The sequence below is a fragment of the Streptomyces sp. CBMA291 genome, assembly GCF_014596525.1.
Classification (GTDB): domain Bacteria; phylum Actinomycetota; class Actinomycetes; order Streptomycetales; family Streptomycetaceae; genus Streptomyces.
In genome coordinates, this window is record NZ_MSJP01000005.1 from 1 (window position 1) to 53,632 (window position 53,632).

Below are 53,632 nucleotides of genomic sequence, written 5' to 3' on the forward strand. Positions count from 1 at the left end.
GCGCGAGGCGCCTCGGCGGGCGGGACCGCGGGCGGGACGGCGGCGCGCCGGACACGCCCGTCGGGCGCCACGCTGAAGGCCAGATTCGCCGGACGCTGCCGCTGCGGCAAGGCCTACGACAAGGGCGAGACCATCACCCGCAACCCCGACGGCTGGGGCCACCCGGCCTGCGTCTGAGCCCTCGGGGCGTCCGACTGGCGGGCGGCACCGTCCGCCCCGTGAGACCGGCGAACCCGGGCACGCGCCACCCTTCACCCAGGCGTGTACCCGGGTTCGTCCGGGGTTCTGTTCTCCGAGCGCTTGTGGCTGCATACTGTCCTCCTCGCCACCGGTGACGAACCGTTTTACCTGCTCATTTGTCGCTCTCACGACATGATCGGGACCCGGCGAGAACCTCCCTCCAGCTGCCGCCGCGGTCTCCCCACGGCGGAAGCCTTCCCTGCCCGTGAAAGACCCGAGGTTCCGTGCCAGTACCTGTTCTCCTGACCGGGCGCTCCGTGCGCCTGGAGCCGCTGGCGATGCGGCACGCCGAAGCCCTCGCGCGGGCCGGCGGGGCGGACCGATCGGCCTACGCCTTCACCCCCGTACCCGACGGCCTCGAATCGGCCCTCGACTACATCGCCCGCGCCCTCACCGACCAGGCGGCAGGACGGTCCCTGCCCTTCGCCCTGGTCAGTACCGTCGATGAACGGGTCGTCGGCTCGACCCGATTCCTCGAACTCGACTACTGGCGCGGGCCCCTGGTCTGGCCGCCGGTCCCCGGCATGCCGCACGGCGATCCCCTGACCGCCGTGCCGGACGCCGCCGAGATCGGCAACACCTGGATCGCGGGCGACGCCCGGGGTACCGGCATCAACACCGAGGCCAAGTACCTCATGCTCCGGCACGCCTTCGAAGCCTGGGGCGTCCGCCGCATCACGCTCCGCGCCGACGCCCGCAACACCCGCTCCAGAATCGCCATCGAACGCCTCGGCGTCAGCTGCGAGGGCGTCCGCCGGGCCCACTCCAGGGGACTCGACGGAGCGGTCCGCGACACGGCCTTCTACTCGGTCCTCGACGAGGAATGGCCCACCGTCCGGGACATCATCGAACTCCGCATGTCCGCCCCCCGCCAGGTGCGCGTCCCCCAGGACCTGCTCCCGGCCTGACCCCTTCCCCGACCACCGCTCCGACGGGCGCTCGCGCCCCCACCGGAGCGGTGGTTCCATGGAGGGGACGGGAAGGACCCGACAGCGAGGACACGGAGGAGCGGCCCTCACCGGCTCGCGCACCGTGCAATCAGGATCCGCGAGAAGCGGATGGGTCCTTCCCGCCCCGCCCACCGCGTGCCCGTGCTTCCCCACCCGTGCCCGTGACCTCCCACGCGCGTACGCGCCCGCCCGTGCGAGCGCCCCCACGCGCCCGCCCGTGTGAACGCGCCCGCGCGCGAGGGGCCCGCTCGTGTCTCCGCCCCGTCGACGCGGACGTACCCGAAGAGCCCGCCCCGTCTCCGTCTCCCGGCGTCCGTCTCCCGCCGGAGCCCTCCCGGACCCGCCCGGTACGGTGGCCGGGACAGCGAACCGTGCCACGCGAAGGGACCGAGCATCGTGCCGACCGGAACCGCAGACGTACTCCTCCGGACGGAGGGCCGGGCCGGAATCATCACCCTGAACCGCCCCCGAGCCATCAACGCGCTCACCCACGCCATGGTCCTCGCCCTCACCGCCGCCCTCACCGACTGGGAACACGACCCCGCCATCGGCACCGTCGTCATCGAAGGCGCCGGGGAACGCGGGCTCTGCGCCGGCGGCGACATCCGCGCCATCCACGACGACGCCCGCGCCCGGGGCACCGCCTCCCAGGCCTTCTGGCGCGACGAATACCGGCTCAACGCCCGTATCGCCCGCTACCCCAAGCCCTACGTCGCCCTCATGGACGGCATCGTCATGGGCGGCGGCGTCGGCGTCTCCGCCCACGGCTCCGTCCGCGTCGTCACCGAACGCTCCCGCGTCGCCATGCCCGAGACCGGCATCGGCTTCGTCCCCGACGTCGGCGGCACCCACCTCCTCGGCCGCGCCCCCGGCGAACTCGGCACCCACCTCGCCCTCACCGGCACCCCCGTCGGCGCCGCCGACGCCCTCCTCACCGGCCTCGCCGACCACTTCGTCCCCACCGCAGCGCTCCCCGACCTCCTCCGGGACCTGACCGTCCTGCCCGCCGAGGAAGCCGTCGCCCGCCACGCCGTCACACCCTCGCCCGGCGTCCTCGCCGAGCACCGCCCGTGGATCGACGCCTGCTATCCGGCCGACACCGTCGAGACCATCGTCGAACGCCTCCTCGACACCGGAGAGCCCGCCGCCAAGGAAGCCGCCACCACCCTCCTCGCCAAGTCCCCTACCGCCCTCAAGGCGACCCTGGCCACCCTCCGCAGGTCCCGCGCCCTCGCCACCCTCGAAGACGTCCTCGACCTGGAGTTCCGCGTCTCCAGCGCCGCCCTCGCCACCCCCGACCTCGTCGAAGGCATCCGTGCCCAGGTCGTCGACAAGGACCGCGACCCGCACTGGAACCCGCCCACCCTGCCCGAGGTCACCGACGCGGACGTCGCCCGCTTCTTCGTCCGGCCGCCCGGCGGCGACCTCGGTCTCTCCGCCGCCCGCCGCGCCGCACCGGACCCGGCGGCCCGGGACGGCGCGTGACCGGCACCAGCTCCTTCGAGCCGGTACTCGCCCGGATCGCCGAGGAGATCGCGGAACTGGCCGACCGGGGCGCCCCGGCCGACTACATCCCGGCCCTCGCCGCCGGGAACCCCGCCGACTTCGGCATGGCCGTCGCGGAACTCGACGGCACCGTATACGGGGTGGGGGAGTGGCTGCGGCCCTTCTCCACCCAGTCCGTCACCAAGGTCTTCACCCTGGCGCTCGTCCTCGCCGGGGAGGGCGACGCGCTCTGGTCCCACTGCGGCAAGGAACCCTCGGGAGACCCGTTCAACTCCCTGATCCAGCTGGAACACGAACAGGGCGTCCCCCGCAACCCGTTCATCAACGCCGGGGCCCTCGTCGTCACCGACCGCCTCCACCGGCTGACCGGCGACGCCTCCGGCGCCCTGCGCGCCTTCCTGCGCGCCGAGAGCGGCAACCCGGACCTGGACTTCGACCGGGAGGTGGCCGCGTCGGAAGCCGCCCACGGCGACCGCAACGCGGCCCTCGCCCACTTCATGGCCTCCTACGGCAACATGACCAGCCCCGTCCACGGCCTCCTGGGGGAGTACTTCCTCCAGTGCTCCATCGAGGCGTCCTGTGCCGATCTGGCCCTGGCCACCGGTTTCCTCGCCCGCCACGGACTGCGCGCCGACGGCAGCCGCCTGCTCAGCCGCAGCCAGGCCAAGCAGGTCAACGCCGTCATGCTGACCTGCGGGACCTACGACGCCGCAGGGGACTTCGCCCACCGTGTCGGCCTCCCCGGCAAGAGCGGTGTGGGCGGAGCCGTCGTCGCCGTCGTCCCCGGCCGCTGCACCGTCTGCGTCTGGAGCCCCGGACTCGACCGGCGGGGCAACTCCGTCGCGGGCGTCACCGCCCTGGACCGCTTCACCACCCTCACGGGCCTCTCCGTCTTCTGACCCGCCGACCCGCCGACCCGTACGCCGGTCAGCGGCCGTACGGTCCGGGGCGCGCCGCCGCAGACTCGCCGAGTGCCTCCGCCGCCGTCCGCCACGCCTCGGTGACCGCCCCGTGGGCCAGCGCGGTGGCGGCGGCCACGTCGTCCGGCAGCCGGATCGCGCTCCCGATGTGCACATGCAGCCCCGGCCGCCGGACCGGGGCCGTGAGCAGCCCCGCGAGCTGTCTGGTCCGCCCGCCCGAGACGATCCGCCGGGCCCCCGCCTGACCGATCGGCACGACCGGCGCACCCGTGGCCCCGGCGAGCCGGGCCAGACCGGTGCGGAACGGCTCCGGGGCCCGCTCGGCGGAGTCCCGGCGCGGCGGGATGCGGCCCTCCGCGTACAGCATCACGTGCCGCCCCGAGGCCAGCGCGAGCGCCGCCCGGTCGAGGGCGACGGCGGCCCGCGCGGTGTTCCGGTGCACCGGCACGTGCCCCTCGCGGGTCAGCGCCCGGCCGAGCAGCGGAACCCGCCACAGCCCGGCGGCGGCCAGCACCACCGGCTCCACGGCCAGCCGCTTCCGGAGCGCGGCGAGCACCAGGGCAGGATCGGCCGTCGAGGTGTGGTTCACGACCAGGATGCTGCCCGGTTCGAGCCGGGCCCCGGGATCGGCCGTGACGGTCAGCCGCCCGAGGAGCGGCACGACACGGGCGGCGAGACGACTGAGCACGGAAGGTCCCCCAGACTCCGGCGAAGAGGCACTGACCAGCCCATCGTGCGACCGGACACCGAACTCCGACATGAGCACGCGTACTCACTCGGCTCACGGCCGAGGACTCATAGGGGCGTACTGGGGGCCATGAGGCGGCTTGACGGGAGGCGATACGGGCGGGGTCCGGCGCGGAGGCGCCCCGGCCCGGACCCGGCCCCATCCCCGGCCGCCCCGACCCGGAACCGACCATGCGTGAGCGGGAAGGCGGCGCCGGGCGAACTCCGTACGTCCCGAAGCGCGGGGACGAGGAACTCGACAGGGCCCGTGACCGGGCCCGGGGTGTGGGCGGGGCACGGCCCGTGATCGAGCCCGGGGCGTCGGTGGGATTCGGCCCCCAACCGAGCCCCGGGCGCGGATGCGAACCGGCCCCGAACCGGACCCCTCGCGCGGATGCGAACCAGCCCAGAACCGGACCCCCGCGCGGACACCGCCCCCCCCGAAGGGGACTCGGTGGCCGACCCGCGCGCCCACCCGTCTACGCTGGCCCCGACCGGCCGATCAGCGGCGGGCACCACATGCACGACGGGGGAGGGACGCGATGCCGGGCCGCTCCGCGCGACGACTCGCCGCCCTCCTCCCCGTACTGCTCTGCACGCTCTGGTCGATCCTGCTCCCCGCCTCCGAGGCGTGGGCGCAGGAGCCGTCCTCGCGTGGAGTGACGGCCGCTCGGGCCGAGGGGACGGCGGCGCGCCCGAACGGAACCCCGCTCCTCCTCCCCGCCCCCGGCGGCCCCTCGGCGCCCGGTCCGGTCTCCGCACCGGCCGCCCAGCACCTCGGGTCGCCGGAGCCACAGCTCGCGCCCACCAGCGCCGCACGGCTCCCGGCGGCCGTCGAGAACCCCGTACGGCTCCCGGGAACCCCGGTGGCCACGGCGCCCGTTCCCGCCGACCTCACCGTCCCCGCGCGCGGGGTCCTGGCCGGCGACCCGCGCCGCGAGCGCGCGCCCCCCGGCGCCTCCCGCGAGCCGCGCGCCCCACGCGGTCCTCCCGCCACCCGGCACAGCTGACGTTTCCCGCGTCGCCGTCCGGGCCTTCGGCATGCCACCGGCAGCCCCGTACCGGACGGTTCACCGACGCGTGTCCGCCCGTACGTCCGGCACGGCCGGCGAGCGCCCCCGCACCCGCGTGCGGGCGCCGCGCCGCCGCCGTGCGCTGCCCGTGGAGTACCCGTGTCCTCACGTTCCCCGCGCTCGTCACGTTCCGCACGCCCATCCGCCCCCCGTCCCCGCTCCTCCCGCGCCATGCTCTGGCGCGCGATCCTCGCACTGGGCGTCCTCGCGCTCTCCGTCTGGATCACCCTCACCACCCCGCCCCGCCTCGGTCTCGACCTGCGCGGCGGCACCCGCATCGTCCTGGAGACCCAGGACGGGCCGACCGCCCGCGCCGACGCGGCGGCCACCGACCGCGCCCTCGAAGTGCTCCGCAAGCGCGTCGACGGCCTCGGCGTCGCCGAACCCTCGCTCGCCCGCTCCGGCGAGCGGCGCATCGTCGTCGAACTCCCCGGTCTGCGCGACCCGCGCCAGGCAGCCGAGGTCATCGGACGGACGGCGCAGCTCACCTTCCACGCCGTCACCGGAGCCGCCCGGGAAGCGACGGGACCGGCCGCCAAGGACGGCAGCCGGGTCCTCGCCGACCCCGATCTGCCCGGGAGCTTCCTCCTGCTGGCCCCGCCCGCGCTGACCGGCGACGGCGTCAAGAACGCCGAAGCCACGCTCGACACGACGAACGCCCGGGGCTGGACGGTCGACCTCTCCTTCCGCGACAACGCCGCCGGAACCTGGGCACGCCTCACCGGGGACGCGGCCTGCGCGGCCCCCGGAGATCCGGCCCGCCGGGTCGCGATCGTCCTCGACGACCGGATCGTCTCGGCGCCCGGCATGCAGAACGGCGTCCCCTGCGGATCCGGCATCGGCGGCGGCTCCGCGCAGATCACCGGAGGGTTCTCCGGGCCGGAGGCCCGCGACCTCGCGGCCCTCGTCCAGGGCGGCGCGCTGCCCGTCCCGGTGACCACGGTCGAGCAGAGCACCGTGGGACCGACGCTCGGCGCCGAGGCGATCAGGGCCAGCGCCCTGGCCGCCGTGATCGGCCTCGCCTGCACCGGCGTCTTCGTCATGATCGTCTACCGGCTCCTCGGCGTCCTCGCGACCGTCGCCCTGCTCCTCTACGGCCTGATCTCGTACGCCGCCGTGGTCGCCCTCGGCGCCACCCTCACCCTGCCCGGCCTCGCCGGATTCGTCCTCGCCATCGGCATCGCCGTCGACGCGAACGTCCTCGTCTTCGAACGGGCCAGGGAGGAGTACGCGGCCCTGGGCCAGTCCGCCCCGCGCGATCTGCGCCGCCCCCTGGAGACCGCCTTCGGCAAGGTGTGGAGCGCGGTCGCGGACTCCCACATCACCACCCTCCTCGCGGCCGGGCTGCTCTTCGTCTTCGCCACAGGCCCGGTCAAGGGCTTCGGCGTCACCCTCGCGGTCGGCGTCGTGACCTCCCTGCTCACGGCGATGGTCGTCACCCGGCTCCTCGCCGATCTGGCGCTCCGGCTGCCCTCCGTACGCCGCCGCCCCTCGATCACCGGCATCGCGGGCCTCGGCAGGCTGCGGACCCTGCTCAACCGCCGCGTCCCGCGCGTGATGGTCCACCGCCGCCGCTGGCTCCTGGGCTGCGGGGCGCTCCTTCTGGTGGCGCTCGCCGGGGTCGGGGTGCGCGGCCTGGAGTTCGGCGTGGAGTTCACCGGCGGCCGGGTGGTGCAGTACACCGCCCAGCGCACGGTGGACGCCGACGCGGCGCGCGCCGCGATCTCCGACGCGGGCTTCCCCGACGCCGTCGTGCAGACGACCGGCGGGGACGAGGACTCGGGCCGGAGCGACGTGTCCGTACGGGTCAAGGAGACCGGCGACGACGAGCAGCGCGAGATCAGGGAGGCCCTCACCCGGGTCGCCGGGCCCGTGGAGGTCGAACGGGACGAGCTGATCGGCCCGAGCCTCGGGGGCGAGCTGCGCACCCACGCGGTGATCGCCCTCGGTCTCGCGGTGGTGGCCCAGCTCCTCTATCTGACGGTGCGGTTCCGGTGGACGTACGCGACGGCCGCCGTGGCGGCGATGACCCAGGACGTCCTGCTCGTGGTGGGCCTCTTCGCCTGGCTCGGCAAGCCGGTGGACAGCGTCTTCCTGGCCGCGCTCCTGACGGTCGTCGGCTACTCGGTCAACGACTCGGTCGTCGTCCTCGACCGGCTGCGGGAACTGCGCCGCAGGGGCGGCGGGGTGCCGCTCGCGGACCTCGCCGACCGGGCGGTGGCCCAGACCCTGCCCCGGACGGTCAACACCGGCATGGGCGCGCTCTTCGTCCTGGTGGCGCTGGCCTTCCTGGGCGGCGACTCGCTCATGGACTTCTCCATCGCCCTGCTCGCGGGTGTGGTCCTCGGCATGGCGTCGACCGTCTTCACGGCCATGCCCCTGGCCGTCTCCCTGGAGAGCCGCAACCCGGCCCCGCCCCCGTCCCGGACCGGGAACACGACCCGCGCGCGGGCGGGCACGGGGGCGGTGGTCTGACCCATTGACTCCGAGGGGCCCGTCTCCGTCCCGGGGGCACGGGGACGGGCCCGCCTGCGGTACGGCGGCGGGCCTCGGACCCGCCCCCGCCATGGCGGTACGGTCGTGAGCCCGGTGCCGTACCGCCGTACGGCCACCGCCCGTACCGCTGTACGCCCACCGCCCCTCGCTCCACGGCCGTACGCCCGGATTCCGGGACGGCGTCAGCCCAGTTCCGCCTCGATCAGGTCGGCCGCGCGGAGTGTGCCGCCCTCGCGCCGCATCGACTTCCGGACCTCGTGCGCACGGCGTGCCACCTCGGGGTCGGCGACGAGGCCGAGCACCGCCTCGCGCAGCCGCTCGGGGGTGACCTCCGCCAGCGGCAGACGGCGTGCCACGCCGAGGGACCGGAGCATGTCGGCGTTGCCGAACTGGTCGGTGGCGAGCGGGACCGCCACCATGGGCGTCGCGGTGGCCAGGCCCTCCTGGCTGCCGCCCGCGCCCGCGTGGGTGATGAACGCGTCCGCCTGCCGGAGGATCGCGAGCTGCGGGACCCAGGAGTGGACCTCGACGTGGGGCGGTAGCGGGCCGAGTTCGGCGGGGTCGACGAACTTCCCGATCTGGAGGACGACATGCCAGCCGGGCAGCTCGGCGAACGCCTCGACGCAGTCCCGGTAGAAGCCGGGCTGCTTGGTGAAGGCGGAGCCGAGCGAGACCAGGAGGACCTTCTCCGCTCCTTCGGGCCGCTGCCAGTCGCCCTGTTCGGCGCGGTCGCCCTGGCAGGCGCCGACGAAGGTGTAGACGGACTCGTCGACCCGGTCGGCGTGCGGCTGGAGGGCCCGGGGGATCAGGACGAGGGCCCGGCGCGGCCGGGCCACGAACCGGTCGGGGTGGGTGTCGACGCCGTGCCCGGCGAGCCACTCCGTGAAGCGTGCGTAGTAGGCCCTGCCGCGCGGTGAGGCCTTCAGCTCGGCGTACATCGGCTCGGCGACCTCCTCCTCGTATCCCTCCCAGGGCACGAGGTTCGGCCAGAGGGAGAGCGCGGGGACGCCCCAGGTGTGGGCGAGGACGGGGGCCGGATAGGAGGTGATGTCGTGGAGGACGAGGTCGGGCCGGTCCCGGTCGAAGGCCTCGGCGAGCCGGGGCAGGGCCTGGACGGCGTCGGAGAGGAACGGCTCGATGTTGTCGATGAGTTCCGTGCCCCAGGCGTCGGGGTCGTCGTCGGTCGGCAGGGTGGAGTGGTAGACGACGGGGGTGGCCCCGGTCGCGGCGACCTTCTCGGCGAACGCGGCGGGTATGGCGTAGCTGACGCGGTGTCCCCGGGCGACGAGCTCGCGGATGACGTCGAGGCTGGGGTTCACGTGGCCGTGGGCGGCGATCGAGAACATGGCGATGTGCGCGGGTGACGGGGTGGCGGTCATGGCGTCACCCTAAGCGAGACGATACGTATCGTCTAGACAATAGTGCGGTGCCTGGCCCTCAGGGGCGTGATCCAGCCAGCGAGGAAGCGGCGAGGGTGGGGGTCCCTCGGGGGCGCCCGGACGGCTCAGCCTGCCGCCGGGCAGGCCCGCCCGGGGAGTACGAGCGTGGCGACGGCACCGGCCACGACCCCGGAGGCCCCCGGGTCCGCCGCGTTCGCGAGCGCGAGCCGGGCGCCGATGACCTCGGCCTGACCCAGCGCGATGGTCAGCCCGAGCCCGTGCCCCCGCCCCCGCTCGGCCGCCCCCGTGCGGAAGCGCTGCGGCCCATGGGCCAGCAGCCCGGCGGGGAAACCCGGCCCGTGGTCCCGTACGACCACCGTCGTCGTCCCGCCGACCGTCGCCGCGACCGTCACCTCTACCGGGCCCGAGCCGTGCCGGTGCGCGTTGACGAGCAGATTGCCGACCACCCGGTCGAGACGTCGGGGATCGGTCAGGGCCACCGGCTCGCCGGTCACCGAGAGCCGTACGTCCAGACCGGCCCGCCGTACGGATTCGGCCACCAGCTCACCGACCGGCACCGGCCGCAGGTCCGCCTCCTCGGTGCCCGCGTCCAGGCGGGAGATCTCAAGGAGGTCGTCGACGAGGCCGCGCAGGACGTGGACGCGGTCCTGGACGAGATCGGTCGCCTCGCCCTCCGGCAGCAGCGACGCCGACATGACGAGCCCGGCGAGCGGAGTCCGCAGCTCATGGGCGACGTCGGCGGTGAACCGCTGCTCGCCCCGGAGCCGGTCGCGCAGCGCGTCCGCCATCAGATCGACCGCCGAGGCGATCTCGGCGATCTCGTCGCCGCCCCGGCCGCGCGTCCGCGCGTCCAGATCGCCGCCCTTGATCCGCCGGGCGGTCCCGGCCACCCGCCGCAGCCTGCGCAGCACCAGTTCCGCCGCGAGCAGGGTGAGCGGCACGACCACGGCGAGCGTGGCGAGGGCCGCGTACCGGACGTGTCGGTCCAGGGCCTCGATGCTCCGCAGCTGACTGCCCATGTGCGTGTTGACGGCGACCACCCGGCCGTCGACCCGCTGCGCCGCCCACATCCAGGGGCCGTGCCGAGTCTCCGTGTCGTACCAGGTCACGGGCGTGCCGGCGGGGGCGCGCTCGACCTCGGCGAGAAGCCCTTCGGGCAGCTCCTCCTCGCCGACGGCACCGGGGACGACCTCCGGGTCCGCCACCGGCGACGGCCCCTGGCCCGGCCCGGAACTGCTCAGCACCGCCTCCAGTTCCCGCAGTACGTACCCCTGGCTGACATGCGTCGACCGGTCCTCGGTCGCGCCGTGGACGAGGACGCCGATCCCGACCGCCATGGCACAGGCGGCACCCGCCACCACCGCCGCGATCTTCCAGCGGAGGGACCGGGGGTCGGCGAGCCGGAGCAGCACACCGACACGGTCGCCCTCGGGAACGGTCAGGGAGAGCGGGGGAGGGGGCGTCATATCGGGGCTCCAGGGGGCTCGGAGGGCACGGGAGGGACTCGGAGATTTCCGAAGGGGGCTCGGGCGATGGGGACCACGGAGGGCAGGGGGGCACGGGGTTGCGGGGTTCGTGGGGGTCACGGAGGCCACGAGGTTCGCGGGGGTCACAGAGGTCAAGGGACGGGGCTCGGAGGTTCCGGAGATGGTTCGGAGGTCACGATGGGGGCCCGGCTGTTCGCGTGTCGGGCCCCTGGCGGAATCCGCGTCCGGCCCTGGCCGTCTCCGCGCCCGGCCCCTGGCGGCAGCCGCGTCCGGCCCTGGCCGTCTCCACGCCCGGCCCCTGGAGGCAACCGCGTCCGGGCCCCGCCCGTCCCCGCGTCAGACCCCCGGCCGCATCCGTGTCGGGCCTTGGCGGCAACCGCGTCCGGATCCTGGCGGTATCCGCGTCCGGGCCTTGGCGGCAACCACGTCCAAGCCCTGGCGGTAACCGCCTCGGAACTCCGGTCGGCTCACCGCCTGAAGCGGTAGCCGAATCCGCGCACGGTCTCGATGTGATCGGCGCCGATCTTCCGGCGCAGCCGCTGCACCGCCAGGTCGACCACGCGGATGTCCCCGTCCCAGCCGTAGTCCCACACCTTGCGCAGCAGCGTCTGCCGCTGCTGCGCGATGCCCGGCGCGGCCACGAACTCCAGGAGCAGCCGCAGTTCCGTCGGAGTGAGCGCCAGGGGCCGCCCGGCCACCCGCACCTCCAGACCGAGGGTGTCGACGCTGAGGTCCCGGAAGGTCAGCACCCCCGCGCCCGCACCGTCCTCGCCCGGCCGGGCGGCGGGTCCGCCCGGACCGCCGGGCGCGGTGAAGGCGGCCCGCCGCAGCAGAGTGCGGATCCGGGCCACCAGGACGGACGTGTCCACGGGCTTCACGACATAGTCGTCGGCCCCTGCTTCGAGACCGGCGACCACGTCGAGGGCATCGCCGCGGGCCGACATCATCAGGACGGGAGCCTGGCTGGTCTCCCGGATCCTCCGGCACAGACCGATGCCGTCGAGGTGCGGCAGCATGACATCGAGGAGCAGCAGGTCGTACGTACCTTCCCGGAACATCTCCAGGCCCGTCAGCCCGTCCGGCGCCCCCGACACCCGGTAGCCGTAGCGCTCCAGGGCCATGCCCACCGAACGGCGAATCGTCTCGTCGTCCTCGACGAGCAGGACGCGCACCGCGCCGGGGGCGCCGTCGCCCTGTCCGGCCGGACGGTCGGCGGGCTGTCGCATCGGATCACCTGGAGTCGGGGAGGGGAGGACGGGAACGCCCATGAGATCACAGGTGATCGGGGCCGCCCCCGGCGCGCGGCCGAAGGGGCGCGGCCGCCGGGGGCGGGTCGCCGCCGGTACGCGGCGGGGTCCGCGCGGAGACCGGAGCGGACAGGGCCGACGGGAGGTCCCGGCGGACCGCGTCCACCAGACGGCCGCTGCGCTCCAGGGCGGCCCGAAGGCCCTCGGCGGGGCTGGTCCGGGCGCGCTGGCCAAGGACCACCCCCAGGACCAGACGCCGGGCCGCGCCCGCCTCCACCTCGGCGGCCCAAACGAGGTTGCCGCCCGCCGGAGTGCTCGAACCGGTCTTGAGGCCGATCACCCCCGGCTTCTCCAGGAGTTCGTTGGTGTTGACGACGGGTCCCGGCACCCCGGGGACCGTCGTGCTGCGCAGGGCCACCACCTCCCGGAAGACCGGGTTCCGCATGACTTCGCGGGCCAGCTTGAGCTGGTCCTCCGCCGTGCTGCGGGTGGTGGGTTCGAGCCCGCTGGCACCCGTGTAGCGGGTCCGGTCCATGCCGAGGGCGGAGGCGGCCCGGTTCATCTTCGCCACGAAGGCCTCCTCGTCGCCCGCGTCCCAGCGGGCGAGCATGCGGGCGATGTTGTTCCCCGAGGGCAGCAGCAGCAGTTCCAGCAGCTGGCGCTGGGAGAGCCGCCGCCCGGCGACGACGGGAACGGTGGACTCGCCCGGAGCGTACGACTCCTGGGCCGCAGCGTCGTCGATCACGATCCCGGGCCCGCCCTCCCCGGGCTTCAGCGGGTGCTCGCGGAGGATCACGTACGCCGTCATCACCTTGGTGACGCTCGCGATCGGCAGCGGCTCCCGCCCGCCCCTGCCGCCGAGACTGCCCACGCCCTCCACCAGGACGCTCGCCTGCCCCTCCTCGGGCCAGGGCAGATCGAGCCGCGCCGCGATCCCGGAAGCCGCCGCCCCGGGCGGCGCGGTTCCGTCCGCCCCCGGGGAACAGCCGACCCGGCAACCCATCCCGACCACCAGGAGCGCGGAGACCACCCCGCACACCAACCGCCCCCTGCCCCTGCCCCCCTTCGTGCCTTTGCCCTTGCCGTCCACTTCGCCCACCCGCGTTCCCCCGGCGTCCACCGAGACCACCTCCCACGATCCGGTCCGTACGCGGGATTCCGCGCACGCTCCGAAGCCTGGAGGGCGACCACGTCGACGGGATCAGGGCCGTACGTCCGTCGGCGCGCGGAATTGTGTCGGTCCCGTATCGGCGACCGGCACGGGCTCGTACGACGGGAGGGCGCCGGTCCATGGTCACGGGCGGGCCGGGCGGGCACGATGGGGCCCATCGCCGCCGGGTGACCGGACGGGCGCCGAGCGAACCGGAAGGACGAGCCTCCCCATGTCCCAGTACGGCGATTACCAGCACGAGATCTACTTCGAGGGGCTCTTCGGCGTCCAGCCCGGACTGCCGATGGCCTTCGCCGAACTGGAGCGCCGGGCGGAGGCGGCGCTCCCGCCGTCCCTGTGGTCGTACGTGGCCGGGGGAGCGGGCGACGAATCCACCCAGGAAGCCAACGTCAGGGCCTTCCGGCAGTGGGGGCTCGTCCCGCGCATGATGGTCGGCGCCGCCCAGCGCGACCTGTCCGTCGAGCTGTTCGGACTCACCCTGCCGTCCCCCCTGTTCATGGCACCGGTCGGGGTGATCGGGCTCTGTGCCCAGGACGGGCACGGCGATCTGGCCACCGCCCGCGCCGCCGCCCGGACCGGCGTGCCCATGATCGCCTCCACGCTCGGCGTCGACCCGCTGGAGGCGGTGGCGGCCGAATCCGGCGGCACACCGGGCTTCTTCCAGCTCTACACACCCACCGACCGCGCTCTCGCGGAGAGCCTGGTCCACCGCGCCGAAGCGGCCGGCTTCCGGGGGATCGTCGTCACCCTGGACACCTGGATCACCGGCTGGCGCCCCCGCGACCTGGCCACCGCCAACTTCCCGCAGCTACGGGGGCACGCGCTCGCCAACTACACCTCCGACCCCGTCTTCCGGGCCCGGCTTGCCAAGTCCCCGGAGGACGACCCGCGCGCCGCCGTCCTGGAGTGGGCGGGGGTCTTCGGAAAGCCACTGGTCTGGGAGGACCTGGCCTGGCTGCGCGCACTGACGGACCTGCCGATCGTCCTCAAGGGCATCTGCCATCCCGAGGACGTCCGCCGTGCCAGGGACGGCGGGGTCGACGGCGTCTACTGCTCCAACCACGGCGGCAGGCAGGCCAACGGCGGGCTGCCCGCCCTGGACGCCCTGCCCGGGGTGGTCGAGGCGGCCGACGGCCTCCCCGTGCTCTTCGACTCGGGGGTCCGCACGGGAGCCGACGTCGTCAAGGCCCTGGCGCTCGGCGCCACGGCCGTGGGGGTGGGGCGGCCGTACGCCTACGGCCTCGCGCTCGGCGGCACGGACGGCGTCGTGCACGTCCTGCGGTCCCTGCTGGCCGAGGCGGATCTGATCATGGCGGTGGACGGCTACCCCACCCTGGACGCCCTCCGCGCGGAGGGCGCCCTGCGCGCCGTCAGGGTCTAGGGCATCGGTGCTCCGCAGGGCGACCCGGCGGAGCACCGATGGACCGTACGGGGGGCGGCTCAGGGGGCGAGCGGCATGCACACCGCGTAGACCGTGAAGTCCACGGTTCCGCTGGAGGTGGAGATCGTGGCGGTCCAGGTGTTGTCACCCGAGGGGTAGCTGTCCCCGGCCGCCGTGCCGTCCGAACTGAAGCCCCCACCGGTGAGGGTGGTGCCGCCGGGGCACTGCGCGGTGCCGGTCTGGGTCTCGGCGGCGGAGTACGTCTGGGAGACGACCTGGGCCGGCTCGATGGCCCCGGCAGGCCCAGCGGGCCCGATCGGCCCTTCGGGCCCTGCGGGTCCTTCGGGTCCCGCTGGGCCTTCGGCTCCGGCCGGTCCTTCGGCTCCTGCGGGCCCTTCGGGCCCTGCGGGTCCATCGGCTCCGGCCGGGCCTGCCGGTCCTTCGGGACCGATGGGGCCTTCGGGTCCGGTCTCGCCCTGGGGGCCTGCAGGTCCTGCCGGACCTTCGGCTCCTGCCGGTCCGTCGGCTCCCGCAGGTCCGGTGGGCCCGGTGGGTCCGGCCGGTCCTTCCTGCCCGGTCTCGCCTTGCGGCCCGGTGGGTCCTTCGGGTCCAGCCGGTCCTTCGGCTCCTGCCGGACCTGCCGGTCCTTCGGGTCCGGTCTCGCCTTGCGGCCCGGTGGGTCCTTCGGGTCCAGCCGGGCCCTCGGCTCCTGCCGGACCCGCAGGTCCTTCGGGTCCAGCCGGGCCTTCAGCTCCTGCCGGTCCGTCGGCTCCCGCAGGTCCGGCCGGTCCTTCCTGCCCGGTCTCGCCTTGCGGCCCGGTGGGTCCCTCGGGTCCAGCCGGTCCCTCGGGTCCGGTGGGGCCTTCGGGTCCTTCAGGTCCGATCCCACCTTGGGGTCCGGTGGGCCCTTCGGGACCCGCGGGTCCTTCCGGGCCCGCAGGGCCGGTGGGCCCAGCCGGTCCGGTCTCGCCCTGGGGGCCTGCGGGGCCCTCGGGTCCTGCCGGTCCGCCTGCCGGTCCGGTCTCGCCTTGCGGTCCTGCGGGGCCTTCGGGTCCGGCGGGTCCAGCAGGCCCTGCGGGTCCCGCCGGACCATCGGCACCGGCCGGTCCCGCCGGTCCGTCCGCGCCTGCCGGTCCTGCCGGGCCATCGGCACCCGCGGGTCCCGCAGGTCCCGCCGGGCCATCCGCGCCCGCGGGTCCCGCCGGGCCCTCGGGTCCTGCCGGGCCTGCGGGGCCCTCCGGGCCGGGTGGGCCGGGCGGGCCCGGGATCGGCTTGGGGCAGCCGTGCTTGCACTGTGGCCCGGCGTTCGGGGCCGCCTGGGCGTCCGTGGTGAACGTGGCGGTGACGAGGGCGGCGGCCACCACGGGCAGACCGAGGCGGCCGAGCCGTCGCCGTGTCGTTTGTTTCAACGCTTCTCCTGGGTGGGGGAGGACCACACGCGTGACCCTGAAGCCATACGTGTAACTGTGTGTAATCAGTCCGGTACTATTTATTACCGCGTCCTGCCCCGCGTCGCCGGGAAGTCATCCGTATGGAGGAAGCCTTCGACGGTGACGGGAATGTCCGGTCGTATCGGGAAATAAAGCGCCTGAGAATGACTTTACGGACACCGTCCGGCATTCCTGCCGAAGTGCGGAATCATCGCGTCAGGCCCCTGTCTGAACGCGCTTCCGGACGAGTCCACTTGTGATCGCTTGTGATGGACCCAAAGATCACGAGTGATCAGGACATGATTAATATGCACGCGTTGGAAGTCGGCACACGTCGGAGAAATGACGTGAGCCTTCCTCTCCCGTAGAGAGCACCCGAGCATCCGAGCAGTCGTCCGACTGTTCCACCTCAAGGAGCATGCCCTGCGCACGCGCGCGTCACGGCGGACCCGTACGACATCGTCCATGTCGCTGAGAACCGCCCTGCTGATCCTCGCCTTCGTCCCCGGCGTCGCTCTGATCGCCCTCTGGGGCGTCACCAGCGGCCAGACCTTCCTCGACTTCCAAAGGCAGGCGGGCCAGGGGCTGTTGGCCGAGAAGGCCGGCCAGCCGTCCAACGTGGTGTACTTCAACCTCCAGGAAGAGCGACGGCTCAGCGCCGAGACGCTCGCCCGCACCCCCGGCGCCGTCGAAGCCCTCGCCGCCCAGCGGATGCGGACCGACGAAGCGGTGGAGCGGTTCCAGGGCCTCTCCGACGTCGCCGAGGGCGGCGACGCCCCCGTCGAGGTCAGGGACGCCGTCGTCGCCGCCCGTACCGCCATCGGTCAACTCCCGGCACAGCGATCCCTCGTGGACAGCGGCGACGCCGACCAGCAGAAGGCCGTGTACGACTACTACACGGACCTGATCAGCGTCGACCTCGAACTCTTCGCCGCGCTCAGCCGCGTCGACAACGGGCACATCACCACGCTCTCCCAGCCTCTCGTCGACCTGTTCTGGGTCAAGGAGATGGTCTCCCGCTCCGACGCGCTCCTCGCGCGCGGCTGGCACGACCGGAAGCTGAGCCCCGCCGAGTTCAAGGAGTTCCGCCAGGCGGTCGCCGGGCAGACCTTCCTCTCCGCCACCCACGTCGTCCCGCTCCTCCCCGAGGACGAGAAGGCCATGTGGCGCGCGATCGCCGACGGCCCCGCCTGGAAGACCAAGACCGAGGTCGAGAACGCGGTCCTGCGCCCCGCCGAGCCGAACGAGGACGGCTCCGTCGCCCTCCCCGACGGGCAGAAGCGCTGGCGAACCGCCATGGACGCGGTCACCCCGGAGATCGAGGCGCTCCTCCAGCACCGCACCGACCTCGTCGTCGAGGAGGGCAAGAGCAGCGTCATCTCGCTCCTCGTCCGGATGGCGCTCACCACGGTCGTCGGCCTGCTCGCCGTCATCGCCGTCATCTGGACCACCTGGCGCCTCACCCGTAACCTGCGTCTGCGCATCGGCAGGCTCCAGGAGCAGGCCGAGGCCCTGGAGAAGGCCCTGCCGGACGTCGTCGAACGGCTCGCCCAGGGCGAGCACATCGACGTCGAGGCCGAGGCCCGTGCCATCAGCCAGGACACCGGCGACCGCGCGTCCGACGAGCTGACCCGCCTCGGCGAGGCCTTCAACCTGGCCCGCACCAGCGCCCTCCAGGCCGCCGTCCGCCAGGCCGACCAGCACCGGGGCTTCGAGCGTCTGCTCCAGCGCATCGCACGCCGCACCCAGCAGCTCATCGGCCAGCAGCTCAAGAAGCTGGACGAGCTGGAGCGCCGCCACGAGGACCCGGAGATCCTGGACGGGCTCTTCGACCTCGACCACCTGACCGCACGCCTGCGCCGGTACGAGGAGAACCTCGTCATCCTCGCCGGCGGCGCCCCGCACCGGCGCTGGCGCAAGCCCGTCCCCGTGCTCGACGTCCTGCGCTCCGCTCAGGGCGAGGTCCAGGACTACCGGCGCGTCGTCCTCGACCTCGACGGCAGCCCCTGGCTCGCCGCCCGCGTCGTCGGCCCCGTCGCCCACGTCCTCGCCGAACTCACCGAGAACGCCCTGGCCTTCTCCCGCCCGCCCAGCCCCGTCGAGATCCGCGTCGCCCAGGTCAGCCACGGCCTCGCCATCGAGATCGAGGACCGCGGCCTCGGCATGGAGGCCGACCAGCTGGCGGCGGCCAACGACCTGATGACCCGTCCGCCGCGCATGGACGTGCTCGCCCACAGCGACGACATCCGCCTCGGACTCCACGTCATCGCGCGCCTCGCGAACCAGTACGGGCTGCGCGTCGAGTTCCGTACCTCGGCGTACGGAGGCACCCGGGCCGTCGTCCTCGTCCCCCACGAGTTCGTCGTCACAGGACCCGAGCCCGGCCCCGGCCCCGTGGCGGTGCCCGACCCCGAGCCCGAGCCCGCCGCCGTACCCGAGCCCCACTCCGTCCCCGGGCCCCACTCCGTCCCCGCGCAGGCCGGTGCACCCGGCTACGGCCCCGAGCCCTCCCTCGGCCACGAGTTCGTGTCCGACGCGGCCCCCGAGACGGACCCCGGTTTCCCCGGCGCGCCCGCGCACGACCACGGCCCCGTCATCACCCCGCTGCTGCCCGCACCGCAGGCACCCGCACCGGACGGCGCCCTGCCCACCCGCGTACAGGGACGGGCACTCGCCGACGTGACGGCGCTCAACAGCGTCCAGCACCGGCCCCGGCACGCGGCCTCGCACCGCTCGCCCGGACAGGACCGGACGCCGCCCGCACCGCCCGCGTACCCCGGAAACCCCGGCACCCCGGCGTACCCCGGAGCCCCCGCGAACCAGGCCTACAGGCAGTCGGAGCCGCCGAGGGGCGGCCCGCAGCCGCCGGTCGCCCCGGTCACGGACCCGCCGCTGCCGCGCCGGGTGCGCCAGGCCAGCCTGGTCGACGAACTCCGCGTCGACCCCGCCATCGCACCGCCCGCCCCGGCCGCGCCGCTGAACTGGCAGCACGACCCCCTGCTGAGGCCCGTACCGCGCCGTGCGAGCGCGACGATCGGAGCCTTCCAGCGCCGGTCGCGCGCCACCCGAGGCCAGACGGACCAGGACACGGGACAGCACTCGGCGCCCGCCTCCGGGCCCGAGTCCCCCGCACCCACCCACCCCACGAGAGAAGATCGGTCATGACACGCACAACCGCCACCCACCAGGACCTGGACTGGCTGCTCGACAACCTGGTGGACTCCGTGGCCGAGACCCGCAACGCCGTCCTCCTCTCCGACGACGGCCTGGTCGTCAGCCACTCGCGGAGCATCGACCGCGCCGACGCCGAACGCCTCGCCGCGATCTGCACCGGCCAGCAGAGCCTCGCCCGCGGTGTCGGACAGCTCTTCCACGGCGGCGTGGTCCACCAGGTGATCGTGGAACTCGCCGACCTCTGGCTCTTCATCATCTCGGCGGGCCAGGGCACCCACCTGGCCGTCGTCGCCTCCCAGGAGGTCGACGCCGAGGTCATGTCCCTCGCCATGCACAACCTCGTCCAGCAGGTCGGCCAGAAGCTCGGCACCCCCGCACGCTCCGAGTTCGACGCCTTCGGCACCGGGGTCGGGCAGGGCGTGTGAACACCGGCTGGGACCCCCGGGGGTACGAGGACGACGAGGGGTACGAGGAGGACAGCGCGGACACGATGGTGCGCCCGTACACCATCACGCGCGGCCGTACCGCCCCCGACCGCGACGACCTCACCCTCATCACGGTCCTCACGGCGGTGGAACAGCCCCTCGACGAGCGCGGCCGGCCGCTGCGTCCGGGGCGCCTCCAGCCGGAACACCGGCTGATCCTCGAACTCTGCCGCCGGCCCGCCGCGGTCGCCGAGGTGGCGGCCGGTCTCGACCTGCCCGTGTCGGTGACCAAGATCCTGCTGGCCGACCTCGTCGGCCAGGGCCTGCTGTCCGCTCGGGCGCCACTCCTGGTGGCGCGGGCGGCGGGGGGCGCCGACGGCAGCCTGCTGGCAGCCGTCCGTGACGGACTCCGGAGACTCTGAACCACATGATCAGCACCCAGGCGGCCCCTGCCGCCGTCAAGATCCTCGTCGCCGGCGGATTCGGCGTCGGCAAGACGACCCTGGTCGGCGCGGTCAGCGAGGTCACACCGCTGCGCACCGAGGAGTACCTCACCGGCGCGAGCATCGGCGTGGACGACCTGGCCGGCATCGGCGCCAAGGAGACGACCACCGTCGCCCTTGACTTCGGCCGCATCACCGTCAACGACGAACTCGTCGTGTACCTCTTCGGCACCCCCGGCCAGGAACGTTTCTGGTTCATGTGGAACGACCTGGTCAACGGCGCGCTCGGCGGGGTCGTCATCGCCGACACCCGACGCCTGGAGACCAGTTTCGCCTCCATCGACTTCTTCGAGAGCCGCGAGATCCCCTTCGTGGTCGCCATCAACTGCTTCGACGGCCACAACAACCGTACGGCCGGGGAGATCAGGACCGCGCTCGACCTCGACCCGCACGTCCCCCTCCTCATCGGCGACGTCCGGCAACGCGGCTTCGACAAGGAGATCCTCCTCGCCCTCGTCGACCACCTGATGAGCCTGCCGACCCCGGCCTGATCCGCGCCCGGTCCCGGCCGGGACCGGACGTCGAGGGGGCGGGTGCCGACCGGTCCGCCCCCTCGCGTCACCCCGCCCCACCCGTCACGTTCCTGGAGACATCCGAGATGGCATCACCCCTGCGCGTCCTGATCCACGGCGGAGGCATCGGCGGCCTCGTGCTCGCCACCGCCCTCGCCCGGCGCGGCCACACCGTGGAGGTCGCGGAACTCCGCGGCGAGCTCGACGCGCTCGGCGTCGGCATCATCCAGCCGACCAACGCCCTGCACGTCATGCGGGAGATCGGCGTTCTCGACGCCTGTCTGAAGGCCGGGTTCGAGTGGGAGATCCTCACGATCGCCGACCCCACGGGCAACCCCCTCGCCCGGATCCCCCAGCCGCGTACGGAGGACGTGCCCGCGAGCAACGGCATCCCCCGCCCCGCCCTCGCCAAGGTCCTCGGCGACGCCGCCGTCGCCGCCGGGGCCACGATCCGGTTCGCCGCCACGATCAGCGAACTCGACGACGACGGCACGGGCGTCACCGTGACGCTCTCCGACGGCTCCACCGGCCGCTGGGACCTGGTCGTCGGCTTCGACGGCATCGGCTCCCCGCTCCGCACCCGCCTCTACGGCGACCGGTACGCCCCCGAGTACACCGGCTTCGCGAACTGGCGGGTCACCATGCCCCGTCACCCCGACGTCCAGGGCGTCGTGATGGGCACGGCGGGCAAGGAGGCCAAGGCGCTGCTCACCCCGATCACCGACGACCTCATGTACCTCGGCGCCGTCTTCGCCGAGGAGGAGGACTTCCGCCCGGACCCCGAGCGGGCCCACGAGGAACTCGCCGCCCGGCTCGCCATGTTCTCCGGCCCGGTCGCCGAGGCCCTCGCCGCCGTCGCCGACCCGTCGGCCGTCGTCTACTCCCGCATCTCCCAGGTGACGGTGGAGGAGCCCTGGCACGTGGGCCGGGTCGTCCTCGCGGGCGACGCCGCCCACGCCTCCACCCCGCACCTCGCGCAGGGCGCGGCCATGGCCGTCGAGGACGCCCTCGTCCTCGCCGAGTCCCTGGACGGAACGGACTCCGTACCGGCCGCCCTGGAAGCCTGGGAAGCCCGCCGCCGCCCCCGGGCGATGTGGGTGCAGGCCCTGTCCCGCGCGGTCCTCAAGCAGGAGATGGGCGCACCGACCACCGAGGAGGAGGACGCCCTCCTGGAGATCGGCATCCCGGGCGCCGCGCACGTCCTGGCGAAGCCCTACTAGACCGCGTACGACGGGCGTTTCCGCACGGTGGGGCCGGGATCCGGCCCCACCGTGCGCGGGGGAGAGGGGCGCCGCCCCGGCTCCCCCTCCGTATCTCTTCCGGGGGAGGCGGTGCGGTCCCACCTCTTCCACTCCACCTCTTCCACCTCGGACATCGCCCCTCCGCCGTCCTGCCCGCCTCGCGTCAACCGGGCGGGCGAACCTGCCCGGTGGGGCGAGGGTGACCTGTGCGGTGTTCTGATAGGTTCGGCCGCATGTTCCTCTTCCGTGCATAGGAGTCAGCGCGCTGCGTCCCACCGGACGCGGCCTTCGCTGCCCATGCACGTGTGAGCGCTTTTCGGACCGGCGCTCCTTTCAAGGAACATCATCATGTCTTCGTCTTCAGTGGCGCTGTCGTATGCGGCCGTGCTGCGAACTCGCCATTCCCGCCGCACCTTCGGTGCCGCGCTCCTGGGCCGACTTTCCAATGGAATGGTCTCCCTTTCGCTGGTTCTCGCGGTCAAGGAGGCCACCGGCTCCTACGCCATGGCAGGCACGGTCATGGCCGTCTTCGGGCTGACCGGCGTGTCCCTCTCTCTTGTCCGTGCCGGTCTGGTCGATCGGCACGGACCCCGCCGCGTGCTGCCGCTCCTGGCCACCGCCTACGCGGTGCTGCTGACCGGGCTGGCCTTCGCGACCACGAGGCCGGGCGTGCCCGGAGTCCTGCTGGCCGTCCTGGCGGGGACCGCCGGTGCCACCACGCCACCGCTCGGCCCGGTCATGAGGACGCTGTGGAGCTTCTTGATTCCCGACCGCCGTCTGCTCCAGCGTGCGTACAGCCTGGACGGAGTGGCCGAGGAACTGCTGTTCGTGACGGGACCGCTCCTCGTGGGCCTGCTCATCAAGATCGCCGTGCCCTCGGCCGGTCTTGTCGTGAGCGCCGCTCTCGTACTGACCGGGGCTCTCTCGCTGGCCCTGTCTCCGGCGGTCCGTGAACGGGAAGCGGCCGAACAGGGGAAGGCCGCTGTGCGACCGCACGAGGAGGACTCCTCAAGCGCGGCGTCCCGCCCGCTGCGGGGCGGACCGGGGCTGAGGCAGGCGGTCGCCGTCGCCGCCGGGGTGGGCATGTGCCTGGGAGGACTGGACCTCCTGGTGATCGCCTTCGCCGAGGAACATGAGGCTTCGCACGCGGTGCCCTTGGTCCTGGCCGCGCTGTCCGGGGGCAGCGCCATCGGCGGCCTCGTCCACGGCGCCGTCTCGTGGCGGACTTCGAGCGGTTCCCGGCTGGGAGTGCTCGCGATCGCCCTCGGGCTCACCCTGGCCGTGACCGGCCTCTCGCCCCACCCTTACGTACTCGTCGGCTGGGCGGCGCTCTGCGGAGTCTTCGTGGCCCCCGCCATCACCACGGCGTATCTGATCGCCGACGAGTGTGCCGATCCGGGCGCCCGGACCAGGGCGGGCGCGTGGGTCAACACGGCCCTCAACGCGGGCTCGGCGGGGTCGACGGCCGCGGTCGGGCTGCTGGTGGGGCGCATGCCCTTGCCGGTGTGCTTCGCCCTTGCCGCGACCCCGGTCGTCCTGTCCGCCGCGACGGCGCTGAAACCGTCATGGCGGTCTGCCTCGGCCGCATGAGGCGGACGGCCCGACCGGTCGCGTCTTCTCCGCCGCCGCCGTCGTCTTGGCGGGCGGCTTCCCGCCGCCCGCCTGCTTGATGGCCTCCTCGCCCCTTCGCCCTTCGCCCCTTTGCCTCCTCGCCCCTTCGGCCCTCGGCCCTCGCCCCCTCGCGTCCGCGCCCCCTCGCGTCCGCTTGACCGCCCCGTCCGCAGCAGGGGCCGGAGCCATCCCCGCCGCCTCCCGCTCCGCTTCGGCTTCGATGTCAAAGGGCTGAAGCCCGGCCACCACCACGCCCTGCCGGGACGTCCGTACGCCGCATCGGGCCGGTCAGGGCCCCGGCCAGTCGCGGCAGCCCGGTCCGGCGTCGATCCGGAGGACCCGGGCGGGGCCGAGGGTGGTTCCGTCGGTGCCCACGGTCTGCCGGACACCGGTACGTACGCGGAGTTCGGGGGCGGAGAGCGCGACGGCGAAGAGGCCCGGGGAGAACGCCGCAGTGACGTCCCGTAGGTGCCCGCCGGGCGGCCCGTCGGCGAGCCGGGCGGCGAGGGCGGGGGCGACTTCCGCGAGCAGGGTGTACGGGTCCCCGTCCGGGCCCCACGAAGGGCTTTCCGCCGGTCGGTGGAAGGAGACACAGTGCAGGTCCCCGGCCTCCCCGCAGGCCTGCACCCGCCATTCGCCCAGCCGGGCGGCCATCCAGTGGAAGCCATGCCGGGGCCGGTCCCAGGCCAGCGCGAGGCCGGGTGCCTCGTACCGGGCCCGGGTCTCCGGGGAGATCAGGGCGTCGTGAAGGGTGAGGAGCGGCGCCACGCCGGTGGCGAAGGCCCCGCCCAGCAGGGCGCTCAGTTCGGCGGCGGCCCGCTCGCGCACCGCCGGAGCGTCGAGAGGCATGCCGAGGGGCGGCGGCACGACCAGCTCTGCGCCTCCCAGGAGCCGCATGCGGGACGGCAGGGGGACAGGGGAAGGGGGCAGCAGGCCGGCGAACGAGTAGCCGCCGAACGGGTGGTCGATGCCGGTCACCTGACCGGGAGCGAGGGGGTGGAGCACGTCAGTTCACCCTCACGGAAACCGTGCCGAAGCCGCCCAGACTGCTGGTTATGGTGAAGGCGTAGTCGCCCGGGGCGGTGGGCACCCCGAGGAGCAAGCCGGTCGGGTCGACCGTGAGCCCCGGAGGCAGACCGGGGAACGGCGTGGTCACCGGATCCTGGTACTGGCCCTGGGCTCCCTGCGGGACGGGCACGACGCCGAGTGCGTTGGCGCCGAAGTGGGCGTCGGTGAACTGGTTGTCATTCGGATAGTGCCGGAGGCGGACATCGACCGTCTCCGAGACATGGCCGATCACCAGGGGCGTCATGACGAGGTCGTTCACGGTGGTCGTGATGTCGATCGCCTGCTGGTACTGGGGCAGATCGATCTGGAGACCCTGGTGGATCGCCTGGGCCGAGTAGCCCACCCTGTTGAGCGCGGCATCGTGCAGCGTGCCGCCGATGTCGGCGATGGCGTGGTAGGTGAAGTCCCATCCCTGCTGAGCACCGGCGGGCGAGTGGTAGGCGAGATCGGTGGCCTGGACGTTGGTCAGTGTGTAGTTGACGTTGTTGACGGGGCTGGACGCCCATATGTTGCGGCCGCCGTGCTCGAATCCTCCCCAGAAAACGACCGGATGGGCCGGGAGGCCGAGTGTCTTGGCCAGCAGGATGTGCAGGTTGGCGAAGTCCGAGCAGACAGCGCTGCTGCCGGGCGTGGTCAGAAGACTCAGTGGGTCGGCGACGAGGAATTGACTGCCGTCGTAGTCGACCGAGCTCCGGATCCCCGCGCGGAGCGCGGTCGCCACACTTTGCACATCGCCCTGACCGCCCGCCATGATCGCTGCCCGGGTCACCGCTTCGTACCGCAGAGGCGTGGTGGGGTTGCCGAGCAGATGGTAGATCGAGTGCAGCGTGGGGGGACCCACCTGTTCCACACCGTTCGCGTCGAAGAGCATCCAGTTGAGGCTTCCCAGCGTCGCCCCGACCGGACCCGGAGCCGCGAGACCGGTCAGGTCGATGTCGAACACCCCCACGCCGCCGGTGGGATTCTGCGCCGCCGACGCGCCCAGGGGGGTGCTCGGATCCTGGCTGTGCACGACACAGAGCGAGACCCCCGTACGGCCGTCGAGGCCGTGGACCTCCACCCGGGCCCTCGGCGTCTCACCCCGCACATAGGCGAGGTTCATGGACAGTCCCGCCTGCGGGTCGCCGTCCATGGCCCTGCTGTTCGTGAAACTGACCGACTGGATGGCGGGAGCCTGCGCGGGGGCGAACGCCGGTATGGCCGTGGCGGTGTTGGCGTTCATACGTTGCAGCGCACCCGCACCCGCACCCGCACCCGCACTCGCACTCGCACCCGCCCCCGCACTTGCACCCGTACGCGCCGCTGTCCCGGAGCCCGTCGTGCCCGGCGCGTCGTCGGCCGAGGTGCGCTGGAGGGCGGGAGCGGAAGAGGGGGCGGGGGCGCTGAGGGCGACACGGGCGTTGGCCTCGGCCTCGCGTTCGAAGCGGTCGGACGGGTCGCTGACGCGCAGCCCGTCGCCGTTGTCGCTGCCCGCGACCGGCCCCTGACGCTGCTGGATCACATGGGTCAGCTCATGGGCCAGGGTGTGCCGGTCGCCGCCACCCTCGCCGATGACCACATGGCTGCCCGAGGTGTACGCGCGGGCACCCACCTCGGCGGCCGAGTTCTTCGCCGCCGGGCCGTCGTGGACGCGGACGTCGGAGAAGTCCGCGCCCAGCCGGGCCTCCATGTCCGTGCGGGTGCCGTCGTCCAGCGGACGGCCGGGGGCGCGCAGCACATCGTGGACGGTGGAGCGCTGCACGGGGGTGGATTCGGCCTCCGGCGCGGACCGGTGGCCGCACCCGGCGCCGTGCTGCTGCTGGGCGTACGGGTACCCGGCGCGCTGAAGCATCCGCACCATCGCCATGTTCCCGGCGGTCCTCTGAATGCGCAGCGAGTCCTGCCGGGGGAACGCCGCCCGCGCCGGGGTTTCGTCCCGCCGCTGGTCGACGCCGGTGGTCGGATGATGTTCGTGGGTCATGTGGGGTGGTGCCTCTCGGTCACGTCATGGAGGAGGTCACCTCAGGACAGTCGAGTGCGACGGGGCGAGGGAAGGACCCGAAGGGCACACTCGGGGGCAGTGCCCACTGCCTCCCGAAGCGAGGACCGGACGGGCGGCAGCGGCGGAACACCCCGGCGTACTGCGGGAACAGCCGTACGCCGTACGAGGGCATCCGTCTGGTCACGTGTCATGTCGACCCCGCCGAATCCGGGTGAGACGACCGCGCTGATCAGCCCGTGGCCGCCGGTGGTGAGAGGGGACGCCCTCCCCGCCCCCGCCGGGGCCGCCCTGCGGATACGAGCCCGGCGAGCGAAGACCCGGCACCGCGCGCGGACGGGAGGATGCCGCGGTAACGGACGCGGAGGCCGGGGGCTTTCGCCGGGGCCGGGGGCTTCTGACGCTGGTGGAACGCGCTCCCGGGGCCGTAGCGCGGCCCGCGACGCGGCGCGCCCCCACTCCGGAGTGTCCGGGGCGGGGGCGCGCGTCAACGGCCGTTGAAGACTGCCCTATGCCTTGGCGGCCGCACGATGGCCGTAGCCGTCGTGCTCCCTCTCCACCTCCACGATGACGGTGGCGGTGGCCAGACCGCTGGTGACGTGGCCGCCCTGGGGGTCGGTCGCGGTCGCACGGGCGGTGTTGGTGACCTCGCAGCGCAGGGGCTGCTGACCGTCGCCGTACCCCTCCCCACCGCGCGCCATGGCCGTCTGACAAGGGGTGACGTTCGTGGTGGTGAGGGTGTGGCTGCCCCGGCAGGTGGTGCCGGTGCCGGGGGCCAGAGTGGTCGTGCCGCACGCGACGTCGGCGATCTTGTCGTCGGTGACCGTCACGCCGTGCAGAGTCGTGTTGCCGGTGTTGACGACCAGGTACGTGTACGCGACCGTGTCGCCGACCTCGAACGGGCCGCTGGACGCCACGTGCTTGATCAGGGTCAGTCCGGTGATGCGCTGTGGCTGGACGGTGATGGTGGCGGTGGCCTGGTTGCTGGCGACCTCCTGGCCATCGGGGTCGGTGGCCGTTGCCTGGGCGCGGTTGGTGAGGGCGCAGCCTCCGTCGGAGGGCTGGCAAGGGGTGATGTCCGAGGCGGTGAGGGTGTGGCTGCCCCGGCAGGTGGTGCCGGTGCCGGGGGCCAGAACGGTCGCGTCACAGGTGACACCGGTGACCCTGTCGTCGGTGACCGTCAGACCATGGAGGGTCGTGTTCCCGGTGTTGGCGACCGTGTACGTATAGGTGACCGTGTCGCCGACCTCGAACGGGCCGCTGGACTCGACCTGCTTGGCGAGCGTCATCTGGGAGACGGGCGCGGCTTCCCAGATGGCGTAGAGGGTGGTGTTGCTGGTGATGGTGAAGGTGTCGCCTGGTTGGTATTGGGGTGTGGTGGCGTTGGGGTCGGTGGACCAGCCGAGGAACTGGTAGCCGGTTTTGGTGAGGTCGCCGGGTTCGAGGATGGTGACGGTGTCGCCGGATTGGTAGGTGTTCGGGTCGATCGGGGCGGTGCCGGAGTCGTTGCCGTTGCCGTCATAGGTGACGGTGAAGAGGGGTGTGGGTGTCCATACGGCGTAGAGCGTGGTGTCGTTGAAGATCGTGAAGGTGTCGCCGGGGCTGTACAGGGGAGGGCCGTCGGAGCTGATCGCCCATCCCGTGAACACGTAGCCGGTCTTGGTCAGGTCACCCGGTTCGAGGATGGTGACGGTGTCGCCGGGGTGGTAGGTGTTCGGGTCGACCGGAGGGGTGCCGGAGTCGTTGCCGTTGCCGTCATAGGTGACGGTCAGGGGCATGGCTTCCCAGACGGCATAGAGCGTGGTGTCGGCAGTGATGGTGAAGGTGTCGCCGGGCTGGTACTGGAGGAAGCCGCTCGGGTCCGTGGCCCAGCCGACGAACGTGTACCCGGCCCTGGTCAATTCCCCCGGCCCGAGGACGGTGACGACGTCGCCTGACTGGTAGACGTTGGGGTCCACCGGAGGGGCGCCGAAACCGCCATTTCCGTCGTACATCACCGTGAAGGGGTCGAGTACGGTCAAGCGCTGATGACCACCGGAGAGTCTGCCGCGCTTGGCGGTGACATTCTTGCCCGGCGTGGCACCGGCTGAATTCTTCGCCGCCTTGTCACCCCTCAGGGGGAACCCCGCGCCCCCGAAGCCGGGAAGTCCGCCGTCGGTACCATCTGCGGCGGAATTCCCGGGAAACGTGCCGCCGCTCATGACGGTGGAGCCGAAGTCGCGTCCGCCGGAAATCTTTCCGGCGGACAGCACAGGATTTCCCGATACCGCGCCGCTCCGGTCCGCAGCCGAAAGCATCGTTCCCCGGGCGGTCGCACCCGTCGGGCGATGGCCACCGACCGAGGCGATGTCCTTGCCCGATGGCATGACCGCAGGGTCGACCGCGTTCGAGATCGCCGTCTGGAGCCGGGATTCGGTGCCCATCGCCCAGGCGGACGCCGGATACGCGAAGACCATCGCCAACACAGCGATGACGGCCACTGGCAAGGAAGCCAGTCTTTTACGAATCACAAGTACTCCCGCTCAGGAAATCGGATGATCCGGCCATTTTCCGTAACGTACGGACTGATCGCCTTACCTTACGGAGAGATGTGCCTCATCGCGGGCGGCTCGCGTTGCGCCGCTCCTCGGAATCCGTCAGGGTTCACCTGTCAAGCTCCAAGGAGAGGGCACGACGGCAGGGCGAAGGAATCCGAAAAGCATGTTTCGCGTGAGCCGTGAACTCGATCCTGCTATTTCCTCGGAGCCCATTCGGGTATACGGGAGGCCATGGCGCCCCCGCCGCGACCGCTCTCTCATCGACACCGGGCGCCGCTCCCCGCAGCCCTGCCGCTCCGCCCGGTGCGGCGCCCGGGTCCGGGTCGCCGCCCACCGTGACCGCGAGCGGTGAGGGCACGGTGCGGGGCGGGTGGTCACATCGCCCGCAGCCCCCGGTCGGCGAAGTCGATCAGCCACTCGAAACTCTCGTCGACGTCGGTGCTCCACTGGAAGCCGTGCCCCGCCTCCAGGGTGGCGAAGCCGTGGCAGAGGCTGCGCAGCACGCGCAGGGCGTGGCCGAGGGCCGGCTCCTCGATCTCGTATCCGCGCAGGACCGCGGCGAACGCGCCGAGCAGTCGCCGCCCCGCGAGGGCCAGCGGGTCCTCAGAGCCGGTGGGTTCCATGCCGATCGTGGCTGCGTAACGGCCGGGGTGTCCGACGACGAAGGCGCGGAAGGCGCGCGCGGCGGCGGCGAGGGCGTCACGGCCCGCGTATCCCTGGATCGCCTCGCCGACGACGTCGGCGGCCTGCCCCAGGGCCAGGGCGGCGATCCTGCGGACGAGGTCGTCCTGGCCGCCCACATGCTTGTACAGGGACGGAGTGCGGACGCCGACCCGCTGGGCGAGCAGCGCCATGGTCAGCTTGTCGAGACCCACCTCGTCGGCGAGGGCGGCGCCCGCCGCCACGACGGTCGCCGGGTCGAGTCCGGCCCTAGCCACGGACGGCCTCCGCGCGGAGGAAGGCGAGCATGAGCGACACCACCTGATCGGGGAACTGGTCGTGCGGGTAGTGCCCCGCGCCGTCGATCATCTCAAGGCGGCCGAGCCCGGCGGGCAGGCCGTCGAGGATCGCCGCCCCCTCGGCGCGCGGGTCCGTCCAGTCCGGGTCGTCCGTCCCCATCACGACCAGCACCGGGCAGCGGACGTCGCCGAGTCGCGCACCGGCGTCGGCGGGCGCGCTGAAGCCCATGCCCCGCAGGGCCTTCATCCGGCCCGGCTCGCGCAGCCCGGCCTCGACGCGTGCAAGGCGCTCGGTCCAGTCGGCGGGCTTCACTCCGGGGTAGGCGACGTCGAGGTACGCGCGCCAGAGCGGCACACTGCCGAGGACGGCGGCGCCGAGCAGCCGCGTCATACCCCGCCGGAAGCGCTTCACCCGCAGATCACCGAGGCTTGTCGTCTGCTTGCGGGTGAAGGGGGCCAGCTCGACGACCGCGCTGATCAGCGTCGGCTCTTGGGCGGCGGCGATGGTGGCGGCGCCGCCGGAGATCGAGTGGCCTACCAGGACGGCCGGTCCGCCCAGCTGTCGGATGACCGCGAGCAGATCGCCCGCGAGGGCCGTACGGCTCCAGTCCGGCCAGTCGGCGCTGGACTCGCCGCAGCCGCGCAGGTCGACGGCGGCGACCCGGTACCCCGCCTCGACCAGCCGGGGGATCACCGCGCGGTACGCGTGGCGGCTGTCGCCCATGCCGTGCGCGAGGACGATCAGCGGACCGGAGCCGGTCACTTCGTACGCGAGGCTGCCGCCGTCGACGGTCAGGTGCCGGGTCTCGTTCATGTCGTCCTCGCAACGCTGGTGGCTAATGTTGTTAGCTAAAAGCTAATGACATTAACCATGGCTGTCAACAACCGCCCGGCACCCCGGCGGCCGGGCGCGTCCTCCTCACGGGTGGCCGCGCCCGATCCGGTGCGGAGGGGAAGGCCGTGACGGCGGGCGGTTTCGTACCCTGGCGGCATGCGCATGCGGCCTACTGTGAGCTGGACCCCGACCGGCGACCTCCCGCCGGCCACGACGGACCTGGAACCGGTCGTCGGAGCGCTGCGCACCGGCCGGGTGCTGGTGCTCAGCGGGGCGGGTATCTCGACCGAGTCCGGGATCCCCGACTACCGGGGCGAGGGCGGGAGCCTGAGCCGGCACACGCCGATGACGTACCAGGACTTCACGGGCGGAGTCTCGGCGCGGCGGCGGTACTGGGCACGGAGCCACCTCGGCTGGCGCACCTTCGGACGGGCGCTGCCCAACGACGGGCACCGGGCGGTGGCCGCGTTCGGCCGCCGGGGGCTGCTCGGCGGGGTCATCACGCAGAACGTCGACGGGCTGCACCAGGCGGCCGGCAGCGACGGGGTGGTGGAACTCCACGGAAGCCTCGACCGGGTCGTCTGCCTCACCTGCGGCGACACGAGCGCACGCCGGGCCCTCGCCGAGCGCCTCGAAGAGGCCAACCCGGGCTTCGACCCGGTCCCCGCCGCGATCAACCCGGACGGCGACGCCGACCTCACCGACGAACAGGCCGGTGACTTCCACGTGGTGCCCTGCGGGGTGTGCGGCGGAGTCCTCAAGCCGGACGTGGTGTTCTTCGGCGAGACCGTGCCCGCCGAGCGGGTGGAACGCTGCCGGGCGCTGGTGCGCGGGGCCGCCTCGGTACTGGTCCTCGGCTCCTCGCTGACGGTCATGTCCGGACTGCGCTTCGTCCGTCAGGCCGCCGACGCCGGTACGCCCGTGGTGATCGTCAACCGCGACCCCACCCGGGGCGACAAGCTCGCCGACGTCCGGGTCTCCCTCCCGCTCGGCAAGACCCTCACCGCCGTCGCCGGACGCCTCGGCGTCCCGCTGGACGGCGAGGCGTCCGGAAAGGGCGACGGGGGAGGCCGTGAGCCCGGCGGGGCCGGGGGAGTGGCGGGCTGAACCCTCCGGCGCTCGCACCTCGCCGCGGCCTGGGGCGGCGGTGCGTGGCGGGCTGGGCAGGGCACCCCTCTTTACGCCTCCGGTTCCTCATCTCTCCGGGCCGGGCAGACGGCGCCCGGGGATGAAACGGCGAGAGCGGGTCCCGGATCTGCGGGGGTGGCGCTGCGCGTCCGCGTCGCTCGTCGGCGACGCAGAAGAGGCAGCGGGGACCTCCTCGCGCCGTCGCGTCGACCGGGGATCCAGGGTGCGAGGGGCACTGCGGATCGGACCGGGGACGGGACGGCTCGCGGGCGATGACTAACGCCCCGTGCACCGGATCGGCGGTGAGGGAGAAGTCCTCCTCGGGGGACCGGCAGTGCGGCTCGAAGGAGGCGGGTGTGAGGTCAGGGCCGTGGCGAAGTGCCCTGGCTCGCGACGGGACCGCCGGGTGGGTCCGGCTGGTCGAGGAGTTCCGCCAGACCGGCGCGGGTGGCCGCGACGACGATCCGGTCCTGCGGGTGCAGGACGTAGCCGGGGTGCAGTTCCCACAGGAGCCCGGAGGGTTCAGGGGAGCCCTGCCGGAGCGGGTCCGGGGTATCCCGGGCGCTCGTGTCGAGGGCGAGGACCCGCCACGCGCCGGGCCGGAACGCCTCCGCCACCGTCCGCCCGGCGAACCGGGGGTGCCCCGCGATGTCGAGCGCGGCGAAGACCAGGACCCGCCTTTCGACCGCGATGGCCCCGAGGATCCGGCGGCCCATCATGGCCGTGGCGAAGGCGGGCGCGGCGAGCGTCGACACGCTCCGGCTCCGGGTGAGGGCGCCCGGATGGGCCGCGCGCAGCGTGCGGTAGACGGTGGACGCGAAATCGTCGTCGTACAGGCGCAGCGCCACGAGCAGCTCCGGGTGGAGCGTCCGCGCGTACAGGGCCGCCTCCAGGTTCGTGGTGTCGGCGCTGGTGAGGGCGAGCAGCGCCCGCGCCCGGTCGGTCTTGGCGGCTTCCAGGACGCCCGTCTGGGTGACGTCGCCCAGGACGACGGGGACCCGCAGCCGCCGGGCGTGGGCGACGCCCCGGGCCTCCGGATCGTCCTCCACGCAGACGACGGGCACGCCCAGTTCATGGAGCCGGACGAGGACCCGGGTGCCGACGCGCCCCAGACCGAGCAGCACCACGTGACCGGAGAGTCCCCGGGGCGGGCGGCGCAGCGCGGCGGCGCTGCGGTACGCGCCGAACGCCTCCAGGGCCCCGGCGATCAGCAGCGGAAGGAGGACGAGCCCGAGCAGCCCGGCGAGGAGCTGGAGGACCTGCCGGGCGGTCGGTTCGCCGACGGCGGGGTCCCCGATGGCGAAGAGGTCGAGCAGGGTGACGTAGGCGGCGTGCAGCGGATGGTCCCCGGTGGTGGCCCAGGAGGCCACGGCGAGGGCGGCGACGGCGGCGCAGACCCCGGCGAGCGCCCACCGCACCCGGGCGGAGAGGAGTTCGCGGGGAGAGGCGCCCCGGCTCTCCCGGCGGGGCGGGCGGACGGGTTCGTGACTGACGGCTTCCAGGACGACGGTGCCGTGTCCGGCCGCCGCCCGCACCTCCGCGTCGTCGGGGAGCAGCCGGGGCGCCCGTCGTCCGCTGCGGTCGGAGCCGTCCGCGCCCGCCGGGTCGCTGCTGGTCGCGGAGAGCAGGGCGAGAGTGACGAGACCGCCGGGCGCGGGCGCGTCGCCCGGCCCCGGGACGTGCTCGGCGGCGCGCAGCAGCAGCCCGTCGGCCTGGACGATCCGGCGGGTCCCGGCGACGGCGGTGGCCGCGAGCGCGGGGGCCGCGGTGTCGGCGTCGGACAGCACGATCGTCGTGGCGTCCCGCCCGTCGGCGCCGACCGGGGAGGAGTCCGGGTCCGTCTGGTCGCGTGCCTGGTCGAGAAGTTCGGCCATGCGGAGACCGAGGTTGCGGTTGTACATCCGCAGGACCAGACGGATGTCCGGGTTGAGCCGGCGGGCGAGGAACGCGGCCCGCATGTTGACCTCGTCGTCCTCGTGGAGCAGCGCCAGCGCCTGCGCGACGGGCACCCCCGCCGCACGCAGGGTCGGCTCGTCGGGCGGCACACCGCCGAGGAGATGGGCCCGGACGCCGGGCCGGGAGGAGTCGGGCCCGCCACCGGCGGGCGTGACGAGGACGACGGACTGCCGGTAGACCTCGGCGAGTTCGGCGGCGATGCGGTGGGCGAGGGCGTCGTCCCCGCACACCACCATGTGGCCGCCTTCCGGCGGGGCGGGGAGCGGGGCCGGGCGACGCATGGCCCGCCGGGGCACGACGGACATGGTCGGCTGCTCCTTCACGCGGCGGGCACCCACTGTCCCAGGCTCCGGGGCCCACCGGCATGGGTGCTGACACCCAACTTCCGGGGCCCGCCGGGCCCTTGTCTCCGTCGAGTGCCGACGAGGGCGGCCGTCCGCCGGGGGAGGGAACGCGGACGACCCGTGGGCCTTGGTCCCGTCCGCTCGAGTTCGGACGGGAGCCGGCCGGATTCACCGGCGGCCCACGGGTCGGGTGACTGCGTGGTTCTCGGCAGGGGCCTGCCGAAGGTGCACGGAGTGCGACGGCAGGCCGTTAGCCCGCAGTCACCTCACGAATCCGAAAAGAAACCATGTTCCCGGATCACCTCCTTTCGCGTGTACCCACAGCTTAGGAAGACCGGGGGAGGCGCTCAACTCATTTATTCGCGGGGTTTTTCCGGGGCGGTCCGGCCCCGGTGCCGGTGCCGGTCCGGTCCGGTCCGGTCGGCGTCAGCCCAGCTCCGCCGCGATCAGGGCCGCCGTCTCGGCGATGAGCGGGTCCACGGCGGGGGCGTCCTCCCGGGTCCGGGTGGTGAGGACGGAGATCAGGACGGGTCCGCCGTCCGGGCGCCAGGCGACACCGGCGTCGTTGTTGGTGCCGTACCGTCCGCCGCCGGTCTTCTCTGCGAGGGTCCAGCCCTCGGGGAGTCCCTCGCGGAGCCGCTGGTCGCCCGTGGTGTTGGCGAGCATCCAGCGGGTCAGCAGCTCCCGGTCCGGGCGGGGGAGGGCGTCGCCGAGGAGCAGGCGCCCGTAGGTCCGGCCGATGGAGCGGGGCGTGGTGACGTCGGTACGGCGCTCGGGCTCCGCCGAGTTCAGCTCGGGTTCCCAGCGGTCGAGCCGGGTCACGGGGTCCCCGAGCGACCGCGCGAAGCGGGTGATGCCCGTCGGGCCGCCCAGTTCGATCAGGAGCAGGTTGGCGGCGGTGTTGTCGCTGAAGCGGAGCGTGGCGTCGCACAGTTCGGCGACCGTCATCCCCCGGGCGAGGTTCTCCGGCAGCTCCGCCCTCGGCGACCAGCCCGAGCGGGCGACGAACGCCTCCGTGTAGCGGATCCGCCGGGCCAGGAACGTACCGTCGTGGTCGAGGTCGCGCAGGACGGCGGCGACGGCGAGTGCCTTGAAGGTCGAGCACATCGGGAAACGCTCGTCCGCGCGGTACGCGAGGGTGCGCCCGCCGCGTACGTCGTGGGCGTAGACGCCGAGGCGCGCGGAGTGCCGCCGTTCCAGCTCCCGCAGCCGGGCCGACACCTCCTTTCCGCCGGGAGTGGAGGCGTAGGCGCTGCCGCCGAGGGGCAGGGCGAGTGCCAGGGCCGTGCCCGCGCCGAGGGCGAGCGCGGTACGGCGGGTCGGGGTGAGTTCCTCGCCGGTCACAGGGGTCCCTTCCGTAGTGATCACTACCGGGGAACACGCGCGGAGGGGGCCGCGCGGTTTCGGCGCCCCGGGGACGGTCGTGCGTTTCGCCGGAGGCCGGTACGGCAGGGGCCGGAGCCGTGCCGGGCTCAGCGCCCGCCGAAGCCCCAGGACTCGATGTCCCGGTACCGGATGGGGCCGGGCCCCCGGCCGAAGTCGCTGCCGACCAGGTGCAGCCGCTCGGTCCGCCAGGGACGGCCCTCGAACCCGGCGAGCCCGGCGGCGATGGCCGCCGCACCGGAGGGGTCGTCGCGCCGGGCGCGCGCGAGCGTCAGATGGGGCCGCAGCGGTCGCTCCTCGAAGGAGACGCCGCACTCCCGGACCACCGTACGGACCTCGGCGGCGAGCCGGTGCAGCCCGTCCAGGTCGCCGTCGAGCCCGCTCCACACCACCCGCTCGTCGAACTGTCCGCCGCCGCGCAGCGACAGCACGAGGTGCGGGCGGGCGGCGGCCAGCTCGGACAGGGGCCGGCGCAGGGCGGGCACCGTGCCGACCGGCAGCTCGCCGAGGAAGGCCAGGGTGACATGCCAGTCCTCGACGCGGTTCCAGCGCATCCGGGGATGGGCCTCGTACGCGGGTCCGAGGGCCTTGGCCAGCTCGTCCTTCGCCTCGTCGGGCGGGGCGAGGGCGATGAACACCCGGACGGTCGAGGTCCGGTCCCGCTCCTTCCGCTCCGTCTGGAGCGCCCGTCCCCGACGGCCGGGGCCGGTCGGCTCCCCGTCGTCCCGGCCCCGCACTCCGGACCCGGTCGTCCGCCCGTCCGCCGCTGTCATCCTCGTACCCCACTCGCCCCGCGTCCGGCCTTCCGGCTTCCCTGTCCGGCCCCGGCCCGTGGTCCTCCCCGGCCCCGGCCGACGACGGCGGGGTCCGGAGGCCGTTCGCAAGCGAGGGTACGCGGGCGGGCCGGTCAGTCGGCCACGGGGACCGGAGGCGCGGCCGTCTCGGAGAGGAAGGCGCGGAGGGCCTCGGCGAGACGTTCGGGCTGGTCCTCGGGGACGAGGGTCGCGGAATCGGCGATCTCCACCAGACGGCCCCGGGGATACAGCTCGGCCAGCCGGGGGCCGTGGTCGCGAGGCATGAGCCGGTCCTCGGCCGCCCATACGACGAGCACGGGACGCTCGAAGGACCACAGCCGTCCGCTCCACTCCAGCAACGTACGCCGGTCGGGTGCCGAGGCCGTGGGGAGAGGTTTACGGAGGGGAACGGCCACCGGCCTTGGGGTTCATGCCCCTGGGGGATCCAGGTGGTGTACGGAGCCGACGGGCGGCCCGTTCTCACCCCAGCGCCGGGTGGACCAGCCGCCCATGGTGGATGAGCGAGACGGACTGCTTCAGACGGCGGGCGCGGATGCTGATCTCGTAGCCTCTGATGCCCTTCAGACGGGCCAGGTCGCCGCTGAGGTAGCGGTAGAGGGCTGGGGTGTCCTCGCAGATGACGACGGCCATGAGGTTGTACTTGCCGCTGGTGGCCGCGACGAAGGCGCACTCGTCGTGCCGCCCCAACTCCTCGCCGATCCGGTGGAGATCCGGCAGGTCGACCTGGAGCCAGACAGTGGCGTTGAGTTCGTAGCCGAGGCGTTCGTTCAGGATGTCGACGCCGTACGTGAGGGAGCCGGTGGCTTCCAGTGCCTCCAGGCGGCGGGCGACGCGGGCGCCCGACCAGCCCGTGGCCTCGGCCAGGCGGGTGTGCGGGGCGCGCCCGTCCTCCGCCAGGGCCTTGAAGAGGGGGCGGTCCTCGTCGGTCGGAGCGAGCGGCGGCCCGACCGGCGCGGGCCGCCCCGCCGTCAGCCGGCGCACCTGCTCGTCGGTGAGGAACTGCCTGCCCCCGGTCCAGCCGGCCGCGCCGGGGTGACTGAACGTGTGGATGAGGAGGTCCACGCTCATGTCGAGGATCGCGGTCGCCTTCGGGAGCTGCCGCAGCAGGACGTCGCCGCTTCCGGCGCGGGTGGAGGAGCGGATGGCGCAGATGATCTCCGACCCGCCGGAGTCGATGCTGACATAGCCGACCTCGGGCCGCCGGGCGAGGGAGCCGGCGACGGGACCCACGGCGTCCGGGCGGCACCGGAGCCGCGCGATCCACTCCGACCCCCCGTGGACCGTCGGGCCGCTCATCCCGACCACCCGCAGGACCCCGTCGCGGCGCAGCGCGTTGTAGCGGCGGGCCACGGTCTGCTCCGAGACCCCGATGATCTCGCCGAGCCGCCGGAAGGAGACACGAGGGGCACAGGTGAGCCCGTGGATGATTTTGCGGTCGAGATCGTCGTACATGGAGGAATGATCCCACCAGTGGAAAGGAATCTGGAGGTTCTCTCCGGCAGTGCGGGATCGCTTGGGGATTTCTTGCGATCGGGGGCGAAGCTGGTCGATGCCCATATCGCAGCCGGTGCCCCCGCGGCATCCCGCAGCTGAAGGAACCTTTCCGTGAATTCTGCAACGAAGCGACGCCCCGAGCCAGGACGCGGCGTCACGCTCGTCATGGCCTGCCTGGGTGTCTTCGTCGCCTACCTCCCCGTGACGACCGTGTCGGTGAGCCTGCCGGCGATCCAGCGCGAGCTGGGCGCCTCCACCTCCCAGCTGGCCTGGGTGTCGGACGCGTTCGTCCTGCCGATGGCAGCGCTGATCCTCACCACCGGGGTGTGGGGCGACGTCCACGGCCGCAAGCGGGTCTTCCAGGCGGGCATGGCGTTCTGCGGTCTGGGCGCGGCCGTCTCGCTGGCCTCGGACTCGGTGGAGTCGCTCTGGGTCGGCCAGGCGTTCTCCGGTCTGGGCGCGGCGGCACTCCTGCCCACCACCCTGGCCCTCATCGGCCACGCCGTCCCCGACCACCGGGAGCGGGGCAAGTTCATCGGCATGTGGGCGATGTCCATGCTGACCTCGCTGGCCCTGGGCCCGCTGATCGCGGGCGTGCTCCAGGAGCACGTCGCGGTGCGCTGGATCTTCCTCCTGCCCATCCCGGTCTCCCTGATCGTCCTTGTCGTCGCCGCCTTCCTGCTGCCCGACTCGCGCGCGCCGCACGGACGCCGCCTCGACTGGCCCGGACAGATCACCGCGGCCGTCGCGGTCACCGCGATCGTCTACGGCGTGATCGAGGGCGGCGCCGACGGCTTCGGCACGCCCCAGGTGGTGACGGCCCTCGTCCTCGGCGCCGTGAGCGCGGTCGCCTTCGTCGTCGTCGAGAGCCGCAGCAGCAGCCCGATGCTCGACCTGGCCCTGTTCCGCAGCCCCGCCTTCGCCGCCACCTCCGTGGTCGCCATGGTCAGCTTCCTGGGCATGATCGGTTTCTTCTTCGCCCTGAGCCTGTACTTCGGCCTCGTGCAGCACCTGAGCACGCTGGAGGCCGGACTGCGGCTGGTCCTGGTGTCAGGGACGTCCCTCGTCGTCGGCATCCCCGTCGGTCGGCTGATGCACCGGGTCTCCTCCCGCGTCATGATCACCACCGGTCTCGTGGTGATGGCGAGCGCCCTCTTCACGCTGACCGGCATCGAAGCCGACACCTCCTACGGTTTCCTCTCCTGGCGCCTGGTCCTGCTCGGCGTGGGCATGGGCGCCGTCCTCACCCCCATGACGGCCTCCGCCGTCTCCGCCGTCCCGCACCACCTGGCCGGCATGGCCGCAGCGGGCAACAACGCCTTCCGCCAGGTCGGCGGCGCCCTCGGACCGGCCGTGCTCGGCGCCCTGCTCACCACCCGCGCCCTCGGCGCCCTGCCCGACCACCTCGCCGAGGCCGGAGTGCCGGCGGAGACCGGCGGCCGTGTCGTGGACGTCGCCCGGGAGCAGGGCCTCGGCGCCGTCGCCGGGCTCGACCTGGGCGCCTCCACCGGACCGGCCCTCACCGCGCTCAGCGGTTCCTTCCTCGACGGCCTCCGGCTCTGCCTCATCGTGTCGGGCTCGCTCGCCCTCCTCGCCGCCCTCGCCTGCGCGTTCCTCCTGCGCCCCGCCGCGCCCACCGGAGGCCCGGCCGCCACTGTCGCGGCCTCGAACCGGCGTACGGCAGACGGCGCCGGGGCTCCGGGTGCGGCAGCCGGTGCCGCGCCCGTCTCCGCCGACGGCGAGCCCTCCCCGGGGTTGCAGCGCGCCCGGTGAACCGGCCGAGCGGCCCCGCGGCAGGGGCGCTCGGCATCGAGGCGGCGGCGCCGCTCCCGTACACCCCGTCCTCGGCGGGTACAGGAGCGGCGCCGCCGCTCGGGGCGCCATCGACGGCCCGTCAAAATACGTTCATACGACAGACATCTCTCCGGTGGGGAATGGGTCGGTCAGGTTGCGTATTCATAACGGGTCTAGATCAAAGCGCGGCGCCCCGGGGCGTGCGCGTGCGGGCCTGCGCTGGGGGAGCGTCAGGGCGCGTACGCGCCGGGGTACGCCGTACGTCCGAAAGGAACTTCCCCGTGGATCGCAGGTCTCTGCTCACCGCCGCCACCGGAGCGGTGGGCGTGGTCGCCGCCTCCCAGATACCCGCCGTCGCCGCGCCCCCGCCCCACGCGGGCGGTCCCGGCGGTCGCGCGGTCACCACCTTCAACGTCATCAGCGACATCCAGGGCGACCTCCGGGACCTGGGGGTGGCCCTCGACGACATGCGCCGGACCAACCCGTCGAGTTCCGGCCTCGCCATCGCGGGTGACATCACCCCGCGCGGCTACGACGCCGAGTACGCGCAGGTGACGGCCGAGATGGCGCGCCACAGCCACCCGCGCACCGTTGCCTGGGCCATCGGCAACCACGAGTTCTACGTCCCCAAGTGGCGGGACCCGGACACCCTCGCGCAGAGCACCTGGCCCAACGGGACCACGGAGGACTCGCTCTTCCGGAGCTTCTACCGGTTCGCGGGCCGCAACACGGTCCAGGCCGAGCACTCCTTCGGCGGCATCCCCGTACTGAGCATCGGCACCGAGAAGTACATGCACTACCACGACCCGAAGCTCTGGGACGAGGTGTGGATCAGCGACGCGCAGTTCGCCTGGCTGGAGGAGCGCCTCGCGTACTGGGCGCGGCGCCGCAAGCCCGTCATGGTCGTCACCCACCACCCCCTCCCCAACACCGTCTCGGGCAGCCACAACCGGCTGTACTCCAACGACTACCTCCAGGCGGAGCGTCTCCTCGGCATCCTCGGCCGTCACAGGGACGTCTTCCTCTTCTGCGGGCACACCCACTGGGACCTCGCCCTCTCGGACTGGTACGTCCGCCGGGTCGTCCCCGGCACGGCGAACCCCGAGGGCTTCTCCGTCATCAACACCGGCGCCGTGCAGACCGGCTTCACCGACGACGGCAAGGGCGGCGAGGTCACCGTGGCGGGCACCTTCAACCAGGGGCTCCAGGTCGAGGTCTTCCACGACCGGGTGGTGGTCAAGGCGCGCGACTTCGCGGCGGGCGCCTGGCTGAAGCAGATCACGGTCCCCCTCTCGACCGGCATCTGACCCAGCCCCCTCGACCGGCCGCTCCGGGCCCAGGGACTCCGTCGGCCGGACTCCGGACCGGAACCGGACTCGAACCGGTACGGGTACCCGACACGGTCCGGCACCCGTACCGGCCGGGCGCCGGAACACGACAGGGCCGGGGCGGAAAACCACCGGTCCAGGTACCGCAACACAAACCGGTCCAGGTACCGGAAAACGACCGGGCCGGTGGCCGTCGCCCCCCAGGGAGCGGTGGTCACCGGCCCGGCCGGTTCGTCAGCGCACCGAGCGCAGAAAGGCCCTCGTCCGCTCGTGCTCCGGCGCGTCGAGCAGCCGGTCCGCCGCGCCCGACTCGATGATCCGGCCCTGGTCGAACATCAGGACACGGTCCGACACGTCACGGGCGAACCCCATCTCGTGCGTCACGCAGAGCAGGGTGATCTCGGTGTCCCGGGCGATGCCCCGCAGCACGTCCAGGACCTCCGCCACCAGCTCCGGATCGAGCGCGGACGTGACCTCGTCGAGCAGCAGGATCTCGGGCCGCATCGCGAGGGCGCGGGCGATCGCCACCCGCTGCTGCTGACCGCCGGACAACCGGGTGGGCCGGGCGTCGGTGCGGTCGGCGAGACCGACGAGCCCGAGGAGTTCACGGGCGTGCGCCTCGGCCTCCTCCCGCCCCTCGCCCAGAACGTGGACGGGCGCCTCGACGACGTTCTCCAGGACGTTCATATGGGGGAAGAGGTTGAACTGCTGGAAGACCATGCCGATCCGGCGCCGCCGCTCCGCCAGCTCCCGTTCGCTCGCCGGGACCAGCGTCCGCCCGCCGGGCCCCGAAGGAGAGTGCGAGTAGGGCAGACCGTCGACATGGATCACCCCCTCCGTGACCCGCTCCAGCGTCATGAGAAGCCGCAGGATCGTCGTCTTGCCCGAGCCGCTCGGACCGATCAGGGTCACGCGCTCCCCTCGCCCGACCGTGAGGTCGAGCCCGTCGAGCACGGTCTGGTCGCCGTACCGCTTGGTGACCCGCTCGAAGCGGACCGCCTCCGTGGGCGCGGTGGGCGGGGGAGCCGCCGGGACCTTCGAGAGCCGCTCAGTGGGCAAGACGAGCCTCCAGCCGTCGTACGAGCAGGGATGTCGGCCAGCTCGCGAGCAGGAACACCGCGGCGGCCAGGGTGAATGCCTCCAGATAGGCGAAGTGCGTACTGCCGAAGTCGTTCGCCTCGTGCACCATCTCGTGCACGGTGATCACCGAGAGCAGCGGTGTCTCCTTGAACAGGGAGACGGCGTAGTTGCCCAGCGGCGGCAGCACCTTGCGCACCGCCTGCGGCAGGACCACCGCCCACCAGACGCGGTGCCGGGGCAGCGAGAGCGCCGTGCACGCCTCCCACTGTCCCCGGGGCACGGCGTCGATGCCCGCCCGGTACACCTCCGCGAGGTACGCGGCGTAGTGCACGCCAAGGACGAGGATGCCGAGCGTCAGCGGACCGAGCGCCGGAATCAGCACCCAGGCGGCGAACAACTGCACGAGCAGCGGCGTCGAGCGGACGAACGCCGCCGCACCGCCGACCGGAATCGCCACCCACCGGGGCGCCGCCCGCCCCACGAACGCCAGGACGAGACCGAGGACCGCCGCCACCGCGAAGCCGAGCACGGTCGCCGCCAGAGTGACGCCGAAACCGCGCAGGACCACGGGCAGCGCGGTCAGGGCCGCCGCACCGTCCCACATCAGACACCGCCTTCCTGCCCGAGCCGGGCCCTCGCCGCCCGCTCCAGGGCGTTCATCAGCAGACTCAGCACACCCGCCACGACCCCGTAGACCACGAGCAGCAGCAGATAGGCCGCCGCCGTGTCACCGGTCGCGGACCGCAACTGGTCGATCTCGAAGGTCAGATCGGGCACCGTGACCAGCGACAGCAGCGGAGTCGCCTTCAACAACTGCACCAGCAGGTTCTTGAACGGGGCGATCATCAGCGGCCACGCCTGCGGCAGCACCACCCGGCGCAGCCGCAGCCCCGGCCGCATGCCGAGCGCCACCGCCGCCTCGCGCTGCGCCGCCGGCACCGCCGCCACCGCGCCCCGCACGACCTCGGCCCCGTACGCGCCGAAGTTCAGGCCGAGCGCGAGCACCCCGCACGCCAGCGGTTCGAGCCGGAAACCCAGCATCGGCAGCGCGAAGAACAGCCAGAACAACTGCACGTACAGCGAGGTGCCCCGGAAGAACTCGACGAAGACCCGCGCGCTCCCGCGCACCACCGCGCGCGAGGAACCCGCCGCGAGCCCCAGCGCGTACGCCAGGACGAGGGCGAATGCGGCGCCGAGCAGCGTCGCCTCCACGGTGACCAGCAGACCCTCGCCGAGCCGGGGCAGCGCGTTCCCCAACTCGGGGAGGAAACCCCGGTCCTGAGCGGACACACCGCTCACCCCCTCAAGCCGCACAGAGATCGGCGGTGCGCAGCGAACGCGGCGGCACCTCCCGCTCGGTGAAGCCGTACCGGCCGACCAGCCGCACATAGCGGGCCGGATCGCCGGTGATCTTCCGCAGTTCCCGGTCGAAGGCGTCCCGCAGCCCGCCCGCGCTCTGCCGGAACACCGCACCGCCCGCGCTGAGCTGCCGTACGCCGTCCACGACGGGCACGAACGGCGCGCTCACCTCCACCGAGGCACCCCGGTTGGTCCGGGCGAGCCAGCGCAGCGAGATCCCGGTCAGCGCGAAGGCGTCGATCCGGCCCGCGACCAGCGCGTCAAGACCGTCCTGCGGCTTGGCCAGCGTCTTCACCGCCTTGCCCGGCACGCCCGCCGCCTTCGCGTACGAGGCCTCCACGGCGGCGCCGAGCACCCCGACGGTCGCGCCCCGCTCCCGGCAGGAGACCAGGTCGGTCAGCCGCTTCGGGTTGCCCGCGCGGACCATCAGCGCGGTCGGCGAGACGAACTCCGGCTCCGAGAAGAGGACTTTGGCGCACCGCTCGGGGGTGATCGCCATGCCCGCGCTCACCACGTCGAAGCGGTCCGCCTGGAGCCCGGGGATCAGCGTGCCGAACTCGGTGAGCGTCGGACGCAGTTCGCGCACCCCGAGGGCCGTGAAGACCTCCCGGTGGAGGGTCGGCGCCTCGCCGACGAGGTCACCGCCGTCCTGGAAGCCGTACGGCGCCTCACCGGCGAAGCCCACCCGGACGTAGCCCTGCTTGCGCAGCTTCGCCAGGAGTTCCCCGTCGTCCTTCGGCGCCCCGGTCCCGGGCTGGGTCCGGCTGCACGCCGTGACCAGGGCGGGCGCGAGGGCGAGGACGCCGAGCGTCGCCGATCCGCCGAGGAACCCCCGGCGGCCGAGGAACCCGGGCCGGCGATCGTGATGGGACATGAAGGTCCTCTCCGTGGTGCGTGTCGTGCGCGGGATGGATCCGGTGGCGCGGCGCGGTCCGCCGCCGGTCATCCGACGGGGCTCACCTCGCGCGCGGCGATGAACGACGGGCGCCGCACGGGAGCCGAGAAGGGCAGCTCGGGAGCGTTCTCGACACTGTTGAAGACCAGGAACACATTGCTGCGCGGAAACGGCGTGATGTTGTCGCCCGAACCGTGCAGGGCGTTGCAGTCGAACCAGGTCGCCGACCCCGCGGGCCCCGTGAAGTGCCGGATGCCGCACGCCTCGGCGAAGGTGGTGAGCGCCTCGGCGGACGGCGTCCCCGCGTCCTGCATCCGCAGCGACTTCTTGTAGTTGTCCTCGGGCGTCGCCCCGGCACAGCCCAGGAACGTGCGGTGCGAACCCGGCATGATCATGAGACTGCCGTTGGTGGTGTGGTTCGGGGTGAGCGCGATCGACACCGAGACCGTCCGCATCCGGGCGAGTCCGTCCTCCGCGTGCCAGGTCTCGAAGTCGGAGTGCCAGTAGAAGCCGCTCGCGCCGAAACCGGGCTTGACGTTGACGCGGGACTGATGGACGTACACATCGGAGCCGAGGATCTGGCGGGCGCGCCCGACCAGACGCGGGTCGGCGGCGAGCCGCGCGAAGACCTCGCTGATCCGGTGCACCTCGAACACCGAGCGGATCTCCCGCGAGTGCGGCTCGACGACGGCCCGTTCGTCCCGGCGCACCGCCGGATCGGCCACGAGCCGGTCCAGCTCGGTCCGCAGCTCGGCGACCTCGTCCGGGCCGACGATCTCGTCGACCGTGACGAAACCGTCGCGCTCGTACTCCTCCAGCTCCCGCGCCCAGAAGGGCCCGGCGGTGCCGGGCGCGGACCACACGACGGGGTCCTTGCGGCCGATCAGCTGCTCCTCGGTGCCACGGGTCGGGTAGAGGTCGACGGGACGGGCGGGGGCGGAGGTCATGAGGGGTGGTGCCTTCCTTGTCTCGTACGGGAAGCGGGGAAGCGGGGAAGAGGGGAAGCGGGGACGCGGAGAGGGGGGAAGCGGGAAGGGGCTGGGGAGGGGCGTACGCGGGTCGGTTCAGCCGTGCTCGGGTTCGGGCTTCTGCCTCCGCTCCGGCTCCGGCTCCGGCTCCGGACCCGGCTCCGGCTCGGTGAGCAGCGGGTAGACGCCGTTCTCGTCGTGGTCCTCACGGCCGGTGACCGGCGGATTGAAGACGCACAGGCAGCGGAAGTCGCTCTTGACCTCCAGGGTGTGCCGCTCGTGCCCGTCGAGCAGGTACATGGTCCCGGGCACGATCGTGTACGTACGGCCCGACTCCAGGTCGGTCAGCAGGGCCTCGCCCGCGGTGCAGACGACGGCTTCGACGTGGTGCGCGTACCACATGGAGGTCCGGGTCCCGGCGTACAGCACCGTCTCGTGGAGGGAGAAGCCGACCCGCTCGCGGGCCAGCACGATCCGCTTGCTCTCCCAGGTGCCGGACGCGGCCCGCACATGCCGTTCGGTGCCGTCGAGTTCGTCGAAGCTGCGCACGATCATGGCGATCGCCTTTCTGTAGGAGGGAAGGGGGGTGGGTCAGGCGGCCCGGCCGGTGACCGGGCGGTATCCCGCCGTGTGCCGGACGGAGCGCGCGAGGATGCCGAGGCCCTCGTCGAGTTCGTCGTCCGTCACCGTCAGCGGCGGCAGCAGCTTGACCACCTCGCCGTGCGGGCCCGAGGTCTCCAGGAGCAGCCCCAGCTCGAAGGCGCGGCGGCACACGGCCTCGGCGCGCTCCCCGTCGGCGAACTCAAGGCCCCAGACGAGGCCGCGCCCACGGGCCCGCAGCCCCGTCCGGCCGTCCTCGCCGCACAGGTCGAGCAGCGCGCTCTCGACGCGCCCGGCGCGGCTCAGGGTGCGGTCGCGCAAGGCGCCGTCGCCCCAGTACGAGCGGAGGGCGGCCGCGGCGGTCACGAAGGCGGGGTTGTTGCCGCGGAAGGTGCCGTTGTGCTCGCCCGGCTGCCACACGTCGAGTTCCGGGCGGAACAGGCAGAGCGCCATGGGGAGTCCGTAGCCGCTGATCGACTTCGACAGGGTGACGATGTCGGGCACGATCCCCGCCTCCTCGAAGGAGAAGAAGTCGCCCGTGCGGCCGCAGCCCATCTGGACGTCGTCCACGATGAGCAGCATCTCCCGGCGGCGGCACAGCTCGGCGAGCTGCCGCAGCCAGGCGGCGCGCGCGACGTTGACGCCGCCCTCGCCCTGGACCGTCTCGACGATCACGGCGGCGGGGTGGTCGAGACCGGACCCGGGGTCGCCGAGAAGCCGCTCGAACCAGAGGAAGTCCGGCATCCGGCCGCCGAGGTAGTGGTCGTACGGCATCCGGGTGGCGTGCGGGAGGGGCACGCCCGCCCCGGCGCGTTTGGCGGCGTTGCCGGTGACGGCGAGGGAGCCGAGCGACATGCCGTGGAAGGCGTTGGTGAAGGAGACGACGGTCTCGCGCCCGGTGACCTTGCGGGCGAGCTTCAGGGCCGCCTCCACGGCGTTGGTGCCGGTGGGCCCGGGGAACATCACCTTGTACGGGAGGGCGCGCGGCTCCAGGACCGTCGTGCGGAAGGTCTCCAGGAAGTCGCGTTTGGCGGTCGTCGACATGTCGAGGCTGTGGGTGACGCCGTCGCCCGCGAGGTAGTCGAGCAGCGCGCGTTTCAGGACCGGGTTGTTGTGGCCGTAGTTGAGGGAGCCCGCGCCCGCGAAGAAGTCGAGGAAGGGGCGCCCGTCCTCGTCGTACAGCCTGCTTCCGCTCGCGCGCTCGAAGACGACGGGCCAGGCGCGGCAGTAGCTGCGGACCTCGGATTCGACGGTCTCGAAGACGGAGGGGGCGGGCGCGGGTTCGGTCAGGATGGTCACGGTTCTCCTGGGTCGAGGGGGAGGGGGAGGGGGGTGCGGCGGCTTTCGGGAGGGGCTGGAGCGGATCCGAGCCGGGTTGCTCAGTGCGTCAAGGGGCCGATGCGGTAGAGGACTTCGGGATCGTGGCCGGGACGTTCGGCGCCGACCTCGTGGTCTGCGCGGTCTGCGCGGCCTTCGCGGGTGGTGCGGCCTTCGTGGGTGGCGCGGTCTTGGCCGTCCTCGCGGTGCTCGCCGCCGGCGCGGTCCGCGTCCGGCGCGTCGGGAAAGGCCGTGGACGGGAACAGCACCTCCTGGGTCACGGTCGCGCCGTGGCGGCGGGCGTACGCGCGGAACAACCGGTCCGAGGGCCTGTTGCCCGGGGTGACGGTCGCTTCGAGCCGGTCGAGCCCGCGCTCGGCCGCCACACGGGCGGACAGGGCGTCGAGCAGTGCTCCGGCTACCCCGGTTCCGCGGTGCGAACCCTCGACGGCGACCTGCCAGACGAAAAGGGTGCGCGGTGCGTCGGGGCGGAGGAAGCCGGTGACGAACCCGACCGGGCGCCCTTCGGCGTCGCGGGCGACGGCGGTCGTGTCGGCGAAGTCCCGGCACCACAGCAGGTAGCTGTAGGGCGAGTTGACGTCCAGCTCCCCGGAGTCGCGGGCGAGCCGCCAGAGTGCGGAACCGTCGCTCACACGGGCACGGCCGATGGTCACACCGGGGGCACGGTTCGGGTCGGGGCTGGTGAGCTGGGACATCGCTTGGGCGGTGGTCATGTGGGCCGAAGCTACCGAGCGGGGAGGCGAACTTCCTGGGGCGGCGGGCTTGTGGGAGCCCGGCGCGCGTGATAGTCGCGCAAGGCCGCCGGGTGGGGTCTGATCCACTCCGAGGACGAGGAAAACCGCCTCAGAACGACCCAAATCCTTCATTTATAACGGCTGGATAACGCCTTCTTGGGGAGGGTGCCACCTTCGCATCGAAGGCGAGAAGGTTCCCCGTTCTGGGTTTGAGGCACGCGTGAGGGGTCAGGTGTACGAGTTCGGGGGCGGCTCTCGGGAGCCCTGGTTGGGTGTCAGGGTCGGGGCTGGGTGGGGGCGGTGGGCTTGGTTGCGTCGGTGAGGGCTGTGAGGGCTGTGAGGTCGGTGAGGTCGGTGAGGTCGGTGGGTTTGGTGAGCCTGGGGGTCTGGGCGGTCTTGGTGCCCCCCAGTAGCCCGGCAGCCCCAAGGGTCCTGGTAGCACCAGTGGCCCCGGTAGTCCCGGCGGTCCCAATGGTCCCGGCCGTGCCAGTGGGCTTCGGGCGTCGATGTCAGACCCTCGCCCTACCGTGGAGGAGTCCTTAGTCACGCGTGCTGGCTGCTCGCTGCTGCTCGGGACCGACGCCCCGCCGGCGTGGAACCCGGGCGGGGCGTCACCGTGAACGGACCCCGGGCAAGGCCTTGGAGCGAGCCCCGCTACCGTCTGGCCCGGTCCTCGGCCGCTCCGACCGGGCGTACGTCCTCGGCCGACCGTGGCGGGAGCGCGTCTTGTGCGCCTCGACGAGGAAAGGGCCGCGAGGCTCACGGCGGGCCGCCCTGCGCGCGGGCCTGGAGCCGGACGTGAAACGGGCGCCGGTCCCCCTCAGGGAACCGGCGCCCGCACCCGGAGTCCCTCGCGGAGTCCGGGGCATCACCCCCGTGTCAGGGGCGCCGCGTCACGGCACGTCCCGCACCGTGCCCGTGAACTCCGTGCCCGGGACGCTGGGCTCCCAGGAGCTGTCGTACGTGATCAGCCGCGCCCGCAGTGATTCGGCAGGCTCGGCGATGTCGTCCCGGACGGTGGGCACGGCGAACTCCGCGCTCGTCTCGCCCGGCATCACGCTGACACCCAGGTAGATCCCGCCGTACGGGACGGCGGAGAGCGCCACGGCCGGGTCCGGCACCTCCCACAGGCGCTCCTCCAGCCACGCGCGGTCGACGTCCGCCGTGGACAGCTCGTCCCCGGACGTCACGGGGAGGAGAGTGATGTCGCTGACGATGGGGACGTCGGCGGGTTCGGACAGCGTCACCCGCCAGACCAGCGGCTCGCCTTCGGCCACGTCGTCGGCGACCGGCGTCAAGACCACCTCCGGCATCGGATCGTCGTTCAGCGCGGTCACCCCGCCCTGGTACGAGCCGACCACGGTGCCGTGCACGGCCTTGACGAGGATGTCGTACGGGACGTCGTACCCGTAGCGCGTGTTGCCCTGCACCTCGACCGGCACGTCGATGTCCTGGTGCCCCGGACGCACCGTCACCAGGCGGGACGTGAACTCCCACGGTTCCTCGGTGGGGAGGAACAGCCGGACCTGACCGCCGCCCTGCCCGGAGACCCGCACCGGCACCCGGTAGGTCCGTACCCCGGAGTCGCCCTCGGCGACCTTCAGCCGGCCGACGTCGACGCGCGCCGGCGCCGCGGAGCGCAGCGCCGGCGTACCCGGACGCCAACCCCACGCGTCGATCAGCCAGGCACGCCCGTCGCCACCGCGCGGGGTCAGCTCCAGCGTCGTGATCCGCCGGGGGTCCACCCCCGAGCGCCAGGCGTCCGAGAGCGGCAACCGGACCTCACGGGCCCAGGCGGACGTGGTGTTTCCGTTGCCGGGCAGCCCTTCGAGCCGGGTGCGGCCCAGACGTACCCGGTGTCCCGAGGCGTCGGCGACCGTGACGTCCAGCTCCGTGCCGGTGCTGCCGGGCGGCACGATCACCCGCAGGGACAGCGCTTCGGCACCCGCCAGGGAGACCGGTCGCGCCGGACGCACCGAGACCGGTTCACCCGTACCGTGCCACCGCAGCGCGACGGCGTCGGGCTCCGTCGCGCCGGACGACGTCCAGCCCGCGAAGTGCGGCGAGTGGCCGTCCGTCTCGGGAACGAGGCAGGTCCGCGCGGGGTCGGGGTCGCTCTGGACGCAGAGCCCGCCACCGCCGGACACGGTCGTCGAGGAGTCCGGCAGGAACGCCGGGGTGCGGCGCGCGCCGACGGCGTGGGCGAGGGCCCGGACCGGACCGGCCGAGGGCGCCCGGCGCCCGGTGCCGTCGAGGAGCGGCCGGACACGGTCGTCGCCGCCGACGAACAGACGCGCCGCCGCCGCGATGTACGTGGCGCCCGCCGTCTGCTGCCGCGTCGCCGCCAGCCGCGTCGGGGCCCCCGGGGAGCAGACCGGATTGGGATCGCCGCCGTAGTCGGCGTCGTCCATCGCGGGTGCCTTCGCCTGGCCCGGGGTCCACTCGGTGTTGAAGAAGTTGTGGTTGGCTCCGACCATGTAGACCGCGCTGTGCAGCGCGTCGCCCCGGCTGACGCCCCGGGTGCCGTCCACGTAGTCCTGGCCCTGGAGATCGGACACGTCGCCGTCGCAGCCCGGCAGGACCGTCAGCGACGGCACGTCGGCGGCGGGGTTGTTGCCGAAGGCCGTGGGGCCGATGAGGACGGAGCCGCGGATCTTCCACCGGACGGGACCGTGGTAGCCGTCCTGGTCGGCGGGGGCCGGGAAGAGGGTGTCGATCGCGGCTCGGTTGACCCCCTCGCCTCCCCGGGAGTGCCCGACGAGCAGGACGCGCGAGAGATCGGCAGAGGACACGCCCCGCACGGCGGCGGGCGCGGACGCCTTGTCCGCCGACCAGGCCGCCCAGCGGGCCAGATGCTGCCGGATCAGCGAGGACCGGGCCTGCGCGCCGCCGTCCTCGGCCTGGAAGTCCTGGCCGTTGATGCCGTTCGCGGCGATGGAGAACGTCACATAGCCCTGGGAGGCCAGGAGGCGCTGGGCCTCCAGATAGCCGTCCTGGCTCGGAATCGGAAGGGTTCCCGCCGGGCACGGCCAGACACCGGAGGCCTCGTCGGACCCCGGTGTGTAGCAGGTTTCGTGGCGGCCGTGCAGGAAGAGCGCGACGGGCCGCCTGCCGGGAGCGTCGGCCGGTCCCACCACCGTGGCCCGCATCTCCACCGGTTCGGCGAGTTCGGGCAGGCGTACGGACTTCAGCGTGTACGCGCCACTCACGGTGCGGTAACGGCCCGGCACCCCGGGGTCCACCTCGTTCAACGGAAGCGGGGCCTCGGACCGTACGGTCGGGGCGGGGCTGTGGGCCTTCGCCCGCCCGGAGGCGGCGGCGTCGAGGCGGCGCCCGCCCGTCATGACCCGTAGCGGGGTCGTGGCGGAGAGCCGGACGTTTCCGAGCGGAAGCCGGAACGACCTTCCGTCCGGCTGCGGTTCCGGCAGACCGAGCAGCCGGTCGCCCGCGTGGAACTCGACCCGGGCGTCACCCATGGGCACGCGCTCGGGCGACGTCCAGACCAACTGCCGGTCCGCACCGGACCCGGAGATCCGCCAGCCCTCGGGCAGTGGTGCCTCCGTGGTGGAGAGGCCGCCGGAGGGCGCGGACGGTGTGCCGGGTGACGGCTGGGCGTGCGCGGGCCCGGGGGACACCGCGGCCAGCGCGAGTAAAGCCGCGGCGGTGGTGACGCCGCGAGTGATGCGTATCAAGAGGAACTTCCTCACCTCGGTCCTGGCGGAACGTTCCTCCCACATGTCTTCGACACGCGGCGGAACGCTCCCAGGCACGGAACTGCCCGGGGCCGACTGGTCGGGCCTGCCCCTCCGTACACGGATCCGTGATGACGCCCGGAAGGCGTCTGCCTGTCTTCGAAAGATGCCAACGGGGCGACGACGGTTGCCTCTTGGGGCGGGATCGGCGGGATCGACGGGGGAGGAGATTGGGGAGGAGCGGTTTGACGAGGGCCTGGGTGCGGATGGGGCTGTGCTTCCGGGCGGGGGCTGTGGGGTGGGAGGAGCCCGAGGAGGGACGGGCTGTTGCCGAGCCTGGGCGGGCTTGGTTCTCACTTGGCCCGCCGGGTCCCACCCGGCGGTGGCAGACCGTCAGACACCGGCCACCCCCGTCATCCCTCGCACCCGCCTTATCTCCCTCTCCCCCCTCTCCTCCCTGTCCTCCCTCACGACCAGGACGCCACCACCAACGCCCGCTCCGCCGCCGTCAGATGGATCGCCGAGGCCAGCCACGCGCGGGCGTAGCCGTCGGGCGAGGGGTCACTGAGGCGTCCGAAGGTGTCACGGGGGCGGCGGTCCGCCTCCGCCACCAGGGCTTCCGCCAGCCCCGCCGCCCCGCCGAGCCCCGCCCGGCGCAGAGGTACGGCGAAGGCCGCCGTCTCCGTACCGCGACCGGCCTCGGCCACCGCGCGTCTGCCACCCGCGACACCCGTCTCCAGGAGCCGCCGCACCCGCCACAGCGGCGCGTCCGCCAGCGGGTCGGGCCCGGCGGTCACCGGCCCGCCCGCCTCGCCGGGAGGCGCCTCGGCCGGGAAGTGGCCGCCCTGGAGCCGGTCGTACCCCAGGTCGGCCCGGCCCATCCACTCCTCCGGCAGCCGCAGTGTGTACGAGGCTCCCGGCACGGGGCCGACCGCCAGCGGCCGCAACGTCGCCGCCCGTTCCAGATCGGGACGGCCCAGGACCCGCAGCGCGAGCCCCGGATACCCGGCGATCCTCCGCAGGTTAGCCGCGTGCGGCAGCTCCGGATGCGGATGGGCGGGGCGCAGCCGCAGCGAAGGCCCGTCGTCGGCGACCCGCACCACCAGGTACTCGCCGACCGCGCCGACCACCACCACATCGCAGCCGAGCAGCGGCGCCTGAGCCCCCTCGGTCTCATGGCCGCCGTCGTCGAGCAGGGCACCCATCGCCTCGTGCACCGGTCGTGCGAACAGCGCGGCGGCGGGCTCCTCCGACCAGTGCACACCACGCAGCGGCGTCGCGCTCACACCCCGCCCCGCCCCGAGCCGCCCGTCGGGCGAGACCGTCGCGCCGACGATCCGCAGCCCTCCACGCGCCAGCCCGCCGTGATCCAGTACGGCCCCGCCGAGCGCCACGGACGCCGAACCGGCGCCCCTGGCCCGCGCCAGGCCCCCCGGGCGTACATCGGACACCGAGTAGCGGGAGCCGTCGGGAGCGAGCAGGTGGGTGGCCACGCCTCCGTAGCCGGTCGCCGAAAGCACCGGCTCCCGGCACAGCCCGTACACCCGGAGACTCCCGCCCTGCTCGTACGACCGGCGTGCGGAACCGCCGCCCGCCGCCCCCGAGACGAGGACGGCCGCCTCGGCGAGCAGCTCGCGGAAGGCGTTCGTCAGATCGCCGAGACGCTGCCCCCGGCCCTGCCCCCGCGCGGAACGCAGGCCCCGTACGACCCGCAGCGCCGCCGCCTCGGCGCGGGGCAGCCCGGCAAGCCGCACTCGCCGCAGAACCAGTCGTCGCCCGGCCGCTGCATCACACCGCCGCAGGCGGGGCAGGACCAGGCGTCGTCCTTCCACTCCTGGCCCGCCGCGACCCACA

The 53,632-nt window shown here is 73.3% G+C and carries 39 protein-coding genes and 3 pseudogenes; 16 read left to right on the forward strand and 26 right to left on the reverse strand.

Translation table 11 applies throughout. From position 1 onward, the window contains the following. Positions 1 to 464: 464 nt before the first annotated feature. The 3 genes from BU197_RS00700 (at position 465) to BU197_RS00710 (ending at position 3,595) form a co-directional block, all read left to right on the forward strand. Positions 465 to 1,148 carry a GNAT family N-acetyltransferase gene (locus tag BU197_RS00700; RefSeq protein ID WP_188266168.1) on the forward strand — a complete coding sequence of 228 codons (684 nt, stop codon included), beginning with the start codon at positions 465 to 467 and terminating at the stop codon, positions 1,146 to 1,148. Positions 1,149 to 1,586: 438 nt separating this feature from the next. Next, positions 1,587 to 2,675 carry an enoyl-CoA hydratase/isomerase family protein gene (locus BU197_RS00705; RefSeq protein WP_317452037.1) on the forward strand — a complete coding sequence of 363 codons (1,089 nt, stop codon included), beginning with the start codon at positions 1,587 to 1,589 and terminating at the stop codon, positions 2,673 to 2,675. Further along, entirely contained in the window at positions 2,672 to 3,595 is a 924-nt protein-coding gene (locus BU197_RS00710; protein ID WP_188266169.1) for a glutaminase, read from the forward strand. Before BU197_RS00705 ends, BU197_RS00710 begins: the two co-directional genes overlap by 4 nt. A gap of 28 nt (positions 3,596 to 3,623) precedes the next feature. Here the strand turns inward: BU197_RS00710 and BU197_RS00715 are convergent, their stop codons facing one another. After that, complete coding sequence (locus BU197_RS00715; protein WP_188266170.1) at positions 3,624 to 4,304, reverse strand: lysophospholipid acyltransferase family protein; 681 nt, start codon at positions 4,302 to 4,304, stop codon at positions 3,624 to 3,626. 580 nt (positions 4,305 to 4,884) lie between these two features. Between BU197_RS00715 and BU197_RS00720 the strand changes: the two genes are divergently transcribed. Both BU197_RS00720 and secD read left to right on the forward strand, forming a co-directional pair. After that, complete coding sequence (locus tag BU197_RS00720) at positions 4,885 to 5,352, forward strand: hypothetical protein (protein WP_188266171.1); 468 nt, start codon at positions 4,885 to 4,887, stop codon at positions 5,350 to 5,352. Positions 5,353 to 5,586: 234 nt separating this feature from the next. Beyond that, the gene (secD, locus tag BU197_RS00725) at positions 5,587 to 7,890 is read left to right on the forward strand and encodes a protein translocase subunit SecD (RefSeq protein ID WP_188266172.1); all 2,304 of its coding nucleotides are present in this window, start codon (positions 5,587 to 5,589) and stop codon (positions 7,888 to 7,890) included. A 203-nt stretch (positions 7,891 to 8,093) separates the two neighbouring features. Here secD and mgt read toward each other — a convergent pair whose 3' ends face one another. The 4 genes from mgt to BU197_RS00745 all read right to left on the reverse strand — a co-directional run bounded on the left by mgt (position 8,094) and on the right by BU197_RS00745 (position 13,075). Continuing rightward, the gene (gene mgt, locus BU197_RS00730; protein ID WP_188266173.1) at positions 8,094 to 9,290 is read right to left on the reverse strand and encodes a macrolide-inactivating glycosyltransferase; all 1,197 of its coding nucleotides are present in this window, start codon (positions 9,288 to 9,290) and stop codon (positions 8,094 to 8,096) included. A 125-nt stretch (positions 9,291 to 9,415) separates the two neighbouring features. Beyond that, positions 9,416 to 10,777 carry a sensor histidine kinase gene (locus BU197_RS00735; RefSeq protein WP_188266174.1) on the reverse strand — a complete coding sequence of 454 codons (1,362 nt, stop codon included), beginning with the start codon at positions 10,775 to 10,777 and terminating at the stop codon, positions 9,416 to 9,418. A 488-nt stretch (positions 10,778 to 11,265) separates the two neighbouring features. Continuing rightward, the gene (gene cseB / locus BU197_RS00740; RefSeq protein ID WP_188266175.1) at positions 11,266 to 12,024 is read right to left on the reverse strand and encodes a two-component system response regulator CseB; all 759 of its coding nucleotides are present in this window, start codon (positions 12,022 to 12,024) and stop codon (positions 11,266 to 11,268) included. A 46-nt stretch (positions 12,025 to 12,070) separates the two neighbouring features. After that, positions 12,071 to 13,075, reverse strand: a complete 1,005-nt coding sequence (locus tag BU197_RS00745) for a D-alanyl-D-alanine carboxypeptidase (protein ID WP_317452038.1) — start codon at positions 13,073 to 13,075, stop codon at positions 12,071 to 12,073. Between the two features lie 352 nt (positions 13,076 to 13,427). Here BU197_RS00745 and BU197_RS00750 point away from each other — a divergent pair, with 352 nt between their 5' ends. The 7 genes from BU197_RS00750 (at position 13,428) to BU197_RS00785 (ending at position 23,472) form a co-directional block, all read left to right on the forward strand. Next, a complete protein-coding gene (locus tag BU197_RS00750; protein ID WP_188266176.1) occupies positions 13,428 to 14,597 on the forward strand; it encodes an alpha-hydroxy-acid oxidizing protein in 1,170 nt (389 codons plus the stop codon). Positions 14,598 to 16,492: 1,895 nt separating this feature from the next. Further along, entirely contained in the window at positions 16,493 to 19,192 is a 2,700-nt protein-coding gene (locus BU197_RS00760; RefSeq protein ID WP_188266178.1) for a nitrate- and nitrite sensing domain-containing protein, read from the forward strand. Beyond that, positions 19,189 to 19,626 (forward strand): roadblock/LC7 domain-containing protein, encoded by a 438-nt coding sequence (locus tag BU197_RS00765; RefSeq protein ID WP_188266179.1) that lies wholly within the window; start codon positions 19,189 to 19,191, stop codon positions 19,624 to 19,626. The genes BU197_RS00760 and BU197_RS00765 overlap by 4 nt, the downstream gene beginning before the upstream one ends. A gap of 65 nt (positions 19,627 to 19,691) precedes the next feature. Next, positions 19,692 to 20,048 carry a DUF742 domain-containing protein gene (locus BU197_RS00770; protein WP_188266202.1) on the forward strand — a complete coding sequence of 119 codons (357 nt, stop codon included), beginning with the start codon at positions 19,692 to 19,694 and terminating at the stop codon, positions 20,046 to 20,048. A 5-nt stretch (positions 20,049 to 20,053) separates the two neighbouring features. After that, entirely contained in the window at positions 20,054 to 20,620 is a 567-nt protein-coding gene (locus BU197_RS00775; protein ID WP_188266180.1) for a GTP-binding protein, read from the forward strand. Positions 20,621 to 20,727: 107 nt separating this feature from the next. Further along, positions 20,728 to 21,861: an FAD-dependent monooxygenase gene (locus tag BU197_RS00780; RefSeq protein ID WP_188266181.1), complete on the forward strand. Its 1,134-nt coding sequence runs from the start codon at positions 20,728 to 20,730 to the stop codon at positions 21,859 to 21,861. Between the two features lie 369 nt (positions 21,862 to 22,230). Continuing rightward, complete coding sequence (locus tag BU197_RS00785) at positions 22,231 to 23,472, forward strand: MFS transporter (protein ID WP_223182563.1); 1,242 nt, start codon at positions 22,231 to 22,233, stop codon at positions 23,470 to 23,472. A 309-nt stretch (positions 23,473 to 23,781) separates the two neighbouring features. On the opposite strand, the gene BU197_RS00790 is transcribed toward BU197_RS00785, so the two are convergent. The 3 genes from BU197_RS00790 to BU197_RS00800 all read right to left on the reverse strand — a co-directional run bounded on the left by BU197_RS00790 (position 23,782) and on the right by BU197_RS00800 (position 28,560). Then, a complete protein-coding gene (locus BU197_RS00790) occupies positions 23,782 to 24,498 on the reverse strand; it encodes a hypothetical protein (RefSeq protein WP_188266182.1) in 717 nt (238 codons plus the stop codon). Position 24,499: 1 nt separating this feature from the next. After that, positions 24,500 to 26,521, reverse strand: coding sequence for a DUF4157 domain-containing protein (locus tag BU197_RS00795; RefSeq protein ID WP_223182564.1), 2,022 nt, complete (start codon positions 26,519 to 26,521; stop codon positions 24,500 to 24,502). 527 nt (positions 26,522 to 27,048) lie between these two features. After that, positions 27,049 to 28,560, reverse strand: a complete 1,512-nt coding sequence (locus BU197_RS00800; protein ID WP_188266183.1) for an InlB B-repeat-containing protein — start codon at positions 28,558 to 28,560, stop codon at positions 27,049 to 27,051. Between the two features lie 178 nt (positions 28,561 to 28,738). Between BU197_RS00800 and BU197_RS00805 the strand changes: the two genes are divergently transcribed. Beyond that, positions 28,739 to 29,077 carry a hypothetical protein gene (locus BU197_RS00805; RefSeq protein ID WP_188266184.1) on the forward strand — a complete coding sequence of 113 codons (339 nt, stop codon included), beginning with the start codon at positions 28,739 to 28,741 and terminating at the stop codon, positions 29,075 to 29,077. Between the two features lie 373 nt (positions 29,078 to 29,450). On the opposite strand, the gene BU197_RS00810 is transcribed toward BU197_RS00805, so the two are convergent. Together BU197_RS00810 and BU197_RS00815 are read right to left on the reverse strand one after the other, a co-directional pair. Next, a complete protein-coding gene (locus tag BU197_RS00810; RefSeq protein WP_188266185.1) occupies positions 29,451 to 30,014 on the reverse strand; it encodes a TetR/AcrR family transcriptional regulator in 564 nt (187 codons plus the stop codon). After that, the gene (locus tag BU197_RS00815) at positions 30,007 to 30,849 is read right to left on the reverse strand and encodes an alpha/beta fold hydrolase (protein ID WP_188266186.1); all 843 of its coding nucleotides are present in this window, start codon (positions 30,847 to 30,849) and stop codon (positions 30,007 to 30,009) included. The genes BU197_RS00810 and BU197_RS00815 overlap by 8 nt, the downstream gene beginning before the upstream one ends. Before the next feature lie 177 nt (positions 30,850 to 31,026). Between BU197_RS00815 and BU197_RS00820 the strand changes: the two genes are divergently transcribed. Continuing rightward, the gene (locus tag BU197_RS00820; protein WP_188266187.1) at positions 31,027 to 31,977 is read left to right on the forward strand and encodes an NAD-dependent protein deacetylase; all 951 of its coding nucleotides are present in this window, start codon (positions 31,027 to 31,029) and stop codon (positions 31,975 to 31,977) included. A gap of 383 nt (positions 31,978 to 32,360) precedes the next feature. On the opposite strand, the gene BU197_RS00825 is transcribed toward BU197_RS00820, so the two are convergent. The 5 genes and pseudogenes from BU197_RS00825 to BU197_RS00845 all read right to left on the reverse strand — a co-directional run bounded on the left by BU197_RS00825 (position 32,361) and on the right by BU197_RS00845 (position 37,948). Then, entirely contained in the window at positions 32,361 to 34,190 is a 1,830-nt protein-coding gene (locus tag BU197_RS00825) for an NAD(P)-binding protein (protein WP_188266205.1), read from the reverse strand. A 534-nt stretch (positions 34,191 to 34,724) separates the two neighbouring features. Beyond that, positions 34,725 to 35,642 (reverse strand): class A beta-lactamase, encoded by a 918-nt coding sequence (gene bla / locus BU197_RS00830; RefSeq protein WP_188266188.1) that lies wholly within the window; start codon positions 35,640 to 35,642, stop codon positions 34,725 to 34,727. 128 nt (positions 35,643 to 35,770) lie between these two features. Continuing rightward, on the reverse strand, positions 35,771 to 36,454 hold the full coding sequence (gene thpR / locus BU197_RS00835; protein ID WP_188266189.1) for an RNA 2',3'-cyclic phosphodiesterase: 684 nt from the start codon (positions 36,452 to 36,454) through the stop codon (positions 35,771 to 35,773). Positions 36,455 to 36,588: 134 nt separating this feature from the next. Next, a pseudogene (locus BU197_RS00840) lies at positions 36,589 to 36,852 on the reverse strand (alpha/beta fold hydrolase); the annotation flags it as partial. A 103-nt stretch (positions 36,853 to 36,955) separates the two neighbouring features. Beyond that, complete coding sequence (locus tag BU197_RS00845; protein WP_188266190.1) at positions 36,956 to 37,948, reverse strand: Lrp/AsnC family transcriptional regulator; 993 nt, start codon at positions 37,946 to 37,948, stop codon at positions 36,956 to 36,958. A 207-nt stretch (positions 37,949 to 38,155) separates the two neighbouring features. On the opposite strand from BU197_RS00845, the gene BU197_RS00850 reads away from it, so the two are divergent. Then, on the forward strand, positions 38,156 to 39,763 hold the full coding sequence (locus BU197_RS00850) for an MFS transporter (RefSeq protein WP_188266206.1): 1,608 nt from the start codon (positions 38,156 to 38,158) through the stop codon (positions 39,761 to 39,763). A gap of 302 nt (positions 39,764 to 40,065) precedes the next feature. Next, positions 40,066 to 41,091, forward strand: a complete 1,026-nt coding sequence (locus tag BU197_RS00855; protein ID WP_188266191.1) for a DUF4073 domain-containing protein — start codon at positions 40,066 to 40,068, stop codon at positions 41,089 to 41,091. A 255-nt stretch (positions 41,092 to 41,346) separates the two neighbouring features. Here the strand turns inward: BU197_RS00855 and ehuA are convergent, their stop codons facing one another. The 11 genes and pseudogenes from ehuA to BU197_RS31410 all read right to left on the reverse strand — a co-directional run. Further along, entirely contained in the window at positions 41,347 to 42,171 is an 825-nt protein-coding gene (gene ehuA, locus BU197_RS00860) for an ectoine/hydroxyectoine ABC transporter ATP-binding protein EhuA (protein WP_188266192.1), read from the reverse strand. Further along, positions 42,161 to 42,796, reverse strand: a complete 636-nt coding sequence (gene ehuD, locus BU197_RS00865; RefSeq protein ID WP_188266193.1) for an ectoine/hydroxyectoine ABC transporter permease subunit EhuD — start codon at positions 42,794 to 42,796, stop codon at positions 42,161 to 42,163. Before ehuD ends, ehuA begins: the two co-directional genes overlap by 11 nt. Beyond that, positions 42,796 to 43,482: an ectoine/hydroxyectoine ABC transporter permease subunit EhuC gene (ehuC, locus tag BU197_RS00870; RefSeq protein ID WP_317452039.1), complete on the reverse strand. Its 687-nt coding sequence runs from the start codon at positions 43,480 to 43,482 to the stop codon at positions 42,796 to 42,798. Before ehuC ends, ehuD begins: the two co-directional genes overlap by 1 nt. 13 nt (positions 43,483 to 43,495) lie before the next feature. After that, complete coding sequence (ehuB, locus tag BU197_RS00875) at positions 43,496 to 44,425, reverse strand: ectoine/hydroxyectoine ABC transporter substrate-binding protein EhuB (RefSeq protein ID WP_188266195.1); 930 nt, start codon at positions 44,423 to 44,425, stop codon at positions 43,496 to 43,498. A gap of 68 nt (positions 44,426 to 44,493) precedes the next feature. Beyond that, entirely contained in the window at positions 44,494 to 45,393 is a 900-nt protein-coding gene (gene thpD / locus BU197_RS00880) for an ectoine hydroxylase (RefSeq protein WP_188266196.1), read from the reverse strand. Positions 45,394 to 45,510: 117 nt separating this feature from the next. Further along, positions 45,511 to 45,969: an ectoine synthase gene (locus BU197_RS00885; protein ID WP_188266197.1), complete on the reverse strand. Its 459-nt coding sequence runs from the start codon at positions 45,967 to 45,969 to the stop codon at positions 45,511 to 45,513. 36 nt (positions 45,970 to 46,005) lie between these two features. Beyond that, complete coding sequence (gene ectB / locus BU197_RS00890) at positions 46,006 to 47,304, reverse strand: diaminobutyrate--2-oxoglutarate transaminase (protein ID WP_188266207.1); 1,299 nt, start codon at positions 47,302 to 47,304, stop codon at positions 46,006 to 46,008. A gap of 260 nt (positions 47,305 to 47,564) precedes the next feature. Then, positions 47,565 to 48,047, reverse strand: a pseudogene (gene ectA, locus BU197_RS00895) (diaminobutyrate acetyltransferase); the annotation flags it as partial. A 932-nt stretch (positions 48,048 to 48,979) separates the two neighbouring features. After that, a complete protein-coding gene (locus BU197_RS00900) occupies positions 48,980 to 51,778 on the reverse strand; it encodes a hypothetical protein (protein ID WP_188266199.1) in 2,799 nt (932 codons plus the stop codon). Between the two features lie 467 nt (positions 51,779 to 52,245). Further along, positions 52,246 to 53,532 carry a hypothetical protein gene (locus BU197_RS00905; protein WP_411158426.1) on the reverse strand — a complete coding sequence of 429 codons (1,287 nt, stop codon included), beginning with the start codon at positions 53,530 to 53,532 and terminating at the stop codon, positions 52,246 to 52,248. After that, positions 53,481 to 53,632, reverse strand: a pseudogene (locus BU197_RS31410) (DUF1727 domain-containing protein); the annotation flags it as partial. The gene BU197_RS00905 and the pseudogene BU197_RS31410, both read right to left, overlap by 52 nt.

What these genes read in the sequence shown, in the direction of transcription:
- BU197_RS00825 (WP_188266205.1), bottom strand. Translation starts at nt 34,190, where the DNA reads ATGGTGGTGTGCGGGGACGACGCCCTCGCCCACCGCATCGCCGCCGAA.
- thpD (WP_188266196.1), bottom strand. Translation starts at nt 45,393, where the DNA reads ATGACCTCCGCCCCCGCCCGTCCCGTCGACCTCTACCCGACCCGTGGC.
- BU197_RS00850 (WP_188266206.1), top strand. Translation starts at nt 38,156, where the DNA reads ATGGCCTGCCTGGGTGTCTTCGTCGCCTACCTCCCCGTGACGACCGTG.
- BU197_RS00780 (WP_188266181.1), top strand. Translation starts at nt 20,728, where the DNA reads ATGGCATCACCCCTGCGCGTCCTGATCCACGGCGGAGGCATCGGCGGC.
- BU197_RS00815 (WP_188266186.1), bottom strand. Translation starts at nt 30,849, where the DNA reads ATGAACGAGACCCGGCACCTGACCGTCGACGGCGGCAGCCTCGCGTAC.
- BU197_RS00735 (WP_188266174.1), bottom strand. Translation starts at nt 10,777, where the DNA reads ATGACGCCCCCTCCCCCGCTCTCCCTGACCGTTCCCGAGGGCGACCGT.
- BU197_RS00775 (WP_188266180.1), top strand. Translation starts at nt 20,054, where the DNA reads ATGATCAGCACCCAGGCGGCCCCTGCCGCCGTCAAGATCCTCGTCGCC.
- BU197_RS00785 (WP_223182563.1), top strand. Translation starts at nt 22,231, where the DNA reads ATGTCTTCGTCTTCAGTGGCGCTGTCGTATGCGGCCGTGCTGCGAACT.
- BU197_RS00760 (WP_188266178.1), top strand. Translation starts at nt 16,493, where the DNA reads ATGTCGCTGAGAACCGCCCTGCTGATCCTCGCCTTCGTCCCCGGCGTC.
- ehuB (WP_188266195.1), bottom strand. Translation starts at nt 44,425, where the DNA reads ATGTCCCATCACGATCGCCGGCCCGGGTTCCTCGGCCGCCGGGGGTTC.
- BU197_RS00845 (WP_188266190.1), bottom strand. Translation starts at nt 37,948, where the DNA reads ATGTACGACGATCTCGACCGCAAAATCATCCACGGGCTCACCTGTGCC.
- BU197_RS00750 (WP_188266176.1), top strand. Translation starts at nt 13,428, where the DNA reads ATGTCCCAGTACGGCGATTACCAGCACGAGATCTACTTCGAGGGGCTC.
- BU197_RS00795 (WP_223182564.1), bottom strand. Translation starts at nt 26,521, where the DNA reads ATGACCCACGAACATCATCCGACCACCGGCGTCGACCAGCGGCGGGAC.
- BU197_RS00765 (WP_188266179.1), top strand. Translation starts at nt 19,189, where the DNA reads ATGACACGCACAACCGCCACCCACCAGGACCTGGACTGGCTGCTCGAC.
- secD (WP_188266172.1), top strand. Translation starts at nt 5,587, where the DNA reads ATGCTCTGGCGCGCGATCCTCGCACTGGGCGTCCTCGCGCTCTCCGTC.
- BU197_RS00720 (WP_188266171.1), top strand. Translation starts at nt 4,885, where the DNA reads ATGCCGGGCCGCTCCGCGCGACGACTCGCCGCCCTCCTCCCCGTACTG.
- thpR (WP_188266189.1), bottom strand. Translation starts at nt 36,454, where the DNA reads ATGACAGCGGCGGACGGGCGGACGACCGGGTCCGGAGTGCGGGGCCGG.
- BU197_RS00770 (WP_188266202.1), top strand. Translation starts at nt 19,692, where the DNA reads ATGGTGCGCCCGTACACCATCACGCGCGGCCGTACCGCCCCCGACCGC.
- mgt (WP_188266173.1), bottom strand. Translation starts at nt 9,290, where the DNA reads ATGACCGCCACCCCGTCACCCGCGCACATCGCCATGTTCTCGATCGCC.
- BU197_RS00885 (WP_188266197.1), bottom strand. Translation starts at nt 45,969, where the DNA reads ATGATCGTGCGCAGCTTCGACGAACTCGACGGCACCGAACGGCATGTG.
- BU197_RS00805 (WP_188266184.1), top strand. Translation starts at nt 28,739, where the DNA reads ATGACGGTGGAGCCGAAGTCGCGTCCGCCGGAAATCTTTCCGGCGGAC.
- cseB (WP_188266175.1), bottom strand. Translation starts at nt 12,024, where the DNA reads ATGCGACAGCCCGCCGACCGTCCGGCCGGACAGGGCGACGGCGCCCCC.
- BU197_RS00820 (WP_188266187.1), top strand. Translation starts at nt 31,027, where the DNA reads ATGCGCATGCGGCCTACTGTGAGCTGGACCCCGACCGGCGACCTCCCG.
- ehuD (WP_188266193.1), bottom strand. Translation starts at nt 42,796, where the DNA reads ATGTGGGACGGTGCGGCGGCCCTGACCGCGCTGCCCGTGGTCCTGCGC.